Genomic DNA, 46,687 nt, shown 5'->3' on the forward strand with positions numbered 1-46,687 from the left:
AGCCCGGCAATGACAGAAGAGGGAGTCCGGGCGCTCCGGATCAGAACGCCTCCGCCTCCAGCGCCATCAGCGGCGCCTTGCCGGCCATGATCTGGATGAACAGCGAATTCGTCTCCGGCAGCATGCGCTGGATGAAGAAGCGCGCCGTCTTCAGCTTGGCGTCGTAGAAGCCGGCGCGGTCGCCGGCCTCCGGCGCGCGCTGCAGCGCCAGCTTGGCCATCCGCGCCCACATCCAGCCCAGCGCCACCAGGGCGAACAGCTTGAGGTAGTCGGACGAGGCGGCCCCCGCCTCCTCCGGATCCTTCAGCCCCTTCTGCGCGATCCAGGCCGTGGCCTGCTGCAGCTTGCCGAAGGCCTTGGCCAGCGGGCCGACGAACTCCAGCATCGCCGCGTCCTCGGCCTCCTCCCGGATGAAGGCGTCGACCGGGTGGAAGAAGCTGCGCAGCAGCCGGCCCATGTCCTGCGGCATCTTGCGGCCGACCAGGTCCAGCGCCTGGATGCCGTTGGCGCCCTCATAGATCTGGGCGATGCGGGCGTCGCGCACGAACTGCTCCATCCCCCATTCGCGGATGTAGCCGTGGCCGCCCAGCACCTGCTGGGACCGGTTCGCCACCTCCGATCCCATATCGGTGAAATACGCCTTCAGGATCGGCGTCATCAGCGACACGAAGTCATTGGCGTTCTGCCGCACCGCCGGGTCCGGATGCTTGGTGTAGAGGTCGATGTTGATGCCGACCAGATAGGCCAGCGCCCGCGCGCCTTCGGCGAAGGCCTTGCCGACCAGCAGGTTCTTGCGCACGTCGGGGTGGACGATGATCGGGTCGGCCGGCTTGTCCGGCGCCTGCGGGCCGGCCAGGGACCGGCCCTGCAGCCGGTCCCTGGCATAGGCGGCGGCGTTCTGATAGGCGACCTCGGCGATGCCGAGCCCCTGCAGCGCCACGCCGAGCCGGGCGGCGTTCATCATCACGAACATGGCCCGCATGCCCTTGTGCTTCTCGCCGACCAGCCAGCCGGTGGCGCCGTCGAGATTCATCACGCAGGTGGACGAGGCCTTGATCCCCATCTTGTGCTCGATCGAGCCGCAGGCGATGCCGTTGCGCGGCCCGGCGACGACCGCCCCTCCCTCCTCCTTCGGCAGGAACTTCGGCACCACGAACAGGCTGATGCCCTTGATGCCCGGCGGGGCGTCGGGCAGGCGCGCCAGCACCAGATGGATGATGTTCTCGGTCAGGTCGTGCTCGCCCGCCGAGATGAAGATCTTGGTGCCGGTCAGGCGGTAGCTGCCGTCGTCCGCCGGCTCCGCCTTGGTGCGGAGCAGGCCGAGATCGGTGCCGCAATGCGGCTCGGTCAGGCACATGGTGCCGGACCAGATGCCCTCCGCCAGCTTCGGCAGGTAGGTCGCCTTCTGCCGCTCGTCGCCATAGGTCTCGAGCGCGTTGTAGGCGCCCTGCGACAGGCCGGGATACATGCCGAAGGACATGTTGGCGGCGGACAGCACCTCCTCGATCACGAAGTTCACCGCCTTGGGCATGCCCTGGCCGCCATAGGCCGGGTCGGCGGACAGGCCGGTCCAGCCGCCTTCGATGAAGGTGCGGTAGGCTTCCTTGAACCCCTTCGGCGTATAGACGACGCCGTTCTCGAAACGGCAGCCCTCCTCGTCGCCGGACTGGTTCAGCGGCGCCAGCTCGTTCTCGGCCAGGCGCGCCGCCTCCTCCAGGATCGCGTCGACGGTGTCGGGCGTCGCCTCCTCATAGCCGGGCAGCTTGGCGAGCTGGCCGATGTCCAGCAGCTCGTGCAGCACGAAGCGGATGTCGTCGAGCGGGGCCTTGTAGCTGGGCATGGTCAGGTCCTCTCAGTTCCGCAGCGGCTTGCCGGTGGCCAGCATGTGCTCGACCCGGGCGATGGTGCCGGGGGCCCGGACCAGCTCGGTGAACGCCTCGCGCTCCAGCGCCAGCACGTCGTCCTCGGTCAGCGTCTCGGTGATGTCGGTGTCGCCGCCGGACAGCACCGTCGCCAGCTTGTCCGTGACCACGACGTCGTAGGGCGTCGCCTTGCCGCTGCGGGCCAGGTCGGCGACCGCGAGGTTCAGCGCGGTCCGCGCGGTCGGGCCGGGCAGGCGGATCTCCTCGGCCGGCTTCGGCGGCCGGTAGCCCTCGGCCAGCGCCAGGGCACGGGCCTTGGCGTCGGCCAGCAGCCGGTCGCGATTCATGGTGATGCCGTCATCGGGCCGGAAATACAGCAGCTCCTTCGCCTCGAAGGCCGATTTCGCCACCTTGGCCGTGCCGATGGTCTCGAACACCTGCCCGATCGGCGGCATCGGCCCGCCGGGCCGCTTGGCCTGGCCATAGGCGCGCAGCAGCATCTCCTTGCAGCCGCCCCAGCCGGGGATCAGGCCGACGCCGACCTCGACCAGGCCGCAATAGGTCTCGGCATGGGCCTGGATCGCGGTGGAGTGCAGCAGGATCTCGCAGCCGCCGCCGAGCGCCATGCCGGAGGGCGCGGCCACGGTCGGGAAGGGCGCGAATTTCAGCGCCTTGTAGGCGTCCTGGCCGCCCTTCACCAAGGCCTCGATCTGCGGCCACAGCGCGATGTTGATGCCGAACAGGGCGAGGCCGAGATTGGCGCCGACCGAGAAGTTGGTGCCCTCGTTGTAGATCACCATCGCCTTGTACCTGGACGCGGTGATGCGGATCGCCTCGGCCAGCAGGGCCATGGTCTGGTCATCGAGGCTGTTCATCTTCGAGGTGAACTCGAAGCAGGTGACGCCGTCGCCGATGTCCCACAGCGCCGCCGAGCCGTTCTTCGCGATCGGCTTGGCCGTGCGCTTGATGTCGGCCAGCAGCAGCACGCCCTCGGGCCGCTTCACCTCGGCGTAGTCGCCGCCGGTGGTGAGGTATTGCAGCTTTCCGTCCTGCACCCGGTAGAAGCTGCGGCCGCGCGCGGATTCGAGCAGCTTCGGCACCGGCTTGCCCTGGCTCTCCAGCCAGTTGATCAGCCAGTCGGCGCCGACCTGGTCGATCAGCTCGAACGGGCCGAAGCTCCAGTTGTAGCCGAGGCGCATGGCCTCATCGACCGCGACCACCGTATCGGCGATCTGCGGCACCAGCCCGGCGGCGTAGGACAGGGTCTGGCCCAGCACCCGGGCGGCGTAGTGGCCGGTCTTGTCGTCGAAGGCGACCAGCGCCTTCAGCCCGCCCTGCCGCGCCGCCTCGACGCTGTCCAGCTTCGGCTTCTCCGATTTCGCCCAGGCGCCGGTCCTGAGGTCGATGCTCTCCTTCACCCGGCTGCCGTCGGCGGCCTTGCTGAGGCGGTAGAAGCCGCCCTTGCCCTTGCGGCCGGTGTAGCCCTCGGCGATCAGCTTTTCGACCAGCGGCTCCGAGCGGTAGATCTCGCGGTAGGGGTCGTCCGCCGGCAGGGTCGCCAGCAGGCTCTTGGCGATATGCGGCATCAGGTCGAGCCCGACCAGGTCGATCAGGCCGAACACGCCGGTCTTGGGCACGCCCATCGGCCGGCCGGCCACCGCATCCGCCTCCTCCACCGTCAGGCCGAGATCGAAGGCGCCGTTGACCGCGGCCTGGATCCAGTAGGTGCCGATCCGGTTGGCGATGAAGCCCGGCGTGTCCTTGCAGTCGACCACTCCCTTGCCGAGGCGGAGGTCGGCGAAGCCTCGGATGCCTTCGGCCAGCGCCGGGTCGGTCTCCGGCCCCACGACCAGCTCCAGCAGGCGCATGTAGCGCGGCGGGTTGAAGAAATGGGTGATCAGGAAGCCGCGCCGGAACGCCTCCGACCGGCCCTCGGTCAGGATCGCCAGCGGGATGGTCGAGGTGTTGGAGGAGACGACCGCCCCCGGCTTCATCACCCGCTCGATCCGGGCGTAGAGGTCCTGCTTGACCTTCGGGTCCTCCAGCACCGCCTCGACGATCCAGTCGCAGCCGGCCAGCTTGTCCAGGTCGTCCTCGGTGTTGCCGGGGGCGACCAGCTTCGCCGCCGCCTTCGACATGAAGGGGGCCGGGTCGGCCTTGGCCATGCGCGCCAGCGCGCCCTCGGCGATCGCGTTTCGGTTCGTCGCATCCTTCGGCACGATGTCGAGCAGCAGCACCGGCACGCCGGCGTTGGCGAAATGCGCGGCGATGCCGCTGCCCATCACGCCGGCGCCGATCACCGCGACTTGCTTGATGTCCATGGTTCAGCTCCCTGGTGCCGCGTCCTCCCCCTCACCCTCCCGCCGCCTTCGGCGTCGGGCCCCTCCCTCTCCCCAAGGAGAGGGAATTCACCTCTCCCCGGGGAGAGGTCGAAATCGCGCAGCGATTTCGGGTGAGGGGGTGTCGCAGGCGTCGATGTCGATGGGTCAGGCCGCCTCGAGCACGGTGGCGATGCCCTGGCCGCCGCCGATGCACATGGTGGCGAGGGCCAGCGCCTTGCCCTCCCGCTTCAGGATCGACGCGGCCTTGCCGGTGATCCGCGCGCCCGAGGCGCCGAGCGGGTGGCCGAGCGCGATGGCGCCGCCGTCGATGTTGGTCTTGTCCCAGTCGAGCTCGAGGTCCTGCCCCACCGCCAGCGCCTGCGCGGCGAAGGCCTCGTTCAGCTCGACCACGTCGATGTCCTTCAGCGACAGTCCGGCGCGCTTCAGCGCCTTGCGCGTGGCGCCGACCGGGCCGATGCCCATGATCTCCGGCGCGCAACCGGACACCGCGATCGACCTGATCCGGGCCAGGATCGGCAGGCCGGCCGCCTTGGCGAAGGCTTCGCTGGTCACCAGCGTCGCCGAGGCGCCGTCGGTCAGCGGGCTGGAGGTGCCGGCGGTCACCGTCCCGTTCTGGTCGAAGGCCGGCTTCAGGCCGGACAGGCCTTCCTGGCTGGTGTCGGGGCGGATGGTGCCGTCGCGCTCGACCGTGCCGTCCTTCGTGACGATCGGCACGATCTCGGCGGCGAAGCGGTTCTCGGCCCAGGCCTTCGCGGCACGCTGCTGCGAGCGGATGGCGAAGTCCTGCTGGCTCTCGCGGGTGATCTGGTACTTCACCGCCAGGTTCTCGGCGGTCACGCCCATGTTGAAATAGGCGCCCGGCATCTCGGCCGCGAGGGTCGGGTTCGGCGCCGGGTTGAAGCCCATCATCGGCACCCGGGTCATGCTCTCGACCCCGGCGCAGACGAAGGCCTCGCCCGCGCCCAGCTGGATCGCGCCCGCGGCCTGGTGGATCGCCTGCATCGACGAGCCGCAGTAGCGGTTCACGGTGACGCCGCCGACCGATTGCGGCAACCCGGCCAGGAACACGACCATGCGGGCCATGTTGAAGCCCTGCTCGCCCTCCGGGAAAGCGCAGCCGAGGATCAGATCCTCGATCGCCGCGGGGTCGATCTTGCTCTCCGCCACCAGCGCCTTGACGACGGCGGCGACCAGGTCGTCGGGCCGCACCCGGCGCAGCTCGCCCTTGTTGGCGAAATGATGCGGCGACCGCTTGAACCCGGCGATGACGACGCTCTTGTCCATGGTGGTCTCAGGCTCCTCAGATTTTCTTGTCGCGGGCCGCGCCCGCGGATGGATGGGCGGCTCAGCCTTCCGGCAGCGCGCCTTCCCGCTTCAGGAAGGAGACGATCTCGGCCTCGATGCCTCTCAGATCCTCGATCGTCTGCTGCACGTCGACGAGCTGCGTCTCGAGGGCGGCGCGCCGGGCCCGGGCGCGGCCGAGGAAATAGGTCATCTGCTCGACCTGGCCGTGCTCGCGGTCGTAGAGGTCGAGGAACTCCTTGATCTCGGCCAGGGAGAAGCCCAGCCGCTTGCCGCGGCAGATCAGGGCCAGGCGGGCCCGGTCGCGATGGCTGTAGATGCGGGTCAGCCCGGCCCGTTCGGGCGACAGCAGGCCCTCGTCCTCGTAGAACCGGATGCTGCGCGGGGTGATGTCGAAGGCCGCAGCGAGTTCGCCGATCGAATAGCTGCGCGTCTCGACCCCCGACTTCTCCCTGGTCTCCGCCTCCATGGCGCCTCGCCTCCGACCGCGTTGCTGCATGCCGTTTACGTAAACGTAAAGTACCGCAGCCGGAGGTTCGGGTCAATCGCGAGCGCTCAGGTGCCGGTCCGCACCGCCTCCGGCGTGCCCGCGGCGGCGACCGCCTTCGCCGCCTCCTCCTCCAGCACCGCCTTGCGCGACAGCTTGCCGATCAGGGTCTTCGGCAGCGGCTGGTCGCGGAACTCGATCTGCTTCGGCATCTCGATCGGCGACAGCTTGTCCGTGAGGAACTCGACCAGGCCGTCCGCGGTCAGGCTCTGCCCCGCGCGCAGCTTGATATAGGCCTTCACCGTCTGGCCGCGATACGGGTCGGGCACGCCGGCGACGATGCATTCCTCGACCGCCGGGTGGAGGTAGATCGCCTCCTCGACATTGCGCGGATAGACGTTGAAGCCGGAGCACAGGATCAGGTCCTTGATCCGGTCGACGATGAAGATGTAGCCGTCCTCGTCCATGGTGCCGACGTCGCCGGTGTGCAGGCGGCCGCCGTGCAGCGCCTCGGCCGACTCCTCCGGCCGGTTCCAGTAGCCCTTCATCACCTGCGGCCCGCGGATGCAGACCTCGCCGCGCTCGCCGGTCGGCAGCACGGTGGTGCGGTCGTCCAGCGACACGATCTCGACGATCGTCTGCGGCAGCGGGATGCCGATCGACCCTTCCTTGTTGACGCCGAACAGCGGGTTGCAGGTCGCGATCGGCGAGGCCTCGGACAGGCCGTAGCCCTCGACCAGCTTGCAGCCGGTCGCCGCCTCGAAGGCGTGCTTGACCTCGACCGGCAGCGGCGCCCCGCCGGAGATGCAGCGCTTCAGCGAGGACAGGTCGTATTTCGCGCGCTCGGGGAAGTTGGCGATCGCGGTGTAGATGGTCGGCACCGCCGGGAACAGCGTCGGCCTCTTCTCGTGGATCGTCTTCATGACGGTCTCGAGCTCGAAGCGGGGCAGCATGATGATCTCCGCCCCCGCCCAGATCGCCAGGTTCATCGCCACGGTCATGGCGAAGACATGGAAGAAGGGCAGCACGGCCAGCATCCGGTCCTGGCCCGGCACCATGCCCTCGAACCAGCAGCCGGCCTGCACCGCGTTGGCGTAGAGGTTGGCGTGGGTCAGCATCGCCGCCTTCGGCGTGCCGGTGGTGCCGCCGGTGTACTGCAGCACCGCCAGATCCTCCTCCGGCGCGATCGGCACCGGGGCGAAGCGGCCGTCGTTGCGGACCAGATCGGCCCAGCGCAGGTGCCGGCCGTCCTGCGGCACCTTCGCCACCTCGCGCCGCTTGATGATCGGGAACAGCAGGTTCTTCGGGAAGGGCAGCACGCCCGCCATCGGGCAGACCAGGATCCGCTTCAGCGCGGTGCGGCCGAGCAGCGGCGCCAGCTTGCCGTGCAGCTGCGCCAAGTCGAGCGTCACCATCAGCTCGGTGCCGCTGTCGTCGATCTTGGTGATCAGCTCGCGCTCGGCGTAGAGCGGGTTGAAGTTGACCACCACCGCACCGCATTTCAGCAGCGCGAAATAGCAGATCACGTAGTACGGGCAGTTCGGCAGGAACAGCCCGACCCGGCTGCCCTTGCCGACCCCGGCCGCCTGGAACCCCTTGGCCGCGCGGGCGACCAGATCACCGATCTGGCCGTAGCTCAGGGTCTTGTCCATGAAGGTGGCGCAGGGCCGGTCGCCGAACTTCGCCACCGCGTCGTCGAGGATCGCGTAAAGCGGCCTCGGCTCGATCGGCTGGCTCCAATGGATGTTGGGCGGGTACAGCTTGGCCCAGGCATTCGGGCGCTCCGAGGCATACGCCTCCGTCATATTGGTCTCCCCAGGGTCCTTTATCGGCCGCTCGGCGGCCTTGTCCGCCGATGGTGCCGATGAGCGGGGCGGCCCGCAAGGTTGAAGCGGAGCCGGGGCCGTGGTTTAACGGCCCGCCCGATACCAGGTCCCGGATCACCTTGGCCAAGCACAAGGACAAGAAGAAGCAGCAGCCGCGGCGGGTCAGCGACCGCGAGATCGCACAGCGGCTGCTGCGCAACTACATCCGGCCGCACTGGCCGAAGGTGGCGCTGGCGCTGTTCTGCATGGCGCTGACCGCGGCCTCCACCGCGGCCTCGGCCTATGTGATGAAGCCGGTGATCGAGAAGATCTTCACCGAGCGCGACGGCACCTGGCTGTGGCCCCTGGCCATCGCGGTGATGACGATCTTCGTGGTCAAGGGCGTCGCCGGCTACGCCCAGGGCGTGATCCTGAACAATGTCGGCCGGCTGATCATCGCCGAGCTGCAGATCCGGATGTTCCGCAACCGGGTGCGGGCCGATCTCGCCACCTTCCACGACACCACGTCGGGCCGGATGGTCAGCCACTTCACCAACGACGTGCAGTCGATGTACGGCGCGGTGTCGACCGGCATCACCGGCATCGGCCGCGACCTGCTGTCGCTGGTCGCCCTGGTCGCGGTGATGTTCTACACCGATGTCGAGCTGGCGGCGGTCACCTTCGTCATCTTCCCGCTGACCGTGCTGCCCGTGCTGCAGATCGGCAGGCGCATCCGCAAGATCACGGGCAAGACCTTCACCCAGTACGGGTCGCTGAACAACCATCTCGGCCAGGTCTTCCAGGGCATCCGCCACGTCAAGGCGTACAACGCCGAGGACCGCGAGACCAGCCGCGCCGCCAAGATCATCAACGAGGTGTCGCGGCTGCGGCAGAAGGCGATGCGGGTCAGCTCGGCCACCAACCCGATCCTGGAGATCCTGTCGGGCGTGGCCATCGTCATCGTCATCCTCTACGGCGGCAACGAAGTCATCTCCGGCTCGCGCACCACAGGGTCGTTCTTCGCCTTCATCGCCGCCCTGCTGATGGTGTACGACCCGCTGAAGCGGCTGGCTAACCTGCACAACACCCTATCCTCCGGCTTCGCGGCGGCCGAGCGGGTGTTCGAGACCATCGATTCGGTGCCGACGATCCGCGACGCGCCCGACGCCATGGCGCTGACGCATTGCCAAGGCCGCATCACCCTGGCCGACGTCCATTTCGCCTACAGCCCGAAGATCCCGGCGCTGCGCGGCGTGACGCTGGAAGTGCCGGCCGGGAGGACGGCGGCGCTGGTCGGGCCGTCCGGCGCCGGCAAATCGACCATCCTGAACCTGATCCCGCGCTTCTACGACACGACGCAGGGCACCGTGGCGATCGACGGCCACGACGTCCGCAGCCTGTCCCTGCAGTCGCTGCGCGAGCACATGGCGCTGGTCAGCCAGGAGGTGACCCTGTTCGACGACACGGTCCGCGCCAACATCGCCTATTCCCGCCCGTCGGCGACGCAGGAGGAGGTCGAGGCCGCGGCGAAGGCGGCGGCGGCGCACGACTTCATCCTGCGCCTGCCCAAGGGCTACGACACCATGGTCGGGGAGCAGGGGGTGAAGCTGTCGGGCGGCCAGCGCCAGCGCCTGTCGATCGCCCGGGCGATGCTGAAGAACGCGCCGATCCTGCTGCTGGACGAGGCGACCTCGGCGCTCGACACCGAGAGCGAGCGGCAGGTGCAGGCGGCGCTGACCCAGCTGATGGCCGGGCGCACCACGCTGATGATCGCGCACCGGCTGTCGACCGTGCGCAATGCCGATCTGATCTATGTGCTGGACCACGGCCGGGTGGTCGAGGTCGGCAGCCATGCCGAGCTGATCGCGGCCGGCGGCCTCTACGCCCGGCTGTGGGCGATGCAGACGGCCGATGACGAGGACCCGGCCGTCGCGGCGGCCGGGCCGATGTGAGGGGGCGGATGGACGAGACGGAAAGGCTTCGGCAGCGCCTGCGCGGGATGCGCTGGCTCGCCGTCTGGGCGCTGATCTTCGGCCTCGGCATCGGCTTCTACGCCGGCTTTGCGATCGGCGTCGACACGGCCCGCAGCACCGCCGCGCTGACCCCCGCGAAGACGCCGTAGCCGCGGCCTGCCGCCGCCGGCCCCGGAACTGCGCCGGGGCGCATCCGGTTCTGGAGTTGAGGTGACAGCGACGACGTCCGGAGGCCGAGATGGCGAACGCAAGGCGCGGACCGCGGAACCGGCATCACGAGGATTGGTGGGATCGCGACTGGCGGCGCGAGGCGACAGGCCCCCGCATCCCCCGCGGCAGGCCCGACGACGAGGCCGCTCCCTACGGCTATGACGAGCCGGAGGACGCCCTGTATGCCCGCGAGCGGGCGCGGGAGCGCTCCCACCGCTATGGCATGGCCGACCCGACCGGCCCGTCCCGGGTCGAATTCAACCGGCGGGGCGAGGAATGGCGGCGGCGCGGCCCGGACTATGGCTACTATCATGCCGAGGGGCCGCCGCCAGGCCCCGGCCGGCGCGAGCGGCTGGGCTTCCGCGGCCCGTCGGACGAGGTGACGCCCTGGTACGGCGACGACCGATCGCAGGGCCGCCACGTGCTGGAGGATTATCGCGGCATCGGCCCGCGCGGCTACACCCGCTCCGACGAGCGGATCCGCGAGGATGTCTGCGACGGGCTGACCGACGACCCGGCGCTCGACGCCTCGAAGATCGAGGTGGCCGTCGCCGGCTCGGAGGTGACGCTGTCCGGCACGGTCGGCAGCCGGGCGGAGCGCCGGCGCGCCGAGGACGACGCCGACCGGGTGTCCGGCGTCACCCATGTCCAGAACAACCTGCGCGTGCGGCAGCCCGGGGGTGGCCCATGATCGACCGCGGGCGCCGAGCAAGGGCCGACGAGGTCATGGACGCGCTCGAGGAGGCGCCGCGGCGGGGCCGCGACTATGGCGAGGCGGGCGGCTACGGGCCGGGCGGCGCGGTCGACGACTTCGAGGACGTCACCGGCCTGACCTATGACGACGAGCGCTTCGCCGACCCCGAGGCCTTCTTCGAGCCGGAGCCCCGTGCGGTCCGGTCCCATCGCGGCCGCGGCCCGCGCGGCTATCGCCGATCGGATGCGCGCATCTACGAGGATGTATGCGAGCGGCTGACCGAGGATCCGTATCTCGACGCCTCGGACCTCGAGGTCAGCGTCGCCGGAGGCGAAGTGACGCTGAACGGCACGGTCCGCAGCCGCCCGGCCAAGCGCCGCGCCGAGGACCTCGCCGAGCAGGTCCCCGGCGTCGGCTATGTGCAGAACAACCTGAGGCTGCAGCCCCGGGCAACGGTCCTGATGGGCGCCGGCCGGACGACCGGCACCCCGCCGCGCTCCGGAGGAGGAGACGACGGCACGCCGGTCGTGATGTGACGACGGGACCGCCCCTCACCCTCCCATCGCCCTTCGGGCGACGGGCCCCTCCCTCTCCCCGAGGAGAGGGGAACGGGAAGCAGGCGCTCTTCACCTCTCCTTGGGGAGAGGTCGAAATCGCGTCAGCGATTTCGGGTGAGGGGGTGGCTCGGGCCTCTCCGAGTCAGGCGGCAGCCTTCTCCAGCGTCGGATAGTCCGTGTAGCCCCGGGCATCGCCGCCGTAGAAGGTCGCCTGGTCGGGCGTGTTCAGCGGTGCGTCGAGGCGCAAGCGGTCGACCAGGTCGGGGTTGGCGATGAACGGCCGGCCGAAGGCGACGAGGTCGGCCCGGCCGCTCTCCACCGCCTCGATCGCCATGCCGCGGTCATAGCCGTTGTTGGCGACATAGCTGCCCTTGAACAGCCGGCGCAGCGCCTGGAGGTCGGCCCCCGGCGGCAGCTCGCGCGTCCCGCCGGTCTGTCCTTCGATCAGGTGCAGGAAGCCGATGCCGAGGCTGCTCAGCCTCTCGATCGCATGGCCGAAGGTCGCCATCGGGTCGCTGTCGTCGATGTCGCCGAAGTTGGAGAAGGGCGACAGCCGGACGCCGACCCGGCCGGGTGTCCACACTTCGGCCACCGCCTCCGCGACCTCCAGCAGCAGCCGTGCCCGGTTGGCGACCGATCCGCCATAGGCATCGGTCCGCTTGTTGGTGCCGTCGGCCAGGAACTGGTGCAGCAGATAGCCGTTGGCCGCGTGGATCTCGACCGCGTCGAAACCGGCCTCCCTGGCGTTGCGCGCCGCCTGGGCGTAGTCGCGGACGATGCGCGGCAGTTCCTCGGTCTCGAGCGCCCGCGGCGTCGAGGCGGGGACGAAGCCCTCGCCGTCATACACGCGGGTCTCGGCAGCGATCGCCGACGGCGCGACCGGCGCCGCGCCGCCCGGCTGCAGCACGGTGTGCGACACCCGGCCGACATGCCAGAGCTGCGCCGCGATGCGGCCGCCGGCCCGGTGCACGGCGTCGGTCACCAGCCGCCAGCCGGCCACCTGGTTCGGGCTGTGGATGCCAGGGGTCCAGGCATAGCCCTTGCCTTCCGGCGAGATCTGGGTGCCCTCGGAGATCAGCAGGCCGGCCGTGGCGCGCTGGGCGTAGTATTCGGCGTTCAGCGCATGCGGCACGTCGCCGTCGGGCCGCGCCCGGTTGCGCGTCAGAGGCGCCATCACGATCCGGTTCGGCAGTTCCAGGTCGCCGATCCGGGTCGGCGTGAACAGCTTCGGCAGGGTCATCGTTCTCTCCAGTTGCCCTCAAGTTTTGGACCAATCGGTCCATAATTAGGCGAAGAAACAAATAAGGATCAGCCCGGCCTCACCGCATCAGCGGCTCGGCGGCGGCCAGGAGTTCGTCGATCGCGGCGGGCGCGGTGCCCGCCTTGTGCATCACCGAGGCGCCGACGGCGAGCGCCAGCAGGCTGCGGGCCCGGGCCGTCGCGGCGCCCGCTTCCGCGGCCCCCGGCCTGCGGGCGAGCAGCCGGGCCAGAAGCGCCTCCAGCCGTTCGAGATGGTGGCGGCCCAGCCCCTCGATCTCCGGGTCGTGCGGCGCCAGCTCGACCGCGCAATTGATCAGGAAGCAGCCGTCGCGGCCGCCCCCGACATTGGCGATCGCGTCCACCGCGATGCGCAGGGCGCGGCCGGCATCCGGCTCGGCCTCGACCCGCCGCTCGAGCTCGGCGAAGCGCTGGTCGCCATAGCGGCGGATCGCCGCCACCAGCGTGTCGCGCTTCGAGCCGAAGCAGCCGTAGAAGCTGCTGCGGCTGAGATCCATCGCCCGCGTCAGATCGTCCAGCGACGTCGCTTCGTAACCCTGATGCCAGAACAGGGCCATCGCCGCGTCGAGGGCGGCGTCCTTGTCGAACTCGCGGGGGCGGCCGGGATACGGGACCATGGCGGAGATATGGACCATCCGTTCCGGAATTCAAGCGGCGCCCGCGTCGCTTCGCGCCTCGCCTGGAACTTACGGCCATGCGAAGCGATATCAGAGAGGGGTGGTGGAGGCACGGATGGACGGCAACGGTCCGCGATATCTGTTCGACCCGGCGGCGCTGGAGCGCAATCTCTCCGGGCTCGATGACGCCGCCCGACGGGCCATGATCGACGATCTGGTGGAGGAGTTGCGCGAGCGCGCCGACGCGATCGGCGCCGCGGCCAGCGCCGGCGACCGCGAGGCCCTGGGGCTGGAGGCCTACGCCCTGCGCTCCTGCGCCGCGATCTGCGGCGCCCGCGCCCTGATCGACCTCGCCGAATCGCTGGGCGACAAGGGCGAGGACCGGCCGGGCCGGCCGCAGGAGCTGGCCAAGATGGTGCGGGCCCGGGTGGCCGAGACCCTCAGGGCGCTGGCGCTGTGGCGGGGCGAACAGCCGGAGCCGGAGGAGTGCTAGCCGGCTGGGGCGGAATCGCGTCGTACGCCGCCTCGTCCAGGACCTCGATGCCCTCGATCAGCAGCGCCGCGCGAACCTCCTCGAGCGCGGGGTCGGCCAGCGCCTCGCGCAGTGCCGCCCGCAGCGCGTCGACCGTCGCGTCACCGACGTCCCGCCGCGTCACGAAGGGCAGGCCGGGCGCCGGCGCGGTGCGGCCGATCACACGCAGCCCGGCCAGGGCGGCGGGGCGGTGGCGCTGCAGCAGCGCATGGGTGACGCAGTCGACCGCGGCGACGTCCGCCTCCCTCGCCGCCACGGCCGCGAGGCTGTCCGCATGGGCGCCGGTGACCAGCGCGGCGCGGAAGAACCGGTCCGGCGGCTCCGGCAGCGCCGCGGCCAGGGCGACCCAGCCGGACAGGCTGTCCCAGTCGTTGACCGCGCAGACGGCGCCGCGGAAATCCTCCAGCCCCTCCCCCGGCGCGTCGGCGCGCGCCACCAGCAGGCTGCGGTAGAACGGGCCGTCGCAGCCCGGCGCGGCGTAGCAGGGCGTCGCCACCAGCCGCAGCCGGTCGCGATAGTGCCGGACATAGGGGTTGCCGCAGGTCTGGCTCAGCAGCAGCGCCGGATCGGTCCACAGATCATGCAGGCCCAGGTCTCGGTCGAGCGCCGGCGCCGCCGCGACTCCGGCGGTCGAGAGCCGCGAGGCGATCCCCGACCACAACGCGTCGGCGGCCCACTGCACCTCCGGCAACTCGTACATCGGCAAGCTGGCCGTGCCGGGCACGGCCGTGGCCGGCGCCGTCACCGGCCGCGCCGCCCGGCGTCGAAATCGGGATGCACCGGCTCGTCGACCGGGCGCAGCAGGTAGCGCCGGGCGATCTCGCCATAGCCGCGATAGAGCCCGGCACCGCGCGCGGCGACGCCGGCGGAATCATTGGCCGCAGCGAAGCGCGGCAGCTTGTACCAGGCCAGGCCCGGCCGGGCGTGGTGCGCCACATGCAGGTTGTTGTTGAGGAACAGCAGCGAGAAGAACGGCCCGGACGCGACCACCGCGGTGCGCAGCCCTTCCGGCCCGGCGCGATGTTCGGCGAAGGAGCGCAGCAGAGACAGCGAGGTGCCGGCGTAGCAGGTGGCGACATAGAGGATCGGCGAGACGCCGAAACCGGCGGAGACCAGGGCGAGCATCCCAGCGGCGCCGGCCAGATGCAGCGTCCAGACGGCGCGCGCCCTGCGGTCCCGGCGCAGCCTCGGCAGCTCCGCCGCCCACAGCCCGTACCAGGCCAGGGCCGGGCCGATCAGCAGCCGTCCCAGCAGGGTGCGGTTGAAGCGCAGCACCGCCCGCCCGGCCGGGCTGAGCGCCGACCAGCGGTCGCCGGTGACGTAGTAGCTCTCGGGATCCTCGACCGGCGAGGTCAGATGCGAGTCGCGGTGATGGCGCAGATGCAGGTCGCGGTAGCAGGCATAGGGCAGCCATAGCGACAATGGCGGCCAGCCGACCGCCGCGTTGATCCGGCGCGACCGGGTCGGGTGGCCGTGGATCGTCTCGTGCTGCAGCGACCCGTGCCAGGCCAGCAGCACCGCGCCCGCCGCGACGAAGAGCGGCCCGGGCAGCGCCGCATGGAACCAGAGCAACGCCGCCCAGCCGCCATAGACCGCGGCGGCCACCGCCCAGGTCGGTCCTTCGATCCTCACTCGTCTCACCGCTTCCGCCATGACCTGATCCTTCGGGTTCAGGCTGTCGCGAAACGGTCATGTCGGACAGTGCGATAATGCGCACAAAACGATGCAGATGTTGTATTTTCAAACGATCTGATGCGAATCCGAACAATCTGTTTTGAAAGACTAGCGATGGCGCAGTCCCGGCACGAGATGATCGAGACCTTCCGCAGCCGGCTGGAGGAGATCATCGCCGCCTCCGGCCAGAGCCGCAGCGCCTTCGCCGCCTCGGTCGGGATGGACCGGTCGACCCTGTCGCAGATCCTGTCGCCGGCGAACGACCGGCTGCCGCGGGCCGAGACCCTGGCGGCGATCGCGGCGTCCCGCCAGGTCAGCATCGACTGGCTGCTGGGCCTGAGCCAGCGCGGCCCCCTCTCCGCCGACATCCTGCCGGAACGCATGGCGATCGAGCGCGATGCGCAATGGACCGACGATGCGCGGCTGATCGCCTGGCATCGCGAGGCGATCGGCTACAAGATCCGCCACGTCCCGACCACCCTGCCCGACATCCTCAAGAACCGCGACGTGATCCGGCACGAGCTGGAGCATTTCGCCGGCACGCGGCCGGAACAGCGGATCGAGACCGCGGCCGCCCGTCTCGCTTATCAGCGCCGGCCGGAAACCGACATGGAGGTCTGCAACTCGATCCAGGCGATCGAGGGCTTCGCCCGCGGCGAGGGCATCTGGCACGACCTGGATTCCTCGGTCCGCGCCCGCCAGCTCGACCACATGATCGCGCTGGTGGAGGAGCTGTACCCGACCTTCCGCTGGTTCTTCTACGACGGCCGGCAGCATTATTCGGTGCCGGTGACGGTGTTCGGGCCGCTCAGGGCCGTGCTCTACCTCGGCGGCATGTACTTCCTGTTCAATTCGACCGAGCACATCCGCGCCCTGTCCGAGCATTTCGACAGCCTGATCCGCGGCGCCATCGTCCAGCCCCCCGACGTGCCCAGGCTGCTGCGCCGGCTGCGGGCGCGGCTGGGGTAGCCAGCCATGGGCGTGGGTTTCTTTCCTTCCTCTCCTAAAGAACCGTCATTGCGAAGCGCAGCGAAGCAATCCAGGGGCCGGTGCGAGCCGCCCTGGATTGCTTCGCTGCGCTTTGCAATGACGATCCTTTTATGGGCCCGCTGGTGCCCCGTAGAGAGCGGGCGTGAGGCCGCTGAGCGCACCAGGCCCACAGCCGCGCCGTTCCCTCAACACTGCCATGTCCGACTTTTGTGCACCGCAGCAGCGCCGAACGTCCTATATTTGACGCTTCACTGACCGATCCCGTTGCCAGAAAGGCGTCGCCATGGGCGAGCGCGCGCATCCTGCCGTCCCGGCGATCACGCCGGCGCTGATGTTCCTGATGGCGGTCGCCTGCGGCGCCATCGTCGCCAACCTGTACTACGCCCAGCCGCTGATCGCGCTGATCGCGCCGTCGGTCGGGCTGGGCACCGTCGCCGCCAGCCTGGTCGTCACCCTGACCCAGATCGGCTACGGCGTCGGGCTGATCCTGCTGGTGCCCCTGGCCGATATGGTCGAGAACCGGCGGCTGGTGGTGCTGACCCTGTCGGGCACCGTCGCCGCCCTGGCGATCGCGGCGCTGGCGCCGAACGCCGGCATCTTCCTGTTCGCGGCGCTGCTGATCGGCCTCAGCTCGGTCGCGGCCCAGATCCTGATCCCGATGGCGGCGCATATGTCGCCCGACGCGATCCGCGGCCGGGTCGTCGGCAATATCATGAGCGGCCTGCTGCTCGGCATCCTGCTGGCCCGCCCCGTCTCCAGCGTGGTGGCCGAGCTGCTCGGCTGGCGCGCCATCTTCGTCCTCTCCGCCCTGCTGATGGCCGGCCTCCTCGCCGTGCTGGGCTGGCGGCTGCCGCAGTACCGCCCGGCGCCGGGGCCGCGCTACGGCCAGGTGCTGCGCTCGCTGGCCACGCTGTTCCGCCATACCCCGGTGCTGCAGCGCCGCGCCGCCTACCAGGCCGCGCTGTTCGCCGGCTTCAGCCTGTTCTGGACCGCGGTGCCGCTGGAGCTGGCCAGCCCGCGCTTCGGCTACAGCCAGGCCGGCATCGCCGTCTTCGCCCTGGTCGGCGCCGCCGGCGCCCTGGCCGCGCCGCTGGCCGGCCGCATCGCGGACCGCGGCTGGACCCGGCCGGCCACCTTCGGCGCCCTGGCCTCGGTCGCCGTCGCCTTCGCCATGGCCTGGGCCGGCGGCGCCACCGGATCGGTGGTGCTGCTGGCCGCCGCCGGGATCCTCCTGGACTTCGGCGTGCAGGCCAACATGGTGCTGGGCCAGCGCGCCATCTATGCCCTGGCGCCGGAGGCGCGCGGCCGGATGAACGGGCTCTACGTCGCCAGCGCCTTCGCCGGCGGCGCCGTCGGCTCCGCCATCGCCAGCGGCACCTTCAGCCAGGGCGGCTGGTCGCTGGTCAGCTGGGTGGGCCTGGCCCTCCCCGTCCTGGCACTGCTGCTGTACACGACCGAGCTGGTCCGCCGCCCGGTGCCGCGCCGGGCTTGACCGCGGCCCCGGTTCTGCCGCAATCGGTCCCGGCCGCCAACGGGAGCCCACCGTGACCAGGACCGAAATCGCCGAAGCCTATTGGCAGGCCCTGCGCCGCGACCGGCCGGATCTCGGCCTGCCCGAGCGCTACGACCTCTGGCATTTCGGCGACAGCGAGGCGCTGGCGCGGGAGCTGCTGGATTTGGTGCTGGCCGGCACCAAGACCGCCACCGCGGGCCTGGTCTGGGGGGCCGACGAGGCCGGCACGCCGAAGCCGGGCGGCTACAGCCTGATCACCGATTTCGCCGGCACGCCGCATTGCGTGCTGCAGACGGTGGAGGTGCGGATCCTGCCCTTTGACCAGGTCGACGACGCCTTCGCCTACGACGAGGGGGAGGGCAACCGCTCGCTGGCCTTCTGGCGCGACGCGCATTGGAGCTATTTCGGCCGCCGCTGCGCCGAGATCGGCCGCCAGCCGGCCCGCGACATGCCGGTGTTCTGCGAACGCTTCCGCCTGGTCCATCCGCAGCCGCGCGGATAAGCGGACTCAGCCCCGGCCCTCGGCCTCCCAGTTCAGCCGCTTGCGGTAGATGGTCGAGGCGCTGATGCCGAGCAGCGCCGCGGCCCGAGGCACATGGCCGTCGCAGGCCGCGATCGCGTCCTCGATCGCCTCCTTCTCGATCATCCACAGCGGCCGGATCGGCGTTTCCTTGCCGTTGGGGGCGAGCGGCGGCTCGGCCGCCGGGCGGCTGGGCTGCGCCGCCGGGATCAGGGTCCGGACCGGCGGCGGCAGCATCGCCCGCGTCACCCGCGGCCCATCATGCAGCACCACGATGTTGCGGATCACGTTCTGCAGCTGCCGGACGTTGCCGGGCCAGGCGTAGCGCTGCAGGTCCTCCGCCACCTCGAGGTCGAAATCGGCGAAGCTCTTGCCCTCCTCCGCCGCATAGTCGCGCAGGAACTGCCGGGCGATCAGCAGCACGTCGTCCTCGCGCTCGCGCAGCGGCGGCAGGGTGACCGGGATCACCAGCAGGCGGTAGTACAGGTCCTCGCGGAACCGGCCCTGCCGCACCTCCTCCGCCGGGTCGCGGTTGGTGGCGCAGACGATGCGCAGATCGACCTTGCGCTCGCGGCTGCCGCCGACCGGCCGCACCTCGCCGGTCTGCAGGAAGCGCAGCAGCTTGGTCTGCAGCTCCGGCGCCAGCTCGCAGATCTCGTCCAGGAACAGGGTGCCGCCATTGGCCCGGACGGCGGCGCCCTCATGGTCGGCGACCGCACCGGTGAAGGCGCCCTTCACATGGCCGAAGATCTCCGATTCCATCAGGTCGCGCGGGATCGCGCCGCAGTTCAGCGCGACGAAGGGCTGGTCGCGGCGCGGGCTGCGGCGGTGCACCGCCTCGGCGCACAGCTCCTTGCCGGTGCCGCTCTCGCCGGTGATGAAGACGGTGGCCTTCGACGCCGCCGCGGAATCGATGATCCGGTACACCGCCTGCATCGCCAGCGACCGGCCGATGAAGCCGTGGTAGCGGTCGCGGCCGAGATCCTCGCGCCAGGCCTCGACCTCGCGCTGCAGCCGCATCCGCTCCAGCGTGTTGCGCACGGTCACCGTCAGCCGGTCGCCGGGGAAGGGCTTGACCAGGAAATCGAAGGCGCCGAGCCGCATCGCGTCGACCGCGGTGTTGACCGAGCCGTGGGCGGTGATCACGATCGGCGCGACCGGGATCTGCTGCTCGCGGATATGCTGCAGGATCTCCATGCCGTTCATATCCGGCAGGTTGAGGTCCAGCAGCACGGTCGCATAGCGCCCCTGCGCCAGCGCCGCGAGCGCATCGGCCCCGGTCTCGGCATGATCGACCGCGATGCCGGCCTTGGACAGGGTCTCGATGTAGAGCCGGGCCAGCGCCGGCATGTCCTCGACCAGCAGGACGGCGGCGGGCTCGGCCAAGGGCGTTTCGGCAAGCGGAGCCATGGCAATATCGTGGCCCATAGGAGCATCCACCTTCAATCACAGCTGCAAGAACAGTTCATCCGAAACGCAACAACCTGCCGAGCCTGCCCATCCCGATGACGGTCCCGGAGACAGAAAGAGCATCATGATAGGTCCGAAAACGATTCTGATCGACGGAATTTGGCACAGCGCGGACGACGGCCGCACCATTCCGGTGATCGATCCGTCGACCGGGGCGGCGTTCGACACTCTGGCCCGCGGCGGCGCGGCCGAGATCGATGCCGCCGTGCGGGCCGCGCGCCGCGCCTTCGACGACGGGCCCTGGGGCCGGATGCCCGCGGTCGAGCGCGGCCGGATCCTGACGCGCCTCGGCCGCGCCATCGAGGCGGATTTCGAGACGCTGTGGCGGCTGGAGGCCGCCGATGCTGGCAAGCCGGTGAAGCAGGCCAAGGCCGACATCACCGCCTGCGCCCGGTACTTCGAATTCTACGGCGGCGCCTGCGACAAGCATCACGGCACCACCATCCCCACTCTCGACGGCTACACCGTGCTGACGGTGAAGGAACCCTACGGCGTCACCGGCCACGTCATCCCCTGGAACTACCCGGCGCAGATCTTCGGCCGCACCATCGGCGGCGCCCTGGCGGCCGGCAATGCCTGCGTGCTGAAGCCGGCGGAGGATGCCTGCCTGACGCCGCTGCGCATCGCCCAGCTGGCGCTGGAGGCCGGGCTGCCGCCGGGGGCGCTGAACGTCGTCACCGGCCTGGGCGCCGAGGCGGGCGCCGCCCTGGCCTCGCATCCCGGCATCGACCACATCAGCTTCACCGGGTCGCCCGCCACCGGCGCCGCGATCCAGGCCGCGGCGGCGAAGTTCAACCGGCCGGTGACGATGGAGCTGGGGGGCAAGTCGCCCCAGCTCGTCTTCGACGACGCCGATGCCGAGGCCGCCCTGCCCTTCGTCACCGCGGCGATCGTGCAGAATGCCGGCCAGACCTGTTCCGCCGGCAGCCGTCTGCTGCTGCAGGACGGCATCGCCGACGACTTCCTCGCCGCGCTGGGCGACCGCTTCCGGGCGCTGGAGACCGGTCCGTGGGACCGCGACCCGGATTGCGGCCCGCTGATCAGCGCCCGGCAGCACGAACGGGTGCGCGGCCATCTCGACCGCGCCCGGGCCGACGGGCTGCCGGTGCTGGCCGAGGGAAGGCTGAGCCCGAACGCCCCGGCCGGCGGCTTCTACCAGGTGCCGACCCTGATCGGCGACGTGCCGCCCGGTCATCCGCTGGCGCAGGAGGAGGTGTTCGGCCCGGTGCTGGCGGTGCTGCGCTTCCGTGACGAGGAGGAGGCGATCCGCCTGGCCAACGGCACCGAATTCGGCCTGGTCGCCGGAGTCTGGACCCGCGACGGCGCCCGGCAGCTGCGCTGCGCCCGCCGGATCCGGGCCGGCCAGGTCTTCGTCAACAACTACGGCGCCGGCGGCGGGGTCGAGCTGCCCTTCGGCGGCATGAAACGCTCCGGCTTCGGCCGCGAGAAGGCGATGGAGGGGCTGGACCATTTCAGCGTGACGAAGACCATCGCCATCAGGCACGGATAGTGGCTCGAGCCAGGCGCGCGATCGAAGATCCGCGCCGGGCTCATACCTCCTCGGCGGACATTCGCCTGCTGCGGCGGCCGCCCTGCCCCTATAGTCCGGCCATTCGACGTCCGGCAGCCGCCGGAGCGGACGGCGGGCCGGGCGCCCGCCACTCGGCGGCGCGCCGCCCGCGACACGACCACCACGCGATCAGGACAGGCAAGAGGGACAGGGCATGCGGCTCGAAGGCAAGGTGGCCATCGTCACCGGCGCGGCGTCAGGCTTCGGCAAGGGCATCGCCGAGCGCTTCGTGCGGGAAGGCGCCAGCGTGCTGGTCGCCGATCTGTCGGCCGAGGCCGGCGAGGCGGTGGCCGCTGCGCTGAACGAGGAGCGGCCGGGCGCCGCCCGCTTCGTCCGAACCGACGTGTCGCGCGACGCCGACACCGCGGTCGCCGTCGCCACCGCGGTCGAGGCCTTCGGCGGGCTCGACATCGTCGTCAACAACGCCGGCTACACCCATCGCAACAAGCCGATGGCCGAGGTCACCGAGGACGAGTTCGACCGCATCTTCGCGGTCAATGTGAAGGCGATCTTCCTGTCGGTGCGGCACGCCGCGCCGCATCTCTCGGCCAAGGGCGGCTCGATCCTCAACATCGCCTCGACCGCCGGCATCCGGCCGCGGCCCGGCCTGACCTGGTACAACGCCTCGAAGGGGGCGGTGATCACCGCCACCAAGTCGATGGCGGTCGAGCTGGCGCCGAAAATCCGCGTCAACTGCCTGTGCCCGGTGCTGGGCCAGACCGGCCTGACCTCGACCTTCCTCGGCGACGACACGCCGGAGCGGCGGGCCCAGTTCCTGGCGACCATCCCGCTCGGCCGCATGAGCACGCCCGAGGACATCGCCAACGCCGCCCTCTACCTGTCCTCCGACGAGGCGTCGATGGTCACCGGCGTGGCGCTCGAGGTCGACGGCGGCCGCTGCATCTGAGAGCAGGCGGATCGCAGCCGGGGCTTGCCTCGGGGCTGCGATCCCCGCACCCTCGGCTCAACGTAGCGGAGGGGGCCTTGAGCATGCCAGCAACGGCCGGGTTGTCGACGGCGCGCCATCCGACTAGGAAGGCGCGATGACGACCATCGCAACCGACTCGCGCGACGGCCAATCGCTCGCTCCCAAGCTGCTCGGCGTCATCGGCGTCGTGTACGGGGATATCGGCACCAGCCCGCTCTACACCATCCGCGAATGCTTCACCCATCCGGGGGCGCCCGGCGTCTCGGAGGGTGCGGTGCTGGGCGTGCTGTCGCTGATCTTCTGGGCGACGACGCTGATCATCACGGTCAAATACGTCTCCTTCGTGATGCGCGCCGACAACCGCGGTGAAGGCGGCGTCCTGGCCCTCACGGCGCTGGCCTTCCGGTCGCGCCGGGGGGCGAAATGGGGCCAGTTCATCGTCCTGCTCGGCATCATCGGCGCGGCGCTGTTCTACGGCGACGGCGTCATCACCCCGGCGATCTCGGTGCTCAGCGCGGTCGAAGGGCTGGGGATCGCGACCCCCCTGTTCGATCCCTACATCCTGCCGCTGACCATCGTCATCCTGACCCTGATCTTCATGGTCCAGGCCCATGGCACGGCCAAGGTCGGCTCGGCCTTCGGCCCGATCATGTGCCTGTGGTTCCTGACCATCGGCCTGCTCGGCGCGGCCCAGATCGTGAACCGCCCCGACGTGCTGGCGGCGATCTGGCCGAACCATGCGGTCGAGCTGTTCGTCACCCATCCCTGGGCCGCGATCGTCGTGCTCGGCTCGGTGGTGCTGGCGGTCACCGGCGGCGAAGCCCTCTACGCCGATATGGGCCATTTCGGCCGCGGCCCGATCCGCATCGCCTGGCTCGGCTTCGTCTGGCCGGCCCTGCTGCTGAACTATTTCGGTCAGGGGGCGCTGCTGATCCAGAACCCCGCGGCGATCGAATCGCCCTTCTACCTGCTGGCGCCGTCCTGGGGCCTGTACCCGATGGTGGTCCTGGCCACCATGGCCACGGTGATCGCCTCCCAGGCCGTGATCTCCGGCGCCTTCTCGGTCAGCCAGCAGGCGGCCCAGCTGGGCTACATGCCGCGGCTGGAGATCCGCCACACCTCGGCTGAGGAGAAGGGCCAGATCTACATCTCCCGCGTTAACTGGTCGCTCTACGCCATGGTCGTCATCCTGGTGGTCGGCTTCGGCTCCTCCAGCGCCCTGGCCGGGGCCTACGGCATCGCGGTGACCGGCACCATGGCGGTGACCAGCGTGCTGGCGTATCTCGTCGCCCGCCACCGCTGGGGCTGGAGCCGCTGGACCGCGCTGCCGCTGTTCGCCCTGTTCCTGTTCATCGACCTCGCCTTCTTCGGCGCCAACACCATCAAGATCCTGCACGGCGGCTGGTTCCCGCTGGTGCTGGCGGTGGTGCTGACGACGCTGATGTGGGTCTGGCGCAAGGGCCGCGAGATCCTGTACCGCCGCCGCTACCGCGACGCCATCCCGCTCGCGACGTTCGTCGAGGGCAAGATGTACAAGCGGGCGCACCGGGTGCCCGGCACCGGCATCTTCATGACCGGCAATGTTGGCGTCGTGCCCTTCGCCCTGCTGCACAACCTGAAGCACAACAAGATCATCCACGAGCGCGTGGTGCTGCTGAAGGTCGAGACCACGGACGAGCCGCGGGTCGACGACGAGCAGCGCATCGAGATCAAGGATCTCGGCGACGGCTTCTACACCGTGATCGTGCGCTACGGCTTCCAGCAGCAGCCGGACATCCCGCGGGCGCTGGCCGCCTGCGCCGCCAAGGGCCTCGGCTTCAACATGGCCGACACCTCCTTCTTCATGAGCCGGGAGTATTTCGTGCCGTCGTCGCGGCCGGAGCTGCCGCCCTGGCAGGAGTGGCTGTTCATCCTGATGTCGAACAACGCGCTGAGCGCCACCGAGTTCTTCCGCATCCCGGCCAACCGCGCGGTCGAGCTGGGCTCGCATCTGGAGATCTGAGGCCGGCGTCTTTGGACCGGCCCCTCCACCCATTCCGCGTCATGGCGAGGAGCGCAGCGACGTGGCCATCCAGGGGCCGGTGCGAGCGACCCTGGATGGGCCACGCCCCTTCGGGCTCGCCATGACGAATTGGAGTACGGGTCGGGCGAGACGGCCATCAGTTGCCGTACAGATACTCCGGCAGCCACAGCGTGATGCCGGGCCAGATGTACATCAGCACCATGCACAGGATCACGACCAGCATGTACGGCATCATCCCGGCGAAGATCTGGTTGATGGTGACGTGCGGCGGCGCCACGCCCTTCAGGTAGAAGGCCGACATCGCCACCGGCGGCGACAGGAACGCCGCCTGCAGGTTGACGAAGACCAGCACGCCCCACAGCACCGGGTCGATGCTGAAATGCTTCAGCAGCGGCAGGAAGATCGGCACGAAGATGATGATGATCTCGGTCCATTCCAGCGGCCAGCCGAGCAGGAAGATGATCGCCTGCGACAGGATCATGAACTGGACCGGCGACAGGTCGAGCGACAGCACCCAGCGCTCGATCAGCGCCTGACCGCCCAGCAGGGCGAAGACGGCGGAGAACAGCGCCGAGCCGACGAACAGCCAGCACACCATGGCGGTGGTCTTGGCGGTCAGGAACACCGCCTCCTTGGTCCGCTTCCAGTTCAGGGTCCGGGCCTGGAACGCCAGCAGGAAGGCGCCGGCGGCGCCGACCGCTGCGGATTCGGTGGCGGTGGTGATCCCGAACAGGATCACCGCCAGCACCACCACGGTGAGGATGGCGAGCGGCATGACCGACGACGCCAGCAGCTTCAGCATCTCGAAGCGTTCGGCGGTCATGCGCCGGTAGTAGCGGAACAGCACCACCGCCGCGGCCGCGGCGATCAGGCCGAAGGCGATGTAGAAGCCGGTGCCCGCTCCGGCCTCCGCGCCGGTCGCCGGCGCGTCGGTGGCGACCGGCGCGCCCAGCTGCTCCAGCCCCTCCGGCAACGCCTCCGCCTCGGCCGAGGCCTGCGGGTAGATCACGACGTACCACCAGGCCGCCCCGAGGGTCAGCGCCGTCAGCGCCAGCGGCACCAGCGCGGTGGCGAAGTTGCCGGCGAGGCGGCCATAGCCGAGGCGGCCGTTCCCGGTGTCGAGCGCGACCGCCCGGGACGGCGAGACCAGCGCCTTGGCCAGCCCGACCAGCATGTTGCGCGAATACGCATCCTGGAAGGCCCGCATCCAGCCCGGCACCGGCACGCGGGTCTGCTCCTCCGGCAGGCGCGGCGCGACCTTCGGCTGCAGCAGCGCCCAGCCGACGATGTAGAGGAGGTACAGGAGGGCCAGGAAGAACCCCGGGAACATCGCCGCGGCGTAGAGCTTGACCACCGACTGCCCCGCCACCGCGGCGTAGACGATGATCATCACCGAGGGCGGGATCAGGATGCCCAGCGTGCCGCCGGCGGTGATCACGCCGGAGGCGAGCCGGACGTCGTAGCCGGCGCGCAGCATCGGGTTGAGGGCGATCACCCCCATCAGCACCACCACGGCGCCGACCAGGCCGCTGGCAATGCCCCAGAAGGTGCAGACGATCAGGGTGGCGACGGCGAGCGAGGCCGGCACCCGGCGGGCCGAGAGCTGGATGCTGTAGAACATCTTGTCCACCAGCGCCCCGCGCTCCATCACATAGCCCATCAGCACGAAGAGCGGGATCGAGACCAGGACGTCGTTGGTCATCGCCCCGTAGGTGCGCTGGACCATCAGGTCGAAGACCCGGTTGTCCCACCACGGCTCGGACGGGTCGTAGAAGGCGTAGAAGCCGAAGAACATGCCGAGGCCCATCAGCGTGAAGGCCGTCGGGAAGCCCATCATGATGACGACCACGATGAGCCCGAGCATCGTGAGTCCGAGCGCCCCTTCGCTCATGTCTGCAGATCTCCCCCCGCCCCGCGCTGGCGCGCCGCCTCGTCGATCTTCTGCGCGCGCTCGATCGCGTCCCGGCGCGTCGCCTCGTCCACATGCTCGCTGTGCGCCAGCTGCTCCTCGACCACGTCGATCTCGGTGACATCCTTGAGCCGGCTGGGCCATTCGCCGGTCCGCAGGCAGGCGACGCAGCGCAGGATCTCGGCCAGCCCCTGAAGCATCACCAGCGCCCCGGCGACCGGGATCATCGCCTTGAAATGGTAGATCGGCGGCCCTTCCGCGGTGACGGTCGAGTGCTCGTTGATCCGCCAGGACAGCTCGGCATAGCTGTAGCCGGCGTAGATCAGGGCGGCGATGCCGGGCAGGAAGAACAGGATGTAGAGCACCAGGTCGAACGCCGCCTGCGTCCGCGGCCGCATCGAGCCGTACAGGAAGTCGCCGCGGACATGGCCGTTCTGGGCCAGGGTGTAGGCCCCGGCCAGCATGAACAGAGTGCCGTAGAACATGTTGCTGGCGTCGAAGATCCACGCCGTCGGCGCGTTCAGGATGTAGCGCTTGAAGACCTCGACGCAGATCAGCGCCATCAGCCCGATGATCAGCCAAGCGGCGGCCTTGCCGACCCAGGTGCTGACGCCGTCGACCAAGTGCAGGAGACGCTGGAGGCTCATGCGCTGCAGCCCGCTGCCGGAGGGATCGGGACGGGGCGCGGCGCCGTCGGACGAGTCCGGACGGCGCCGCGCCGGCTCCGCTGCGGGGTCAGAGCTTGCTCGCCGCCGCGTTCGCTCCGAAATAGTGGTCGAAGGCCAGCCGCCGGTTGACGACGGTGTCCTGCTCCCACCGCGTCGCCCGCTGGGCGAAGGCGATCTGGGACTGAATGACTTCCCCGAACAGCGGGTTCTCCCCCACCTTCTTCTTCACCACCTCGTCATAGACCTCGAGCTGCCGCTTCAGGATCGCTTCCGGCGTCTTGTAGAACTTGACGCCGTCCTTGCTCTGCATCTCCAGGTAATCCTTGGAGTAGCGATCGATCGCCTTCCACTGCATGTCCTGCGAGGCCGCCTCGGCGGCGTTGGCGATGATGGCCTTCACCTTCTCGGGCAGCGCGTCGTATTTGGTCTTGTTGAACAGGACCTCGAACTGCTCGGCGTTCTGGTGATAGCTCTGCAGCATGCAGATCTTGGAGACGTCGGGGAAGCCGAGCACGCGGTCGGAGGAGGCGTTGTTGAACTCGGCGGCGTCGAGCAGGCCGCGGTCCAGCGCCGAGACGATCTCGCCGCCCGGCAGAGCATTGACCGAGGCCCCGAGGCCGGTGAAGACGTCGATCGAGATGCCGACGGTGCGGAACTTCAGGCCCTGCAGGTCCTCGGCCTTGGCCACCGGCCTCTTGAACCAGCCGAGCGGCTGGGTCGGCATCGGCCCGTAGAGGAACGAGACGACATTGGCGCCGATCGAGGCGTAGAGCTTCTCCAGCAGCTCCTTGCCGCCGCCGTATTTGTGCCAGGCCATCAGCATGTTGGCGTCCATCCCGAAGCCGGGGCCGGATCCCCAGAGCGCGAGCGCCGCCTGCTTCCCATAGTGGTAGGCGACCACGCCATGGCCGCCGTCGAGCGTGCCCTGCGACACGGCGTCGAGCAGGCCGAAGGCCGGCACCACGGCACCGGCCGGCAGCACCTCGATGCTGAGGTCGCCGCCGGTCATGTCGTTGACCTTCTTGGCGAAGTCCTGCGCGAATTCGTGGAAGATGTCCTTCGAGGGCCAGGTGCTCTGCCAGCGCATATGCACCGGCCCCTGCGCCTTGACGATGGCCGGCGCGGCGACGGTCGCCGCCGCGGCCACGGCCGCTCCGCTCAGGAACCGGCGGCGCGACCGCTTCGATGCCGCGACGGGCGGCGTGGGCTCCCGATCATGGATGGTCATTGAAACCTCCCCTGTTGGGCGCGTGGGACGCTTCAGCCGGCGTCCTTCGATGCGCAACAAAGCCACAGCTTGTCACAGATGATCGTAAGAATCATCCGGCAGGATTGGTGTCACAGATACGACCTTCGTCGCAGCTCCGGATCGGTCACGGCCCCCTGCCGCAAGCCGGCCCGGGTGCGGCGCGGCCTCGATTGACTCCCGCCCGCCGCCCCGCTTTAGTCCCTCGGCGCCCAGCTGATGCCCAACGGGAGGGACGGGATGAAGAAGGTCTATCCGGATGCGACGGCCGCCCTGGCCGGCGTGCTCCGCGACGGGATGACGATCATGGCCGGCGGCTTCGGCCTCTGCGGCATCCCCGAGAAGCTGATCGACGCCATCGCCGAGAGCGGCGTGAAGGGCCTGACGGTGATCTCGAACAATTGCGGCATCGACGGCGTCGGCCTCGGCAAGCTGCTCGAGCGCGGCCAGATCAAGAAGATGATCTCGTCCTATGTCGGCGAGAACAAGCTGTTCGCGCAGCAGTACCTGTCCGGCCAGCTGGAGCTGGAGTTCAACCCGCAGGGCACGCTGGCCGAGCGCATCCGCGCCGGCGGCGCCGGCATTCCCGCCTTCTTCACCAAGACCGGCGTCGGCACCATCGTCGCCGAGGGCAAGGAGGTGCGGGAGTTCGACGGCGCCGAATACGTCATGGAGCGCGGGCTGTTCGCCGACCTGGCCATCGTCAAGGCCTGGAAGGGCGACGCCGAGGGCAACCTGATCTACCGGAAGACGGCGCGGAACTTCAACCCGATGATGGCCACCGCGGCCAAGGTCACGGTCGCCGAGGTCGAGGAGCTGGTCGATGTCGGCGGGCTGGACCCGAACCAGATCCACACCCCGGGCATCTATGTGAAGCGCATCCTTCAGGGCAAGGACTACGAGAAGCGCATCGAGCAGCGAACCACCCGGCCGCGGGCCGCCTGAGGAGAGGGAGAGCACCATGCCCTGGACCCGTGAGCAGATGGCCGCCCGCGCCGCCCGCGAGCTGCAGGACGGCTTCTACGTCAATCTCGGCATCGGCATCCCGACGCTGGTGGCGAACTACATCCCCGACGGCATCACCGTGACGCTGCAGAGCGAGAACGGCATGCTGGGCATGGGCCCCTTCCCTTACGAGGGCGAGGAGGACCCGGACCTGATCAACGCCGGCAAGCAGACGATCACCGAGCTGCCGCAGTCGAGCTATTTCAGCTCGGCCGACTCGTTCGCCATGATCCGCGGCGGCCATATCGACCTGTCGATCCTCGGCGCCATGCAGGTGTCGAAGGAGGGCGACCTCGCCAACTGGATGATCCCCGGCAAGATGGTGAAGGGGATGGGCGGGGCGATGGACCTGGTCGCCGGCGTCAAGCGCGTCGTCGTGATCATGGAGCACAACGCCAAGGACGGCGCGCCGAAGCTGCTGAACCAGTGCGACCTGCCGCTGACCGGCAAGGCCGTGGTCGATCTCGTGATCACCGAGCTCGGCGTGTTCGAGATCGGGCCGCAAGGCCTGACCCTGATCGAGGTCGCCGACGGCGTCACCGTCGACGAGATCCGGGCCAAGACCGAGGCGCCCTTCGCCACCCGCCCCGGCCTCGCCTGATCCCGCCCGATGGCCGGCACGCCCGCGGGGCCGCTCGCCGGCCATGGCCGCTACGACTACAGCGCGATCACCCGCCGGCCGGGCTATGCCTGGCCGGACGGGACCCGTCTCGCCGTCTATCTCGGCCTCAATCTCGAGCATTTCGCCTTCGGCGAGGGGCTGGGCGCCGAGCTGGCACCCGGCGGGCCGCAGCCGGACGTGCTGAACTACGCTTGGCGCGACTATGGCAACCGGGTCGGCGCCTGGCGCCTCTTGGAACTGTTCGACAGCCTGGCCCTGCCCTGCTCCGTCATCGTCAATGCGTCGATCTACGACCATTGCCCGGAGCTGCCGGCCGCCTTCCAGGCCCGCGGCGACGAGATCGTCGGCCACGGCCACAGCAATTCAGAGCGCCAGGGCATCTTGCCCGAGGCCGAGGAGGCGGCGCTGATCCGCCGCGCCACCGAGGCCATCGCCCGCCACGCCGGCTCGCCGCCGAAAGGCTGGCTCGGCCCCTGGATCTCGCAGAGCCACCGCACTCCCGACCTGCTGCGGGAGGCGGGCTACGATTACCTGCTGGACTGGTGCCATGACGACCAGCCGGTGTGGATGTGCACCCGCGGCGGCCGCATCCTGTCGGTGCCCTATCCGCAGGAGCTGAACGACATCCCGGCCATCGTGGCGCGTAAGATGAACGCCGACGCCTTCGCCGACATGGTGATCGGCCAGTTTGACGAGATGCTGGAGCAGCAATCGCACGGCCAGGCCCTGGTGATGGGCGTGGCGCTGCATCCCTACATCGTCGGCCAGCCCTACCGGCTGCGCCAGCTGCGCCGCGCCCTGGCCCATATCGCCGCCCGGCGCGATTCGGTCTGGATTACCACCGCCGGCGCCATCGCCGCCCATGCCGCCGCCCTGCCGCCCGGGACCGTGCCGGGCTGACGGCCAGCGCCCGATTGTCGCGCGGAGAGCCGGCCTCGGTGCTTGCTCCCGCCCGGCGCCGAGCCCAGATTAGGGTTTTCGCACATGCGAGAGAGCGGCCCCATGCCCGACGGCATCCCCGAGGCAAGCCTCAAGCTGGTCTCCGACATCACCGCGATCGACGCTTCCGCCTGGGACGCCTGCGCCGGGCCGGACAACCCGTTCCTCTCCCACGCCTTCCTCTCGGCGCTGGAGGAGAGCGGCTCGGCCACCGCCGAGACCGGCTGGCTGCCGCAGCATCTGGTGCTGGAGGAGCCGGACGGCCGCCTGCTCGGCGCCGTGCCGCTCTACCTCAAGGTCCATTCCTACGGCGAGTACGTCTTCGACCACAGCTGGGCCCGCGCCTATGAGCAGGCGGGCGGCCGCTACTACCCGAAGCTGCAGTCGGCGGTGCCCTTCACCCCGGTCACCGGCCGGCGCCTGCTGGTCCGCCCCGGCGCCCCGGCGGCGACCGCCGAGCTGCTGATCCGCGGCCTCGAGCAGGCGGCGCTGGCGCACAAGGTATCGTCGCTGCACGTCACCTTTCCGACCGAAGCCGACTGGTCGCGCTTCGGCGAGGCCGGCTGGCTGCAGCGGATCGGTGAGCAGTATCACTGGGAGAACGAGGGCTACGGCAGCTTCGACGACTTCCTGGCCACGCTGAACAGCCGCCGCCGCAAGGACATCCGCAAGGAACGGCAGCGCGCGGTCGAGGGCGGCATCCGCCTGACCGCGCTGACCGGCGACGACCTCAAGCCCCAGCACTGGGACGCCTTCTTCCGCTTCTACCGCAACACCAGCGACCGGAAATGGGGCGACCCGTACCTGACCCGGGACTTCTTCGCCCGGATCGGCGAGACCATGGCCGACCGCATCGCCCTGGTGATGGCGGAGAAGGACGGCCGCTGGATCGCCGGCGCCCTGAACCTGATCGGCAGCGACACGATCTACGGCCGCAACTGGGGCTGCGACGGCCGCGACTATCCCTTCCTGCATTTCGAGGCCTGCTACTACCAGGCGATCGACTTCGCCATCGCCCGCGGGTTGAAGCGGGTCGAGGCCGGGGCGCAGGGCGAGCACAAGGTGATGCGCGGCTACCGCCCGGTCCGCACCTACAGCGCCCATTGGATCCGCGACCCCGGCTTCCGCCGCGCCGTGGCCGATTTCCTGGCCCGCGAGACCCGCGCGGTCGAGGCCGGCATCGAAGACCTCGCCGAACATCTCCCGTTCCGGCAAACTTGCCCCTAGCCGCATCCCGCGGCCGGCATCACGGCGCGACGGCCGGCAGGCAGGGCCGTCGCCGCGAACCGGGGAGAGAGACGATGGATCTCGACAAGCTCTTGGGTGCGTTGGCGCAGGGCGGCATGGGCCGGGCCGCGGGCGGCGGCGGGGCCGGCGGCCTCGACCTCGGCGGCATCCTCAGCCAAGTGCTGGGCGGGGGCGGCATGGGCGCCGCGCCGTCCGGCAGATCGGGCGGCGGCTTGGGCGGGCTGCTGGAGAGCCTGGGCGGCGGCGGTTCCTCCGGTGGCGGCCTGGGCGGGCTCGGCAGCATTCTCGGCGGTCTCGGCGGCGGCCAGAGCCGCGGTGGCGGTCTTGGTGGAGGCCTCGGCGGCGGGCTGATGGCGATCATCGCCGCGATCGCCATGCAGGCGCTGCAGAATCGCGGCGGGGGTGCCGCCGCAGCGCCGTCGCCGACCATCGACGACGCGCCGGCCATCACGCCCACCACCCCGTCCTCCGGGGCCGGCGGCGGATTCCTCGACATGGCCGATTCGGTCGGCGGCGGGGGCCAGGCGGCGCATCTGGTCGGGCAGGGCACCGCGCACCGGATCGTCCGCACCATGATCGCCGCGGCGGCGGCCGACGGCACCATCGACGAGGCCGAGGCCACGGCGATCCAGGGCCATCTCGGCGAGGGCGATTCGGAGGAGCGCGCCTTCCTGGAGAACGAGCTGCGCAACCCGGCGACACCGGAAGAGCTGGCGGCCGGAGTCAGCGGCCCGCAGGAGGCGGCGCAGATCTATACCGCGGCGCTCCTGACCGTGACCATGGATTCGCCGGAGGAGAGCCGGTTCCTGAAGCAGCTGGCCTTGGCGCTGAGGCTGGACGCCCAGACCATCGCGTCACTGCACCAGACGGTGAAGCAGGGCTGAGGGTCTTCCCTCTCCCCTTTTCTGTCATGCCCGGGCTTGACCCGGGCATCCAGAGGAATGTCGACGCTCTCTGGATTGCCGGGTCAAGCCCCATAGGCGCTAAGATAGGGCGGGTTCCTATATCGACTGGCACCAAGCGATTGCCTCTCCCGCGTCCGGCGGGAGAGGCAAACAGCATCAGCGAGAGCTGCAAAGACGTTGGCGGCAACAGCTATCCGCCTATCTTAGCGCCTATGGGGTCAAGCCCGGCAATGACAGTGAGAGGGGGCGGCTCCTAAAACTCCGTCTCCAGCACCCGGTCGGGCGGTACATGGCCGTCGACGAAGCTGCGGATGTTGACGATCACCTTCTGGCCCATGTCGATGCGGCCCTCGAGGGTGGCCGAGCCCATATGCGGCAGCAGCACGACGTTAGGCAGCTTCAGGAGCTTCGGGTTGACGTTCGGCTCGCGCTCGAACACGTCGAGCCCGGCGCCGCCCAGCTCACCCTGCTTCAGCATCTGCGCCAGCGCGTCCTCGTCGATCACCTCGCCGCGCGAGGTGTTCACGATCAGCGCGTCGCGGCGCATCAGCTTCAGCCGCCGGGGCGACAGCAGATGGTAGGTTGCCGGCGTGCGCGGGCAGTTGACCGAGACGATGTCCATCCGCGACAGCATCTGGTCCAGGCTGGGCCAGTAGGTGGCGTCCAGCTCGGCCTCCACCTCCGGATGCACCCGGTTGCGGTTGTGGTAGTGCACCGACAGGCCGAAGGCGCGGGCCCGCCGCGCCACCGCCTGGCCGATCCGGCCCATGCCGACGATGCCGAGCCGCTTGCCGCCGAGACGGGCGCCGAGCATGCCGGTCGGGCTCCAGCCGGTCCATTGCCCGGCGCGGACCAGCCGTTCTCCCTCCGCCAGCCGGCGGGCCACGGCCAGGATCAGGGCCATGGTCATGTCGGCCGTGTCCTCGGTCAGGACGCCGGGGGTGTTGGTCACGGTCAGCCCGCGCGCCTTGGCGGCGGAAAGGTCGATATGGTCGACGCCGGTGCCGAAGCTGGCGATCAGCTTCAGCTGCGGCCCGGACTGGGCCAGGAGGTCGGCGTCGATCCGGTCGGTGACGGTCGGAACCAGAACGTCGGCCTCGCGCATCGCGGCGACCAGCTGTTCCCGGTCCATCGCCACGTCGTCGTGGTTCAGCCGGGTCTCGAACAGCTCCATCATCCGGGTCTCGATGACATCCGGCAGCTTGCGGGTGACGATGACGAGCGGACGCTTTCTCTCGGCCATGGCTGAACCAGTCCCGGCAACCCCGTTTGCGCCATAGAGCAAGCCGGCCGCGCGAATGTCCAGAGCCGGACTGTGACCGGGGTCACGGTTTGGCCGAAGAGTCGCGTAGGATGATGGCGTCGACCGGCGGGAGGATCATGCGCGACGAGACCGATCTTCGCGGCGCCCTGCAGCGGCAGGCGCGGTGGCTGCTGGCGGCGGGGGCGGTCGCGCTCGCCGCCCTCGCGCTGCCCCTCGCCGCCGATCCCGCGCTCGGCGCTTTTTTCGCAGTGCGCGCCGGGCTGCTGTACTGCGGCATCGCCACGCTGGTCCTGGCCGGCCTCGCCGCCCATGCCCCACATCGCCGCTTCGGCCCGGCGAACACGGTGACGCTGGCGCGCATCGTGCTGATCTGCCTCCTGGCCGCGCTGATGGGCACGGCCGCGCCGGACGAGGACTGTCTATGGCTGATCGCAGGATTCGCCACGCTGGCGCTGGCGCTGGACGGCGTCGACGGCTGGGCGGCGCGGCGCAGCGGCCTCGCCTCCCGCTTCGGCGCCCGATTCGACATGGAGGCCGACGCCTTCTTCGTCCTCGTCCTGTCGGTGCTGGCCTGGCAATGGGACAAGGTCGGGCCCTGGGTGCTGCTGATCGGGGCGATGCGCTACCTCTATGTTCTGGCCGGCGCCGCCTGGACCTGGCTACGCGCGCCGGTGCCGGACAGCGTCGCCCGCAAGGCCGTCTGCGTGATCCAGATCCTGGCGCTGACAGCCTGCCTGGCGCCGCCCGTGCCGCCCGCCGCCGCCGCGGCCCTGGCGGCAGGGGCGCTGGCGCTGCTGTGCTGGTCCTTCGGCCGCGACATCGTCTGGCTGTGGCGGCGACGGCGCGTGCCGGCATGATCCCCCTCGCCCGCGCCGCCGGTATCGTCCGGTCCCTCGCCGTCTATCGCGGCATCCCCGGCCGCACCGCCCGCTTCCGCCGTTTCTTCTCGGCGCTGATCCGGCCCGGCGATCTCTGCTTCGACATCGGCGCCCATGTCGGCAACCGCAGCCTGTGCTGGGCCGGTCTCGGCGCCCGGGTGGTGGCGGTGGAGCCGCAGCCCGATTTTGCCCGGCTGCTGCGCCGCAGCTTCCGCGGCCATCCCGGCACCACCCTGGTCGAGAGCGCGGTTGGCGCCGCCGCCGGCACCGCCACCCTGCATCTCAGCAGCCGCACCCCGACCGTCGCCAGCCTGTCGAAGGACTGGATCGAGGCGGTGTCGAAGGCGGACGGCTTCGCCGCGATCCGCTGGGACCGGCGGGTCGAGGTGCCGGTGACGACGCTGGACGCGCTGATCGCCCGCTTCGGCGTCCCCGCCTTCTGCAAGATCGACGTCGAGGGCTTCGAGGCCGAGGTGCTGATGGGCCTGCCCCACCCCCTGCCCTGCCTGTCCATCGAATATGTCCCGGCGGCGCTGCCGGCCGCCCTGGCCGCGCTCGACCGGATCGAGGCGCTGGGCCACTACCGTTTCCAGGTCTCGATCGGCGAGACCGGCCGCTTCCTGTGGCCGGGCTGGCGCAGCGGGCACGAAATGCGGGCCTGGTTGTTGACTCGATCGCCGGGGGACCGCTCCGGCGACCTCTATGCGCGGGCGGAGGTATGATGGACACCGCCTGGATCTGGCTGCTCGACCGGCGTGCCGGCCGGCCCGAAGCGCCGCTGCCGGCCGATGCCGTGGCACGCGACCGGATCGAGTTGCTGCGCCCCTTCGCCGAGGCCGAGGGCCGCTTCGCCCTGGCCCATCTCGGCCAGAGCATCGACGGCCACATCGCCACCGGCTGCGGCCAGTCGCAATACGTGACCGGCCCCTGCAACCTCGACCATCTGCACCGGCTGCGGGCGCTGGCCGATGCCGTGCTGGTCGGCGCCGGCACGGTGGCCCATGACGATCCGCGGCTGACCACGCGCCGGGTCGACGGGCCGAACCCGGTACGGGTGGTGCTGGACCCCGACCGCCGGCTCGACGACCGCCGCGGCCTGTTCACCGACGGCGCCGCGCCGACTCTGCTGCTCTGCGCCGCCGACCGCGCCGACCGCCCGGCCGGCAGGGCCGAGATCGTCGGCCTCGACGACCTGTCGCCCGCCGCGGTGCTGACTGCGTTGGCGGCGCGCGGGCTGCGCCGGGTGCTGATCGAGGGCGGCGGCACCACCGTCTCCCGCTTCCTCGCCGCCGGGGTGCTGGACCGGCTGCATGTCGCGGTGGCGCCGCTGATCATCGGCTCCGGCAAGGGCGGCCTTCGGCTGCCGGAGATCTCCCATCTCGACCAGGCGCTGCGGCCGCCCTGCCGCACCTACGCCATGGGCAGCGATGTGCTGTTCGACTTCGATTTGCGGGGAACAGCAGGGCCGGTCTGACCCATAACCGTCATGGCGAGCCCCGCAGGGGCGTGGCCATGACGAAGAAGGGCTGGAGCCGGTTTCAGAGGCCTCCGGGCTTAGCCGACCAGGTCCAGCTCATGCGCGAAGGCCGCGGCCTGGGCCGGCCAGCCGGGCAGGCGGGCGCGCGCCGCCAGGCCGGCCTCACGCATCCGCAGCCGCGCGCCCGGATCGGTCAGCAGCCGGCGCAGCGCCTCAGTCAGCGCGTCGACATCGCCCGGCGGCACCAGGATCCCGGCATCGGGCGGCACCGTGTCCGGGATCGCCCCGCCGGTGGTGCTGACGATCGGCAGGCCGCGTGCGGAGGCCTCGGCCAGGGCCATGCCGTAGCCCTCGTGATGCGAGGGCAGCACGAACAGGTCGGCGCCATCGTAATGCCGCAGCAGCGCCGGCTCGTCGATCTCGCCGAGGAAGCGGATGCGGTCGGACAGGCCGGCCTCCTCGACCGCGGTCAGCACCGCCGCGGCATGGGGCGCGTCCCGCTCCAGGCTGCCGGCGCAGACCAAGCGCCAGGACAGGCCGGCCAGCCGCTGCAGCGCGGCGACCAGGTCGAGATAGCCCTTGCGCGGCGTCAGCGTGGCGACGCAGAGCAGCACCGGCGCCGCTTCGCCCGAGCCCTGCGCCGGCGGCGTCGGGTCGGTGCCGGGCAGCACCACGCCGATGCGCGCCGCCTCGACGCCGTAGCGATGCAGGTCACGGGCGGTGCCCGGGCTGGTGACGATCACCCGGCGCGCGGTCGCGAGCGACTGACGCTCGCTGGTCTCCAGCGCCTGCCGCCGCGCCGCGTTCAAGCCCTGCTCGAAGGCCAGCGGATGATGGATCAGCGCCACCAGCCGCAGCCGCGCGGCTGCGGCCGCCATCTGCTGCGGCAGCGCGCTGAAGGCTAGCCCGTCGACCACGGTCAGGGCATTGTCCGGCAGGTCCCGCAGCACCGCGGCGGCCTCCGCTACCTCGGCCTCGTTCGGAAAGGGGAAGCCATCCCCCAGCCGGCACAGCGCCACCCGCCGGCCGAGACCCCGCAGACCTTCGATGATGCGCTTGTCGTAGATGTAGCCGCCGGTGCGCGACTCCGGGTCGCCCGGCAGCAGGAAGGCGATGCTCATCGCGCCAGCCGGCCCTCATAGGAGGCCCAGGCGACATGGGATTCGTGCAGGGTCACGGCGAGGCTCTCGATCCCGGCGGCGCCCGGCCCCAGCTCGCCCGCCGCGATCCGCGTGGCGACGCGGTCGAAGATGGTGCGGGCCAGCACCTCGGTCGTGGTGTTGCGCCCGGCGAAGGCCGGTTCGTCGTCGAGGTTGCGGTAGTTCAGCTCGTCCATCACCGCCTTCAGCGCCGCCGAGGCCAAGCCGATGTCGACGACGATGCCGTCGGCGTCCAGCTCCGCCCGGCGGAAGGCCAGGTCGACCACATAGGTAGCGCCGTGCAGCTTCTGCGCCGGGCCGAACACCGCGCCGCGGAAGCTGTGGGCGATCATGAAGTGGTCGCGGACCGAGACCGTGTACATGCTTAACCTGCCTTTCTCACTCCCCTTGCATCCTGCGTCGCCTTGCGGCGAGTCGGATGCGGGGCGGGACGCGAAAAGCGTATCGGGAATACGGTTGAGCGGCCCGCTCCCGCAGGCGGCCGCCGCAAGGCGACCCTTCGGGCCGGTTGAAAATGCCGACAGGGTGCGTCGAACGGCTTGCCTGATGCAAAGGCATCGCGCTGCGCCGCTCTCCTGCCCCGTCGGCATTTTGAACCGGCGCAGGACGCAAGGGGAGTGAGAAAGGCAGGTTAATCCTCCGGATAGCGGATGCGCTGGCACAGCACGCCGGCGGGATCGGCCGCCAGCCGGGCCAGCACCTCGGGCAGGTCGTCGAAATCGCAGTCGCCGCTGAACAGCACGTCCAGCGCCGGGTCCAGCAGCAGCTCCAGCGCCTTCCCCATGCGCCGGGCGTGGTCCCAGCGCGGCCGCTGCGCCGCCGCCACCATCCCGACCTGCGAGGAGCGCAGGGTCAGGCGCTTCGAATGGAATCCCTCGCCCAGCGGCAGCAGCACCGGCGTGTCGCCGTACCAGCTGGCCTCCACCACCGTCGCCTCGACCCCGGGGAGGCCGAGCGCGGTCGCCGCCCCCTTCGGATGGCCGCTGGCGTGGATCACCAGGTCCTGGTCGCCCGGCGCGTCCTGCGGCAGGGCGAAGCCGACCCCGAGCGCTGCGGCGACCGCCTGCCGGCCGGGATCGGTGTCGACCAGCGTCACCGTGCAGCCCGGGATCCGCCCGGCCAGCCGGGCGACGAGGCACCCGACGACCCCGGCGCCCACCACCGCGATCCGGTCGCCCAGCCGCGGTGCCGCGTCCCAGACGACGTTCAGCGCCGTCTCCATGTTCGCGGCCAGCACCGCCCGCTCGGGCGGCAGGCCGTCGGGCAGCGGCGTCACCGCCGCCGCCGGCACGACATAGGCGGTCTGGTGCGGGTAGAGACAGAACACCTCGCGGCCCAGGAGATCCTCCGGCCCCGCCTCGACCCGGCCGACATTGATGTAGCCGTACTTCACCGGCCCCGGGAACACGCCGGCCTGCAACGGCGCCCGCATCGCCTGGTGCTGGCTCGGCGGCACCTTGCCCTGGAACACCAGCGCCTCGGTGCCGCGGCTGACCGCGCCGAAACGGGCCCGCACCCGCACCTCGCCGGGCCCCGGCTCGGGCAGCGTCTCGGTGCCGATCCGGGCTTGGCCCGGCTTGAGGATCCAGAGGGCGCGCGCATCCATGGCCCATGGATAAGCCGGCGCATTGTCTCCGGCCAGTGGGTTCCGTAGCTTGGGGCCCTGAATCGGGAGGACGCGCATGTTTCTCGGCATCGATCTCGGGACCTCGGGGGTCAAGGTGGTGCTGGTCGACGGCGACCAGCGCGTGGTCGACCAGGAGGCGGTGCCGCTCTCCGTCTCCCGCCCCCATCCGCTGTGGAGCGAACAGGATCCGGAGGAGTGGTGGCACGCCACCGACCAGGCCGTGGTCGCGCTGAAGGCCCGGCACGCCCAGGCCCTGTCCGGCGTGCGCGGCATCGGCCTGTCCGGCCAGATGCACGGCGCCACCCTCTTGGATGCGGCGGATCGCCCGATCCGCCCGGCGATCCTGTGGAACGACGGCCGCGCCGGCGCCGAATGCGCCGAGCTGGAGCGGCGCGAGCCGCGCTCGCGCACCATCACCGGCAACCTGGCGATGCCCGGCTTCACCGCGCCGAAGCTGCTGTGGGTGGCGGCGCACGAGCCCGATGCCTTCGCCCGCACCCGCCGGGTGCTGCTGCCGAAGGATTATCTGCGCCTGCGCATGACCGGCGCCGCGGCGTCGGAGATGTCGGACGCCGCCGGCACGCTGTGGCTCGATGTCGCTGCCCGGCGCTGGTCCGACGCCATGCTGGCGGCGACCGGCCTCCCGCTGTCGGCCATGCCCGAGCTGTTCGAGGGCAGCCGGCCGACCGGCACGCTGCGGCCGGAGGTCGCCGCTGCCTGGGGCGCGCCGGCCGATGCGGTGGTGGCCGGCGGCGCCGGCGACAACGCGGCCGGGGCCGCCGGGGTCGGGGTGATCCGGCCGGGCGACGCCTTCCTGTCGCTCGGCACCTCGGGCGTGCTGTTCGTCGCCGATGCCGGCTTCGCGCCCAACCCGGCCCAGGCGGTGCACGCCTTCTGCCATTGCCTGCCCGGCACCTGGCACCGCATGTCGGTGGTGCTCAGCGCCGCCTCGGCCCTGTCCTGGCTGGCCCGTCTCCTGGGCGGCACCGAGCCGGAGCTGCTGGCCGAAGCCGAGGCCGCCGATCCCGACATCGGCGACCTCCTGTTCCTGCCCTATCTCTCCGGCGAGCGCACGCCGCACAACGACCCGACGGCGACCGGCGTCTTCATCGGCCTGACCCATGCCACCGGGCGGCCGCAACTGGTCCGCGCCCTGCTGGAAGGCGTGGCCTTCGCCTTCGCCGACGGCCAGGCGGCGCTGACCGCGGCGGGCACCACGATCGGCGAGGTCGCGGTGATCGGCGGCGGCGCCCGGTCCCAGTTCTGGGGCCGGATCCTGGCGGCGGCGCTGAACCGGCCGCTGCACTACCCGGCGGGCGGCGAGCTGGGCCCCGCCTTCGGCGCTGCCCGCCTCGGCCGGCTGGCCGCCACCGGCGAGGCGCCGGAGGCCGTCTGCATCCGGCCGCAGACCGCGCATGTGGTCGAGCCGGACGCGGCGTTGGCGGAGCGCTACGCTGAGAGGTACCAGCGCTTCCGCGCCCTGTATCCGATGCTGAAGCCGGCCTGGAAGGTGTGACCCGGGCCGTCAGGAGCTCAGAACCGGCCCGTCGAGACCTGCTCGATCCACTCGTTGCCGAACACCGCGCCCCATATGAACCTCTCGGTTTGTGCCGGCAGCCGCCGTTTCGCCGCCAGCAGCGGTCGAATGCCGAGGAGGAATTTCCGGTCGACAAAGCGGCTCATCGGCGACTGCGGGTCCAGCAATTTGTCGAACGCCGCCAGGAAGGCCTTTTGCCAGAACTTGTCGGGCATCGAGGCCATGAATGCGCCCTTCGCCCGATACACCATCGCGGCGGGAACGTGCTGCGCCAGCGCCGCCTTCAAGATCCACTTCGGCTCCTTTTCGGATCCGGGCCAATCAGCTGACGCCACCGCGACATTGATGATGTCCGGCAGGATGAAGGGATAGACGACCTCCAACGATGCTTCGTCGAACAGCGATCTTGATTTCTGCGCGACGATCGACGCATCGAGCAGCGTGAGGCCGACAGCCACCAGCCGCAGGCGAGGATCAGGCGAAGACATATGAGACAACCATTGAACCAGATTCTCTTCAATGGAATCGATGATGTCCTTTGAGGGGTGATAGGCAATTCCAAGCAGCGCATTCTGAGCAAAGGTGGCAAATGGGTATTGCCATTGGTCCGAGCGGCGAAGAAGCCTCAGCCAATATTCGACCTTACTGTCACGCCTCCAGGCTCCGGTCGCCCGATATGCGATGGCGCCGAGTCTCCGCCCCCAAGCCGGCAATGAATGGAGACGCTGCCATTGCACGGCCCTGTCGAATTTCCCGAAGCCTCCGTCCGCTCCCGTCCCCTCGAGAACGATCCCGCTGGAATCACACTGCGAGATGACCGCACGAACCAATGCGCAGGTCGGGACCGCCGAGTGGTCACTGAAGAGAGTCCGGTAATAGAGGCCGGCATGCTGCAGCACATCGGCGACATCGGAGCCGTCCCGTACCTCCTCCACCCGCACGAACCTCAGCCCGAGGTGACGGGCCATTTGCTCCGCCAGCATCGACTCCGAGTCATTCGGACCGAAGCTGTAGTTGACGAGGGTGACATCCTTCAGCCCGAGAACCGATGCCCTGGCGGCGAGGAGTCCCGAGTCGATCCCACCGCTGAACAGAATCGTGACCGGACGTCCCGCGCAATGCTCGAGCAGAACCCGATCCAGCGTTGATACGACTTCCGAGATTTGGCGATCGGCGTTCGGCGGGGGGGAGGTCCTGGGGAAAGGCCTCAGGGAGAACTGGGTGCGAATTTTTTGAGGGCCGGCGTTGGAAACAGCCGTGACGGTCCCCGGAACGAATCTCCGAATTCCTTTCCAGGGGCTGAAGGGAGGGACAACCGCACCGAACTGCAGGTACGAATAGATGGCCGCTTCGTCCAGCTCGTCGCCAGGAGCATACAGGCTTCGCAGGTCATCGCTGATCGAGACGGATCCATCGGCCATCCTGTAATGCAATTGCTCTGTCGCAGTCAGTGGAACCGACACCTCCGTTTCACCCTGCGTCTCGTGCCGCCGGACACCCGTCGGCGGCAGAGTCCCTCTGCTTGCAAGCTCTGCGATCATCTCGGTCTCTCCCCTATGCATGTGTAAGGGCCGATTGATCAGTCGCGTCTGTGGCGGCCAGCGAGCGCAACAGCCCCTCTGGTCATCAGGCATCGAGATTGCGGCGTGTCGCTGATGTCGGAGCCGCAATGCAGTCCCGGTTTCCCCGGCCGACCTGCTGATCGAAGCACTGTCTTGATAGACGGGCAGGCCATATCCCGATAGTCAGGATAGATTATTATAAGACATCAGCAACTTTGCTTCAAATTTGGCCTCCGGAAATCGGCTACTCCATTCGGCCAATGGCAGAGGATCCATTGATGGATCCGCCAGCGGATGCGCCGTCTGCTGTTTCGGACCATCCGCGATCTGTGCCTGATGTGCGAATGCGGGCGAGCGCCGGCCGCGGATCCTCGGGAGACCCTCCCCGCTTCTTCAAAAGACTTCCGGTCCGTCTAATCCCCCGCCACCGCGCCCAGGCTGGCGATCACGACCAGGGCGATGCCGGCGAGCTGGGCGGGGCTGAGCGCCTGGCCGAGCACGAGGAAGCCGATCAGGGTGCCGAGCGCCGGCTCCGCGCTCATCAGGATGCCGAAGGGCCGGGTCGGCATCCGGCGCAGCGCCATCATCTCCAGCGCATAGGGCAGCAGCGGCACCAGGATGGCGAGGCCGATGGTGATCCCCAGCACCGGCAGCGGGATGTGGCCGCCGTTCTCCGCCAGCCCCCAGGGCGCGGCCACCAGGGCGGCGACGACCAGGGACATGGTCAGGCCCTGCAGCCCCTGGAACACCTGGCCGACCCGCTTCATCAGCACGATATACGCCGCCCAGCCGCAGGCGGCGCCGAGGGCGAAGAGGGCGCCGACCGGGTCGACCGTCCAGTCGGACCCGTCATGCACCAGCAGCACCACGCCGACCAGGGCGAGCACCGGCCAGACCGCATGCCAGGCGCGGCGCATGCCGAAGGCCGCGACGCCGAGAGGACCGAGGAAGTCGATCGCCGTGGCCAGGCCCAGCGGGATGCGGATCACGGCCTGGAAGTAGCACAGCGTCATGCCGGCCATCGCCGCGCCGAGCAGGATCGCCCCGCGCCATTGCGCCCGGCTGTAGGAGAGCAGCTTCGGCCGGGTGACCAGGGCCAGCAGCAGCGCCGCCCAGGCCAGCCGCAGCCAGGTCGTGCCCATCGGGCCGAAGCTTTCCAGCGTCGGCGTCGCCAGGGCGGCGCCGAGCTGGACCGAGGTCATCGAGCCGACCGCCATCAGGGCGGCGACGGCGATGCCCGCGCTGGTGCCTGGGCTGGTCTCGGAATCGGTCGCCATTCTGTCGGGGTTCGTCTGCCGGTCGGGGCCGCAGTATAGCGGCCGGGGCGCCGGTGTCGCCTTTCGGATCAGACCGGCCGCTTGTCGAAGGCCATCCGCACGGCGAAGCCGGCCAGCAGGCTGCCCATCACCCAGCGCTGCACCTGCAGCCAGGTCGGCCGCGCCGCGAACCAGGATGCGATGCCGCCGGCCGCCAGCACGATCAGCAGGTTGACGGTGAAGCTGATCGCCACCTGGGTCGCGCCCAGCACCAGGCTCTGCGCCAGCACCCGGCCGCGCTCCGGGTCGATGAACTGCGGCAGCAGCGAGACGTAGAAGATCGCGATCTTCGGGTTCAGGAGGCTGGTCAGGAAGCCCATGGCGAACAGCCTGGCCGGGCGATCGATCTTGAGGTCGCGCCGCGGCTGCAGCGCCGAGCCGGCGCCGGGGCGCACCGAGTTCCAGGCCATCCACAGCAGGTACAGCGCGCCGGCCCATTTCACCGCCTCATAGGCCAGCGGCACCGCCAGCATCAGGGCGGTGAGGCCGAGCGCCGTCGCCAGCATGTAGCAGAGGAAGCCGAGCACCACCCCGGCCAGCGAGATCACCCCGGCCAGCCGGCCCTGCAGGATCGAGCGCGACAGCAGGTAGATCATGTTCGGCCCGGGGGTGCAGACCATGCCGAGCGCGATCAGGGCGAGGCCGGCCAGGCCGGTGGGGCTGACGATCATCGACGGGACCTTCGGCAGACGACGAGGCCGAGCATCGCGGCCCGTCTCGCCGACGGGCAACCGGAACATTGCTCCGAGCGCAAGATTGCCCCTCCGACAGAAAGCCCGTGCCGCTTTCTTACTCATTGTCATCCTCGGGCTTGACCCGAGGATCCAGGGGCCACCCAGCACGGCTTCGACATTTCTGGATGCCCGGGTCAAGCCCGGGCATGACAGTTACAAGAGGCTGCGGGCGATCACGACGGCGCCGGCCCTCAGCCCTTGACCAGCGGGCAGCCGCCCTCGGCCTCGGGCCGGAAGGCCTGGTCGGCCGGGATCGTGGCGCGCAGCTTGTACAGGTCCCAGTCGCCCTTGGCCTCGCCCGGCGTCTTGACCTGGAACAGGTACATCGGGTGGATGTGGCGGCCGTCGGCGCGGATCCGGCCCTGGCCGAACAGCGGGTCGTCGCTGGGATTGGCCTTCATCCAGGCCATCACCGCGGCCGGGTCCTTGCCCTTGGTCGCGGCCACCGCCTTCAGGTAATGGGTCAGCGCGGCATAGACGCCGGCCTGGATCATGCTGGGCGGGTTGCCGCCCATCCGCTCGGCGAAGCGCTTGGAGAAGGCGCGGGTGCCGTCGTTCATGTCCCAGTAGAAGCCTTCGGTCAGCAAGAGGCCCTGCGCCGCGTCCAGGCCCAAGGTCTTGACGTCCCGGATCGTGGTCAGCAGCCCGGCCAGCTTCTGCCCGCCGGCCTGCAGCCCGAACTCCGCCGCCTGCTTGATCGCGTTGATGGTGTCGCCGCCGGCATTGGCGAAGGCCACCACCTTGGCCCCCGACGCCTGCGCCTGCAGCAGGAAGGAGGCGAAGTCCTGCCCCGGGAACGGGTGGCGGACCGAGCCGACCACCGAGCCGCCCTGCGCCTTGACCAGGGCGCTGGCGTCGCGCTCCAGCGCATGGCCGAAGGCGTAGTCGGCGGTGATGAAGAACCAGGTGTCGTCGCCCTCTCCCACCAGCGCGCTGGCGGTGCCGTGGGCCAGGGCCCAGGTGTCGTAGGTCCAGTGCACCGTGTTGGGCGAGCATTGCGCCCCGGTCAGGTCCGAGGTGCCGGCGCCGGAGTTGAGGAAGACCTTGTTCTTGTCGCGGGTGATCTGGTTCACCGCCAGCGCGACCGAGGAGGTCGGCACGTCGAGGATGGCGTCGACCCCGTCCTGGTCGTACCACTGCCGGGCGATGTTCGAGCCGATGTCGGGCTTGTTCTGGTGGTCGGCCGCGACGATCTCGACCGTCACCGATGTGTCGATCGCGGCGAAATCCTCCGCCGCCATCCGCGCCGCCACCACCGAGCCCTCGCCGGTGATGTCGGCATAGACGCCGGACCGGTCGTTCAGCACGCCGACCTTGACCGTCGTCTGGGCCTCGGCCCCTGCGGAGGCCAGCAGGCCGGCGCTCAGCAGGCCCAGCGCCAGGACGTGAAGCTTCATCGTCTCCCCCCGAACTCATGTTTTCGTTGCCGGGGATGATGACAGGAAGTCTGTCGGATCGACAAGCGAGCCGGGGTTTGGTGCAGGATCACACGCCTCATCCGCACGCGCATCGGGCCCTGTGACCGAGAGAAAAGTGGGTCCCCCTCCCCTTGCGGGAGGGTATTTACACACCGTCGAGGCGAAGTCTTCTTTGCCTCTCCCGCTTGCGGGAGAGGTCGGACATCCGCAGGATGTCCGGGTGAGGGAGGGGCTCGGACCAAGCAGGCACGCAGGCTTCGCCGGGACAGCACGCTGGCGGAAGGGGTATTGTGGCGCCATCTGCGCAACCGCGGGCTTGCCGGAGCCAAATTCCGACGCCAGCACCCGGTCGGCCCGTATGTCGCCGATCTGTGTTGCCTCGAAGCGATGCTGATCGTCGAGGTCGACGGGAGCCAGCACGGGCCGGCTCGCGATGCGCGGCGCACCGCCGCCCTGGAGGCCGAAGGCTTCATGGTTCTGCGCTTCTGGAACAACGACGTTCTGCAAAGTCTCGAAGGCGTGCTCTTGCGGATCGAAGAGGCCCTCACCCGGAACCGCTGACGCGGTTCCGACCTCTCCCGCAAGCGGGAGAGGTAACCTGTTCGCATGCTCGCCGATACCGCTCGACGATGTGTAGATGCCGTCCCGCGGGAGGAGGGGGAGGATGAAAAGTCCGCAACGGACAGGCGTCGCGATCGAGGCCCCCGCCCCTCACCACAACCCCGTCCCTACCCATTTCAGGCTGCTGTCGTAGCTGCCGTACTGCTTCCTCTGCCCCTCGAGAGCATAGCGCAGCGCGTCGATGGCGTGGTTCTCGCGGTCCTC

The 46,687-nt window shown here is 70.0% G+C and carries 42 protein-coding genes; 21 read left to right on the top strand and 21 right to left on the bottom strand.

Going from position 1 to position 46,687, the window contains the following annotated elements; translation table 11 throughout:
* Positions 1–40 precede the first annotated feature (40 nt).
* From G537_RS0135430 to G537_RS0135450, 5 genes are all read right to left on the bottom strand, one after another.
* On the bottom strand, positions 41–1,840 hold the full coding sequence (locus tag G537_RS0135430) for an acyl-CoA dehydrogenase C-terminal domain-containing protein (protein ID WP_026874059.1): 1,800 nt from the start codon (positions 1,838–1,840) through the stop codon (positions 41–43).
* 12 nt (positions 1,841–1,852) lie between these two features.
* Positions 1,853–4,183, bottom strand: a complete 2,331-nt coding sequence (locus G537_RS0135435) for a 3-hydroxyacyl-CoA dehydrogenase/enoyl-CoA hydratase family protein (RefSeq protein ID WP_026874060.1) — start codon at positions 4,181–4,183, stop codon at positions 1,853–1,855.
* A gap of 165 nt (positions 4,184–4,348) precedes the next feature.
* Positions 4,349–5,488, bottom strand: a complete 1,140-nt coding sequence (locus G537_RS0135440) for a thiolase family protein (protein ID WP_026874061.1) — start codon at positions 5,486–5,488, stop codon at positions 4,349–4,351.
* A gap of 61 nt (positions 5,489–5,549) precedes the next feature.
* Positions 5,550–5,975 (bottom strand): MerR family transcriptional regulator, encoded by a 426-nt coding sequence (locus G537_RS0135445; RefSeq protein WP_051249527.1) that lies wholly within the window; start codon positions 5,973–5,975, stop codon positions 5,550–5,552.
* An 86-nt stretch (positions 5,976–6,061) separates the two neighbouring features.
* Entirely contained in the window at positions 6,062–7,798 is a 1,737-nt protein-coding gene (locus G537_RS0135450; protein WP_026874063.1) for a long-chain-fatty-acid--CoA ligase, read from the bottom strand.
* A gap of 140 nt (positions 7,799–7,938) precedes the next feature.
* Between G537_RS0135450 and G537_RS0135455 the strand changes: the two genes are divergently transcribed.
* From G537_RS0135455 to G537_RS43350, 4 genes are all read left to right on the top strand, one after another.
* Complete coding sequence (locus G537_RS0135455) at positions 7,939–9,750, top strand: ABC transporter ATP-binding protein (RefSeq protein WP_245579223.1); 1,812 nt, start codon at positions 7,939–7,941, stop codon at positions 9,748–9,750.
* A gap of 8 nt (positions 9,751–9,758) precedes the next feature.
* Positions 9,759–9,920, top strand: coding sequence for a hypothetical protein (locus G537_RS44185; RefSeq protein ID WP_155888933.1), 162 nt, complete (start codon positions 9,759–9,761; stop codon positions 9,918–9,920).
* An 89-nt stretch (positions 9,921–10,009) separates the two neighbouring features.
* Positions 10,010–10,672 (top strand): BON domain-containing protein, encoded by a 663-nt coding sequence (locus G537_RS41725; protein WP_051249528.1) that lies wholly within the window; start codon positions 10,010–10,012, stop codon positions 10,670–10,672.
* 35 nt (positions 10,673–10,707) lie between these two features.
* Complete coding sequence (locus G537_RS43350) at positions 10,708–11,211, top strand: BON domain-containing protein (RefSeq protein WP_155888934.1); 504 nt, start codon at positions 10,708–10,710, stop codon at positions 11,209–11,211.
* A 163-nt stretch (positions 11,212–11,374) separates the two neighbouring features.
* Here G537_RS43350 and G537_RS0135475 read toward each other — a convergent pair whose 3' ends face one another.
* Both G537_RS0135475 and G537_RS41735 read right to left on the bottom strand, forming a co-directional pair.
* Positions 11,375–12,472, bottom strand: coding sequence for an alkene reductase (locus tag G537_RS0135475; protein ID WP_026874065.1), 1,098 nt, complete (start codon positions 12,470–12,472; stop codon positions 11,375–11,377).
* Positions 12,473–12,551: 79 nt separating this feature from the next.
* A complete protein-coding gene (locus G537_RS41735) occupies positions 12,552–13,145 on the bottom strand; it encodes a TetR/AcrR family transcriptional regulator (protein ID WP_051249529.1) in 594 nt (197 codons plus the stop codon).
* 97 nt (positions 13,146–13,242) lie between these two features.
* On the opposite strand from G537_RS41735, the gene G537_RS0135485 reads away from it, so the two are divergent.
* Positions 13,243–13,620, top strand: a complete 378-nt coding sequence (locus tag G537_RS0135485; RefSeq protein WP_026874066.1) for an Hpt domain-containing protein — start codon at positions 13,243–13,245, stop codon at positions 13,618–13,620.
* Here G537_RS0135485 and G537_RS41740 read toward each other — a convergent pair.
* Together G537_RS41740 and G537_RS0135495 are read right to left on the bottom strand one after the other, a co-directional pair.
* The gene (locus G537_RS41740) at positions 13,568–14,404 is read right to left on the bottom strand and encodes a phosphate/phosphite/phosphonate ABC transporter substrate-binding protein (protein WP_051249530.1); all 837 of its coding nucleotides are present in this window, start codon (positions 14,402–14,404) and stop codon (positions 13,568–13,570) included. The two genes, G537_RS0135485 and G537_RS41740, sit on opposite strands and share 53 nt — an antisense overlap.
* On the bottom strand, positions 14,401–15,312 hold the full coding sequence (locus tag G537_RS0135495; RefSeq protein ID WP_026874067.1) for a fatty acid desaturase: 912 nt from the start codon (positions 15,310–15,312) through the stop codon (positions 14,401–14,403). Before G537_RS0135495 ends, G537_RS41740 begins: the two co-directional genes overlap by 4 nt.
* A gap of 135 nt (positions 15,313–15,447) precedes the next feature.
* Here G537_RS0135495 and G537_RS0135500 point away from each other — a divergent pair, with 135 nt between their 5' ends.
* From G537_RS0135500 to G537_RS0135510, 3 genes are all read left to right on the top strand, one after another.
* Positions 15,448–16,302 (top strand): helix-turn-helix domain-containing protein, encoded by an 855-nt coding sequence (locus G537_RS0135500; protein ID WP_026874068.1) that lies wholly within the window; start codon positions 15,448–15,450, stop codon positions 16,300–16,302.
* Positions 16,303–16,606: 304 nt separating this feature from the next.
* Positions 16,607–17,815: an MFS transporter gene (locus G537_RS0135505; protein ID WP_026874069.1), complete on the top strand. Its 1,209-nt coding sequence runs from the start codon at positions 16,607–16,609 to the stop codon at positions 17,813–17,815.
* Positions 17,816–17,867: 52 nt separating this feature from the next.
* The gene (locus tag G537_RS0135510; RefSeq protein ID WP_026874070.1) at positions 17,868–18,338 is read left to right on the top strand and encodes an ASCH domain-containing protein; all 471 of its coding nucleotides are present in this window, start codon (positions 17,868–17,870) and stop codon (positions 18,336–18,338) included.
* A 6-nt stretch (positions 18,339–18,344) separates the two neighbouring features.
* On the opposite strand, the gene G537_RS0135515 is transcribed toward G537_RS0135510, so the two are convergent.
* Positions 18,345–19,766: a sigma-54-dependent transcriptional regulator gene (locus tag G537_RS0135515; protein ID WP_155888935.1), complete on the bottom strand. Its 1,422-nt coding sequence runs from the start codon at positions 19,764–19,766 to the stop codon at positions 18,345–18,347.
* Positions 19,767–19,890: 124 nt separating this feature from the next.
* Here G537_RS0135515 and G537_RS0135520 point away from each other — a divergent pair, with 124 nt between their 5' ends.
* The 3 genes from G537_RS0135520 (at position 19,891) to G537_RS0135530 (ending at position 24,326) form a co-directional block, all read left to right on the top strand.
* A complete protein-coding gene (locus G537_RS0135520) occupies positions 19,891–21,336 on the top strand; it encodes an aldehyde dehydrogenase family protein (protein ID WP_034854121.1) in 1,446 nt (481 codons plus the stop codon).
* A gap of 214 nt (positions 21,337–21,550) precedes the next feature.
* On the top strand, positions 21,551–22,303 hold the full coding sequence (locus G537_RS0135525; protein WP_026874073.1) for a glucose 1-dehydrogenase: 753 nt from the start codon (positions 21,551–21,553) through the stop codon (positions 22,301–22,303).
* 136 nt (positions 22,304–22,439) lie between these two features.
* Positions 22,440–24,326 carry a potassium transporter Kup gene (locus G537_RS0135530; RefSeq protein WP_026874074.1) on the top strand — a complete coding sequence of 629 codons (1,887 nt, stop codon included), beginning with the start codon at positions 22,440–22,442 and terminating at the stop codon, positions 24,324–24,326.
* 157 nt (positions 24,327–24,483) lie between these two features.
* On the opposite strand, the gene G537_RS0135535 is transcribed toward G537_RS0135530, so the two are convergent.
* From G537_RS0135535 to G537_RS0135545, 3 genes are all read right to left on the bottom strand, one after another.
* Positions 24,484–26,238: a TRAP transporter large permease gene (locus G537_RS0135535; RefSeq protein WP_026874075.1), complete on the bottom strand. Its 1,755-nt coding sequence runs from the start codon at positions 26,236–26,238 to the stop codon at positions 24,484–24,486.
* Positions 26,235–26,903, bottom strand: a complete 669-nt coding sequence (locus tag G537_RS0135540; RefSeq protein ID WP_034854122.1) for a TRAP transporter small permease subunit — start codon at positions 26,901–26,903, stop codon at positions 26,235–26,237. Before G537_RS0135540 ends, G537_RS0135535 begins: the two co-directional genes overlap by 4 nt.
* An 88-nt stretch (positions 26,904–26,991) precedes the next feature.
* Positions 26,992–28,152 carry a TRAP transporter substrate-binding protein gene (locus tag G537_RS0135545; RefSeq protein WP_026874077.1) on the bottom strand — a complete coding sequence of 387 codons (1,161 nt, stop codon included), beginning with the start codon at positions 28,150–28,152 and terminating at the stop codon, positions 26,992–26,994.
* Between the two features lie 258 nt (positions 28,153–28,410).
* Between G537_RS0135545 and G537_RS0135550 the strand changes: the two genes are divergently transcribed.
* The 5 genes from G537_RS0135550 (at position 28,411) to G537_RS0135570 (ending at position 32,868) form a co-directional block, all read left to right on the top strand.
* The gene (locus G537_RS0135550; RefSeq protein ID WP_026874078.1) at positions 28,411–29,115 is read left to right on the top strand and encodes a CoA transferase subunit A; all 705 of its coding nucleotides are present in this window, start codon (positions 28,411–28,413) and stop codon (positions 29,113–29,115) included.
* A gap of 16 nt (positions 29,116–29,131) precedes the next feature.
* Positions 29,132–29,776 carry a CoA transferase subunit B gene (locus G537_RS0135555; RefSeq protein ID WP_026874079.1) on the top strand — a complete coding sequence of 215 codons (645 nt, stop codon included), beginning with the start codon at positions 29,132–29,134 and terminating at the stop codon, positions 29,774–29,776.
* 9 nt (positions 29,777–29,785) lie between these two features.
* Positions 29,786–30,697: a polysaccharide deacetylase family protein gene (locus G537_RS41745; RefSeq protein WP_034854124.1), complete on the top strand. Its 912-nt coding sequence runs from the start codon at positions 29,786–29,788 to the stop codon at positions 30,695–30,697.
* A 102-nt stretch (positions 30,698–30,799) separates the two neighbouring features.
* On the top strand, positions 30,800–31,963 hold the full coding sequence (locus G537_RS0135565; protein WP_026874080.1) for a GNAT family N-acetyltransferase: 1,164 nt from the start codon (positions 30,800–30,802) through the stop codon (positions 31,961–31,963).
* Positions 31,964–32,037: 74 nt separating this feature from the next.
* Entirely contained in the window at positions 32,038–32,868 is an 831-nt protein-coding gene (locus G537_RS0135570) for a DUF533 domain-containing protein (RefSeq protein WP_026874081.1), read from the top strand.
* 274 nt (positions 32,869–33,142) lie between these two features.
* Here the strand turns inward: G537_RS0135570 and G537_RS0135575 are convergent, their stop codons facing one another.
* Entirely contained in the window at positions 33,143–34,132 is a 990-nt protein-coding gene (locus G537_RS0135575) for a 2-hydroxyacid dehydrogenase (RefSeq protein ID WP_026874082.1), read from the bottom strand.
* 137 nt (positions 34,133–34,269) lie between these two features.
* Between G537_RS0135575 and G537_RS0135580 the strand changes: the two genes are divergently transcribed.
* The 3 genes from G537_RS0135580 to G537_RS0135590 are packed head-to-tail and all read left to right on the top strand — an operon-like array spanning position 34,270 to position 36,505.
* Positions 34,270–35,010, top strand: a complete 741-nt coding sequence (locus G537_RS0135580; protein ID WP_051249535.1) for a CDP-alcohol phosphatidyltransferase family protein — start codon at positions 34,270–34,272, stop codon at positions 35,008–35,010.
* Positions 35,007–35,753, top strand: coding sequence for an FkbM family methyltransferase (locus tag G537_RS0135585; RefSeq protein ID WP_026874084.1), 747 nt, complete (start codon positions 35,007–35,009; stop codon positions 35,751–35,753). The genes G537_RS0135580 and G537_RS0135585 overlap by 4 nt, the downstream gene beginning before the upstream one ends.
* Positions 35,753–36,505: a RibD family protein gene (locus G537_RS0135590; RefSeq protein ID WP_211230624.1), complete on the top strand. Its 753-nt coding sequence runs from the start codon at positions 35,753–35,755 to the stop codon at positions 36,503–36,505. Before G537_RS0135585 ends, G537_RS0135590 begins: the two co-directional genes overlap by 1 nt.
* Positions 36,506–36,585: 80 nt before the next feature.
* Here G537_RS0135590 and G537_RS0135595 read toward each other — a convergent pair whose 3' ends face one another.
* The 3 genes from G537_RS0135595 to G537_RS0135605 all read right to left on the bottom strand — a co-directional run bounded on the left by G537_RS0135595 (position 36,586) and on the right by G537_RS0135605 (position 39,274).
* Positions 36,586–37,629 (bottom strand): glycosyltransferase family 4 protein, encoded by a 1,044-nt coding sequence (locus tag G537_RS0135595; RefSeq protein ID WP_026874086.1) that lies wholly within the window; start codon positions 37,627–37,629, stop codon positions 36,586–36,588.
* On the bottom strand, positions 37,626–38,030 hold the full coding sequence (locus tag G537_RS0135600; protein ID WP_026874087.1) for a 6-pyruvoyl trahydropterin synthase family protein: 405 nt from the start codon (positions 38,028–38,030) through the stop codon (positions 37,626–37,628). Before G537_RS0135600 ends, G537_RS0135595 begins: the two co-directional genes overlap by 4 nt.
* 269 nt (positions 38,031–38,299) lie before the next feature.
* Positions 38,300–39,274 carry a zinc-dependent alcohol dehydrogenase gene (locus tag G537_RS0135605; RefSeq protein ID WP_026874088.1) on the bottom strand — a complete coding sequence of 325 codons (975 nt, stop codon included), beginning with the start codon at positions 39,272–39,274 and terminating at the stop codon, positions 38,300–38,302.
* A 76-nt stretch (positions 39,275–39,350) separates the two neighbouring features.
* Here G537_RS0135605 and xylB point away from each other — a divergent pair, with 76 nt between their 5' ends.
* Positions 39,351–40,811: a xylulokinase gene (gene xylB, locus G537_RS0135610; RefSeq protein WP_026874089.1), complete on the top strand. Its 1,461-nt coding sequence runs from the start codon at positions 39,351–39,353 to the stop codon at positions 40,809–40,811.
* Between the two features lie 17 nt (positions 40,812–40,828).
* On the opposite strand, the gene G537_RS0135615 is transcribed toward xylB, so the two are convergent.
* The 4 genes from G537_RS0135615 to G537_RS0135630 form a co-directional block, all read right to left on the bottom strand.
* A complete protein-coding gene (locus G537_RS0135615; RefSeq protein WP_026874090.1) occupies positions 40,829–42,373 on the bottom strand; it encodes an asparagine synthase-related protein in 1,545 nt (514 codons plus the stop codon).
* Between the two features lie 434 nt (positions 42,374–42,807).
* Entirely contained in the window at positions 42,808–43,671 is an 864-nt protein-coding gene (locus G537_RS0135620; protein ID WP_026874091.1) for an EamA family transporter, read from the bottom strand.
* Positions 43,672–43,739: 68 nt separating this feature from the next.
* Positions 43,740–44,381 carry a LysE family translocator gene (locus G537_RS0135625; RefSeq protein WP_034854126.1) on the bottom strand — a complete coding sequence of 214 codons (642 nt, stop codon included), beginning with the start codon at positions 44,379–44,381 and terminating at the stop codon, positions 43,740–43,742.
* A gap of 254 nt (positions 44,382–44,635) precedes the next feature.
* Positions 44,636–45,841, bottom strand: a complete 1,206-nt coding sequence (locus G537_RS0135630) for an ABC transporter substrate-binding protein (protein WP_026874093.1) — start codon at positions 45,839–45,841, stop codon at positions 44,636–44,638.
* A gap of 111 nt (positions 45,842–45,952) precedes the next feature.
* On the opposite strand from G537_RS0135630, the gene G537_RS45710 reads away from it, so the two are divergent.
* The gene (locus G537_RS45710; RefSeq protein ID WP_081689269.1) at positions 45,953–46,423 is read left to right on the top strand and encodes an endonuclease domain-containing protein; all 471 of its coding nucleotides are present in this window, start codon (positions 45,953–45,955) and stop codon (positions 46,421–46,423) included.
* Positions 46,424–46,687 lie beyond the last annotated feature (264 nt).

Origin of the sequence: Inquilinus limosus DSM 16000 (genome assembly GCF_000423185.1) — a bacterium.
GTDB classification, from domain to species: Bacteria; Pseudomonadota; Alphaproteobacteria; order DSM-16000; family Inquilinaceae; genus Inquilinus; species Inquilinus limosus.

Excerpts from the sequence above, each read along its gene's own strand:
- G537_RS0135430 (WP_026874059.1), bottom strand. The coding sequence starts at position 1,840 with ATGCCCAGCTACAAGGCCCCGCTCGACGACATCCGCTTCGTGCTGCAC.
- G537_RS0135435 (WP_026874060.1), bottom strand. The coding sequence starts at position 4,183 with ATGGACATCAAGCAAGTCGCGGTGATCGGCGCCGGCGTGATGGGCAGC.
- G537_RS0135440 (WP_026874061.1), bottom strand. The coding sequence starts at position 5,488 with ATGGACAAGAGCGTCGTCATCGCCGGGTTCAAGCGGTCGCCGCATCAT.
- G537_RS0135445 (WP_051249527.1), bottom strand. The coding sequence starts at position 5,975 with ATGGAGGCGGAGACCAGGGAGAAGTCGGGGGTCGAGACGCGCAGCTAT.
- G537_RS0135450 (WP_026874063.1), bottom strand. The coding sequence starts at position 7,798 with ATGACGGAGGCGTATGCCTCGGAGCGCCCGAATGCCTGGGCCAAGCTG.
- G537_RS44185 (WP_155888933.1), top strand. The coding sequence starts at position 9,759 with ATGGACGAGACGGAAAGGCTTCGGCAGCGCCTGCGCGGGATGCGCTGG.
- G537_RS41725 (WP_051249528.1), top strand. The coding sequence starts at position 10,010 with ATGGCGAACGCAAGGCGCGGACCGCGGAACCGGCATCACGAGGATTGG.
- G537_RS43350 (WP_155888934.1), top strand. The coding sequence starts at position 10,708 with ATGGACGCGCTCGAGGAGGCGCCGCGGCGGGGCCGCGACTATGGCGAG.
- G537_RS0135475 (WP_026874065.1), bottom strand. The coding sequence starts at position 12,472 with ATGACCCTGCCGAAGCTGTTCACGCCGACCCGGATCGGCGACCTGGAA.
- G537_RS41735 (WP_051249529.1), bottom strand. The coding sequence starts at position 13,145 with ATGGTCCATATCTCCGCCATGGTCCCGTATCCCGGCCGCCCCCGCGAG.
- G537_RS0135485 (WP_026874066.1), top strand. The coding sequence starts at position 13,243 with ATGGACGGCAACGGTCCGCGATATCTGTTCGACCCGGCGGCGCTGGAG.
- G537_RS0135495 (WP_026874067.1), bottom strand. The coding sequence starts at position 15,312 with ATGGCGGAAGCGGTGAGACGAGTGAGGATCGAAGGACCGACCTGGGCG.
- G537_RS0135500 (WP_026874068.1), top strand. The coding sequence starts at position 15,448 with ATGGCGCAGTCCCGGCACGAGATGATCGAGACCTTCCGCAGCCGGCTG.
- G537_RS0135505 (WP_026874069.1), top strand. The coding sequence starts at position 16,607 with ATGGGCGAGCGCGCGCATCCTGCCGTCCCGGCGATCACGCCGGCGCTG.
- G537_RS0135515 (WP_155888935.1), bottom strand. The coding sequence starts at position 19,766 with ATGGCTCCGCTTGCCGAAACGCCCTTGGCCGAGCCCGCCGCCGTCCTG.
- G537_RS0135520 (WP_034854121.1), top strand. The coding sequence starts at position 19,891 with ATGATAGGTCCGAAAACGATTCTGATCGACGGAATTTGGCACAGCGCG.
- G537_RS0135525 (WP_026874073.1), top strand. The coding sequence starts at position 21,551 with ATGCGGCTCGAAGGCAAGGTGGCCATCGTCACCGGCGCGGCGTCAGGC.
- G537_RS0135530 (WP_026874074.1), top strand. The coding sequence starts at position 22,440 with ATGACGACCATCGCAACCGACTCGCGCGACGGCCAATCGCTCGCTCCC.
- G537_RS0135535 (WP_026874075.1), bottom strand. The coding sequence starts at position 26,238 with ATGAGCGAAGGGGCGCTCGGACTCACGATGCTCGGGCTCATCGTGGTC.
- G537_RS0135540 (WP_034854122.1), bottom strand. The coding sequence starts at position 26,903 with ATGAGCCTCCAGCGTCTCCTGCACTTGGTCGACGGCGTCAGCACCTGG.
- G537_RS0135545 (WP_026874077.1), bottom strand. The coding sequence starts at position 28,152 with ATGACCATCCATGATCGGGAGCCCACGCCGCCCGTCGCGGCATCGAAG.
- G537_RS0135550 (WP_026874078.1), top strand. The coding sequence starts at position 28,411 with ATGAAGAAGGTCTATCCGGATGCGACGGCCGCCCTGGCCGGCGTGCTC.
- G537_RS0135555 (WP_026874079.1), top strand. The coding sequence starts at position 29,132 with ATGCCCTGGACCCGTGAGCAGATGGCCGCCCGCGCCGCCCGCGAGCTG.
- G537_RS41745 (WP_034854124.1), top strand. The coding sequence starts at position 29,786 with ATGGCCGGCACGCCCGCGGGGCCGCTCGCCGGCCATGGCCGCTACGAC.
- G537_RS0135565 (WP_026874080.1), top strand. The coding sequence starts at position 30,800 with ATGCCCGACGGCATCCCCGAGGCAAGCCTCAAGCTGGTCTCCGACATC.
- G537_RS0135570 (WP_026874081.1), top strand. The coding sequence starts at position 32,038 with ATGGATCTCGACAAGCTCTTGGGTGCGTTGGCGCAGGGCGGCATGGGC.
- G537_RS0135575 (WP_026874082.1), bottom strand. The coding sequence starts at position 34,132 with ATGGCCGAGAGAAAGCGTCCGCTCGTCATCGTCACCCGCAAGCTGCCG.
- G537_RS0135580 (WP_051249535.1), top strand. The coding sequence starts at position 34,270 with ATGCGCGACGAGACCGATCTTCGCGGCGCCCTGCAGCGGCAGGCGCGG.
- G537_RS0135585 (WP_026874084.1), top strand. The coding sequence starts at position 35,007 with ATGATCCCCCTCGCCCGCGCCGCCGGTATCGTCCGGTCCCTCGCCGTC.
- G537_RS0135590 (WP_211230624.1), top strand. The coding sequence starts at position 35,753 with ATGGACACCGCCTGGATCTGGCTGCTCGACCGGCGTGCCGGCCGGCCC.
- G537_RS0135595 (WP_026874086.1), bottom strand. The coding sequence starts at position 37,629 with ATGAGCATCGCCTTCCTGCTGCCGGGCGACCCGGAGTCGCGCACCGGC.
- G537_RS0135600 (WP_026874087.1), bottom strand. The coding sequence starts at position 38,030 with ATGTACACGGTCTCGGTCCGCGACCACTTCATGATCGCCCACAGCTTC.
- G537_RS0135605 (WP_026874088.1), bottom strand. The coding sequence starts at position 39,274 with ATGGATGCGCGCGCCCTCTGGATCCTCAAGCCGGGCCAAGCCCGGATC.
- xylB (WP_026874089.1), top strand. The coding sequence starts at position 39,351 with ATGTTTCTCGGCATCGATCTCGGGACCTCGGGGGTCAAGGTGGTGCTG.
- G537_RS0135615 (WP_026874090.1), bottom strand. The coding sequence starts at position 42,373 with ATGATCGCAGAGCTTGCAAGCAGAGGGACTCTGCCGCCGACGGGTGTC.
- G537_RS0135620 (WP_026874091.1), bottom strand. The coding sequence starts at position 43,671 with ATGGCGACCGATTCCGAGACCAGCCCAGGCACCAGCGCGGGCATCGCC.
- G537_RS0135625 (WP_034854126.1), bottom strand. The coding sequence starts at position 44,381 with ATGATCGTCAGCCCCACCGGCCTGGCCGGCCTCGCCCTGATCGCGCTC.
- G537_RS0135630 (WP_026874093.1), bottom strand. The coding sequence starts at position 45,841 with ATGAAGCTTCACGTCCTGGCGCTGGGCCTGCTGAGCGCCGGCCTGCTG.